Annotated in this window: 56 protein-coding genes and 5 tRNA genes (1 of these 61 only partly in view); 24 read left to right on the forward strand and 37 right to left on the reverse strand. The window is 36.0% G+C overall.

Annotated features, from left to right (window positions below; all coding sequences use genetic code 11):
• The 12 genes from fliN to H529_RS0103300 all read right to left on the reverse strand — a co-directional run.
• On the reverse strand, nucleotides 1-128 hold the 5' portion of the coding sequence (gene fliN, locus H529_RS09960; RefSeq protein ID WP_022855129.1) for a flagellar motor switch protein FliN. Its footprint begins 394 nt before the window's first position; the window shows 128 of its 522 coding nt (coding positions 1-128); it begins with the start codon at nucleotides 126-128; the stop codon falls past the left edge of the window.
• Between the two features lie 19 nt (nucleotides 129-147).
• Nucleotides 148-1,137 carry a flagellar motor switch protein FliM gene (fliM, locus tag H529_RS0103250; protein WP_022855130.1) on the reverse strand — a complete coding sequence of 330 codons (990 nt, stop codon included), beginning with the start codon at nucleotides 1,135-1,137 and terminating at the stop codon, nucleotides 148-150.
• Nucleotides 1,138-1,139: 2 nt separating this feature from the next.
• On the reverse strand, nucleotides 1,140-1,637 hold the full coding sequence (locus H529_RS0103255; protein WP_022855131.1) for a flagellar basal body-associated FliL family protein: 498 nt from the start codon (nucleotides 1,635-1,637) through the stop codon (nucleotides 1,140-1,142).
• A gap of 215 nt (nucleotides 1,638-1,852) precedes the next feature.
• Nucleotides 1,853-1,946, reverse strand: a tRNA-Ser gene (locus H529_RS0103260).
• Between the two features lie 49 nt (nucleotides 1,947-1,995).
• Nucleotides 1,996-2,580: a biotin transporter BioY gene (locus H529_RS09965; protein WP_022855132.1), complete on the reverse strand. Its 585-nt coding sequence runs from the start codon at nucleotides 2,578-2,580 to the stop codon at nucleotides 1,996-1,998.
• Nucleotides 2,581-2,646: 66 nt separating this feature from the next.
• Nucleotides 2,647-3,900: a 3-deoxy-D-manno-octulosonic acid transferase gene (locus H529_RS0103270; RefSeq protein ID WP_022855133.1), complete on the reverse strand. Its 1,254-nt coding sequence runs from the start codon at nucleotides 3,898-3,900 to the stop codon at nucleotides 2,647-2,649.
• A 3-nt stretch (nucleotides 3,901-3,903) separates the two neighbouring features.
• Nucleotides 3,904-4,632: a peptidoglycan editing factor PgeF gene (gene pgeF, locus H529_RS09970; protein WP_022855134.1), complete on the reverse strand. Its 729-nt coding sequence runs from the start codon at nucleotides 4,630-4,632 to the stop codon at nucleotides 3,904-3,906.
• Nucleotides 4,617-5,264, reverse strand: coding sequence for an XTP/dITP diphosphatase (locus tag H529_RS0103280; RefSeq protein WP_022855135.1), 648 nt, complete (start codon nucleotides 5,262-5,264; stop codon nucleotides 4,617-4,619). Before H529_RS0103280 ends, pgeF begins: the two co-directional genes overlap by 16 nt.
• Nucleotides 5,261-5,971, reverse strand: a complete 711-nt coding sequence (gene rph / locus H529_RS0103285; protein ID WP_022855136.1) for a ribonuclease PH — start codon at nucleotides 5,969-5,971, stop codon at nucleotides 5,261-5,263. Before rph ends, H529_RS0103280 begins: the two co-directional genes overlap by 4 nt.
• Entirely contained in the window at nucleotides 5,971-7,218 is a 1,248-nt protein-coding gene (locus H529_RS0103290; protein ID WP_022855137.1) for a hypothetical protein, read from the reverse strand. The genes rph and H529_RS0103290 overlap by 1 nt, the downstream gene beginning before the upstream one ends.
• Nucleotides 7,206-8,306, reverse strand: a complete 1,101-nt coding sequence (locus tag H529_RS0103295; RefSeq protein ID WP_022855138.1) for an SPL family radical SAM protein — start codon at nucleotides 8,304-8,306, stop codon at nucleotides 7,206-7,208. Before H529_RS0103295 ends, H529_RS0103290 begins: the two co-directional genes overlap by 13 nt.
• Nucleotides 8,307-8,309: 3 nt before the next feature.
• Nucleotides 8,310-9,332, reverse strand: a complete 1,023-nt coding sequence (locus tag H529_RS0103300) for an aspartate-semialdehyde dehydrogenase (RefSeq protein ID WP_022855139.1) — start codon at nucleotides 9,330-9,332, stop codon at nucleotides 8,310-8,312.
• 155 nt (nucleotides 9,333-9,487) lie between these two features.
• On the opposite strand from H529_RS0103300, the gene H529_RS09975 reads away from it, so the two are divergent.
• The 4 genes from H529_RS09975 to H529_RS0103320 are packed head-to-tail and all read left to right on the forward strand — an operon-like array spanning nucleotide 9,488 to nucleotide 12,728.
• Complete coding sequence (locus H529_RS09975; RefSeq protein ID WP_022855140.1) at nucleotides 9,488-10,048, forward strand: RNA methyltransferase; 561 nt, start codon at nucleotides 9,488-9,490, stop codon at nucleotides 10,046-10,048.
• Nucleotides 10,023-11,183: a DNA/RNA nuclease SfsA gene (sfsA, locus tag H529_RS0103310; protein WP_022855141.1), complete on the forward strand. Its 1,161-nt coding sequence runs from the start codon at nucleotides 10,023-10,025 to the stop codon at nucleotides 11,181-11,183. The genes H529_RS09975 and sfsA overlap by 26 nt, the downstream gene beginning before the upstream one ends.
• Nucleotides 11,165-11,851: a phosphorylase family protein gene (locus H529_RS0103315; protein WP_022855142.1), complete on the forward strand. Its 687-nt coding sequence runs from the start codon at nucleotides 11,165-11,167 to the stop codon at nucleotides 11,849-11,851. The genes sfsA and H529_RS0103315 overlap by 19 nt, the downstream gene beginning before the upstream one ends.
• Nucleotides 11,841-12,728, forward strand: coding sequence for a J domain-containing protein (locus H529_RS0103320; RefSeq protein WP_022855143.1), 888 nt, complete (start codon nucleotides 11,841-11,843; stop codon nucleotides 12,726-12,728). The genes H529_RS0103315 and H529_RS0103320 overlap by 11 nt, the downstream gene beginning before the upstream one ends.
• Here H529_RS0103320 and H529_RS0103325 read toward each other — a convergent pair.
• The 9 genes from H529_RS0103325 to ftsH are packed head-to-tail and all read right to left on the reverse strand — an operon-like array spanning nucleotide 12,725 to nucleotide 21,123.
• Nucleotides 12,725-13,492 (reverse strand): sulfite exporter TauE/SafE family protein, encoded by a 768-nt coding sequence (locus tag H529_RS0103325; RefSeq protein WP_022855144.1) that lies wholly within the window; start codon nucleotides 13,490-13,492, stop codon nucleotides 12,725-12,727. The two genes, H529_RS0103320 and H529_RS0103325, sit on opposite strands and share 4 nt — an antisense overlap.
• A gap of 11 nt (nucleotides 13,493-13,503) precedes the next feature.
• The gene (locus H529_RS0103330; RefSeq protein WP_022855145.1) at nucleotides 13,504-14,679 is read right to left on the reverse strand and encodes a class I SAM-dependent rRNA methyltransferase; all 1,176 of its coding nucleotides are present in this window, start codon (nucleotides 14,677-14,679) and stop codon (nucleotides 13,504-13,506) included.
• Nucleotides 14,651-15,529, reverse strand: coding sequence for a 4Fe-4S binding protein (locus tag H529_RS0103335; protein WP_022855146.1), 879 nt, complete (start codon nucleotides 15,527-15,529; stop codon nucleotides 14,651-14,653). The genes H529_RS0103330 and H529_RS0103335 overlap by 29 nt, the downstream gene beginning before the upstream one ends.
• The gene (locus H529_RS11565; RefSeq protein WP_022855147.1) at nucleotides 15,526-15,663 is read right to left on the reverse strand and encodes a hypothetical protein; all 138 of its coding nucleotides are present in this window, start codon (nucleotides 15,661-15,663) and stop codon (nucleotides 15,526-15,528) included. Before H529_RS11565 ends, H529_RS0103335 begins: the two co-directional genes overlap by 4 nt.
• Nucleotides 15,664-17,028 (reverse strand): phosphoglucosamine mutase, encoded by a 1,365-nt coding sequence (gene glmM, locus H529_RS0103345; RefSeq protein WP_022855148.1) that lies wholly within the window; start codon nucleotides 17,026-17,028, stop codon nucleotides 15,664-15,666.
• A gap of 6 nt (nucleotides 17,029-17,034) precedes the next feature.
• The gene (locus H529_RS0103350; RefSeq protein WP_022855149.1) at nucleotides 17,035-17,664 is read right to left on the reverse strand and encodes a CdaR family protein; all 630 of its coding nucleotides are present in this window, start codon (nucleotides 17,662-17,664) and stop codon (nucleotides 17,035-17,037) included.
• Nucleotides 17,642-18,463: a diadenylate cyclase CdaA gene (gene cdaA, locus H529_RS0103355; protein ID WP_022855150.1), complete on the reverse strand. Its 822-nt coding sequence runs from the start codon at nucleotides 18,461-18,463 to the stop codon at nucleotides 17,642-17,644. The genes H529_RS0103350 and cdaA overlap by 23 nt, the downstream gene beginning before the upstream one ends.
• A 5-nt stretch (nucleotides 18,464-18,468) precedes the next feature.
• Nucleotides 18,469-19,323, reverse strand: a complete 855-nt coding sequence (gene folP, locus H529_RS0103360) for a dihydropteroate synthase (protein ID WP_022855151.1) — start codon at nucleotides 19,321-19,323, stop codon at nucleotides 18,469-18,471.
• 3 nt (nucleotides 19,324-19,326) lie between these two features.
• Nucleotides 19,327-21,123, reverse strand: a complete 1,797-nt coding sequence (gene ftsH, locus H529_RS09980) for an ATP-dependent zinc metalloprotease FtsH (protein ID WP_022855152.1) — start codon at nucleotides 21,121-21,123, stop codon at nucleotides 19,327-19,329.
• A 209-nt stretch (nucleotides 21,124-21,332) separates the two neighbouring features.
• Here ftsH and lptA point away from each other — a divergent pair, with 209 nt between their 5' ends.
• From lptA to H529_RS0103395, 6 genes are read left to right on the forward strand one after another with little or no spacing between them, the layout of a single operon-like run.
• A complete protein-coding gene (gene lptA / locus H529_RS09985; RefSeq protein ID WP_022855153.1) occupies nucleotides 21,333-21,806 on the forward strand; it encodes a lipopolysaccharide transport periplasmic protein LptA in 474 nt (157 codons plus the stop codon).
• Between the two features lie 25 nt (nucleotides 21,807-21,831).
• Nucleotides 21,832-22,548, forward strand: a complete 717-nt coding sequence (gene lptB, locus H529_RS0103375) for an LPS export ABC transporter ATP-binding protein (RefSeq protein WP_022855154.1) — start codon at nucleotides 21,832-21,834, stop codon at nucleotides 22,546-22,548.
• Nucleotides 22,549-22,551: 3 nt separating this feature from the next.
• Entirely contained in the window at nucleotides 22,552-23,964 is a 1,413-nt protein-coding gene (gene rpoN, locus H529_RS0103380) for an RNA polymerase factor sigma-54 (RefSeq protein WP_022855155.1), read from the forward strand.
• A 5-nt stretch (nucleotides 23,965-23,969) separates the two neighbouring features.
• Complete coding sequence (locus H529_RS0103385) at nucleotides 23,970-24,980, forward strand: hypothetical protein (RefSeq protein ID WP_022855156.1); 1,011 nt, start codon at nucleotides 23,970-23,972, stop codon at nucleotides 24,978-24,980.
• Nucleotides 24,981-25,021: 41 nt separating this feature from the next.
• The gene (locus H529_RS0103390) at nucleotides 25,022-25,717 is read left to right on the forward strand and encodes a rhomboid family intramembrane serine protease (RefSeq protein ID WP_245540267.1); all 696 of its coding nucleotides are present in this window, start codon (nucleotides 25,022-25,024) and stop codon (nucleotides 25,715-25,717) included.
• 14 nt (nucleotides 25,718-25,731) lie between these two features.
• Nucleotides 25,732-26,553: an SDH family Clp fold serine proteinase gene (locus tag H529_RS0103395; RefSeq protein ID WP_022855158.1), complete on the forward strand. Its 822-nt coding sequence runs from the start codon at nucleotides 25,732-25,734 to the stop codon at nucleotides 26,551-26,553.
• Here the strand turns inward: H529_RS0103395 and H529_RS0103400 are convergent.
• The 3 genes from H529_RS0103400 to H529_RS0103410 form a co-directional block, all read right to left on the reverse strand.
• A complete protein-coding gene (locus tag H529_RS0103400; protein WP_028843025.1) occupies nucleotides 26,550-27,098 on the reverse strand; it encodes an O-acetyl-ADP-ribose deacetylase in 549 nt (182 codons plus the stop codon). The genes H529_RS0103395 and H529_RS0103400 overlap by 4 nt on opposite strands.
• Nucleotides 27,099-27,126: 28 nt before the next feature.
• Nucleotides 27,127-27,200, reverse strand: a tRNA-Arg gene (locus H529_RS0103405).
• A 44-nt stretch (nucleotides 27,201-27,244) separates the two neighbouring features.
• Complete coding sequence (locus H529_RS0103410) at nucleotides 27,245-28,930, reverse strand: methyl-accepting chemotaxis protein (protein ID WP_022855159.1); 1,686 nt, start codon at nucleotides 28,928-28,930, stop codon at nucleotides 27,245-27,247.
• 608 nt (nucleotides 28,931-29,538) lie between these two features.
• On the opposite strand from H529_RS0103410, the gene H529_RS0103415 reads away from it, so the two are divergent.
• The 3 genes from H529_RS0103415 (at nucleotide 29,539) to H529_RS0103425 (ending at nucleotide 32,958) form a co-directional block, all read left to right on the forward strand.
• Nucleotides 29,539-31,254 (forward strand): methyl-accepting chemotaxis protein, encoded by a 1,716-nt coding sequence (locus H529_RS0103415; protein WP_022855160.1) that lies wholly within the window; start codon nucleotides 29,539-29,541, stop codon nucleotides 31,252-31,254.
• A 71-nt stretch (nucleotides 31,255-31,325) separates the two neighbouring features.
• Nucleotides 31,326-32,078: an oxygen-binding di-iron domain-containing protein gene (locus tag H529_RS0103420; protein WP_028843026.1), complete on the forward strand. Its 753-nt coding sequence runs from the start codon at nucleotides 31,326-31,328 to the stop codon at nucleotides 32,076-32,078.
• Nucleotides 32,079-32,094: 16 nt separating this feature from the next.
• Nucleotides 32,095-32,958 carry a methyl-accepting chemotaxis protein gene (locus tag H529_RS0103425; RefSeq protein ID WP_022855162.1) on the forward strand — a complete coding sequence of 288 codons (864 nt, stop codon included), beginning with the start codon at nucleotides 32,095-32,097 and terminating at the stop codon, nucleotides 32,956-32,958.
• Nucleotides 32,959-32,966: 8 nt separating this feature from the next.
• On the opposite strand, the gene H529_RS0103430 is transcribed toward H529_RS0103425, so the two are convergent.
• Nucleotides 32,967-33,857, reverse strand: coding sequence for a TIGR01777 family oxidoreductase (locus tag H529_RS0103430; protein WP_022855163.1), 891 nt, complete (start codon nucleotides 33,855-33,857; stop codon nucleotides 32,967-32,969).
• Between the two features lie 19 nt (nucleotides 33,858-33,876).
• On the reverse strand, nucleotides 33,877-34,644 hold the full coding sequence (locus tag H529_RS0103435) for an undecaprenyl-diphosphate phosphatase (RefSeq protein ID WP_022855164.1): 768 nt from the start codon (nucleotides 34,642-34,644) through the stop codon (nucleotides 33,877-33,879).
• Nucleotides 34,645-34,759: 115 nt separating this feature from the next.
• Here H529_RS0103435 and fmt point away from each other — a divergent pair, with 115 nt between their 5' ends.
• A complete protein-coding gene (gene fmt / locus H529_RS0103440) occupies nucleotides 34,760-35,695 on the forward strand; it encodes a methionyl-tRNA formyltransferase (protein WP_022855165.1) in 936 nt (311 codons plus the stop codon).
• On the opposite strand, the gene H529_RS0103445 is transcribed toward fmt, so the two are convergent.
• From H529_RS0103445 to H529_RS0103465, 5 genes are all read right to left on the reverse strand, one after another.
• On the reverse strand, nucleotides 35,688-38,273 hold the full coding sequence (locus tag H529_RS0103445; protein ID WP_022855166.1) for a protein translocase subunit SecDF: 2,586 nt from the start codon (nucleotides 38,271-38,273) through the stop codon (nucleotides 35,688-35,690). The two genes, fmt and H529_RS0103445, sit on opposite strands and share 8 nt — an antisense overlap.
• 19 nt (nucleotides 38,274-38,292) lie before the next feature.
• Nucleotides 38,293-39,126: a metal ABC transporter substrate-binding protein gene (locus H529_RS0103450; protein ID WP_022855167.1), complete on the reverse strand. Its 834-nt coding sequence runs from the start codon at nucleotides 39,124-39,126 to the stop codon at nucleotides 38,293-38,295.
• 142 nt (nucleotides 39,127-39,268) lie between these two features.
• Nucleotides 39,269-39,688 (reverse strand): hypothetical protein, encoded by a 420-nt coding sequence (locus tag H529_RS0103455; RefSeq protein WP_022855168.1) that lies wholly within the window; start codon nucleotides 39,686-39,688, stop codon nucleotides 39,269-39,271.
• A 29-nt stretch (nucleotides 39,689-39,717) separates the two neighbouring features.
• Complete coding sequence (locus H529_RS0103460) at nucleotides 39,718-40,017, reverse strand: DUF3617 domain-containing protein (RefSeq protein ID WP_340371397.1); 300 nt, start codon at nucleotides 40,015-40,017, stop codon at nucleotides 39,718-39,720.
• A gap of 319 nt (nucleotides 40,018-40,336) precedes the next feature.
• Nucleotides 40,337-40,409, reverse strand: a tRNA-Glu gene (locus H529_RS0103465).
• Nucleotides 40,410-40,598: 189 nt separating this feature from the next.
• Here H529_RS0103465 and H529_RS0103470 point away from each other — a divergent pair.
• From H529_RS0103470 to hisC, 3 genes are read left to right on the forward strand one after another with little or no spacing between them, the layout of a single operon-like run.
• Nucleotides 40,599-41,345 carry an ABC transporter ATP-binding protein gene (locus H529_RS0103470; RefSeq protein WP_022855170.1) on the forward strand — a complete coding sequence of 249 codons (747 nt, stop codon included), beginning with the start codon at nucleotides 40,599-40,601 and terminating at the stop codon, nucleotides 41,343-41,345.
• Nucleotides 41,346-41,361: 16 nt separating this feature from the next.
• Nucleotides 41,362-42,516: a SufB/SufD family protein gene (locus tag H529_RS0103475; RefSeq protein ID WP_022855171.1), complete on the forward strand. Its 1,155-nt coding sequence runs from the start codon at nucleotides 41,362-41,364 to the stop codon at nucleotides 42,514-42,516.
• Between the two features lie 2 nt (nucleotides 42,517-42,518).
• Nucleotides 42,519-43,607 (forward strand): histidinol-phosphate transaminase, encoded by a 1,089-nt coding sequence (gene hisC, locus H529_RS0103480; RefSeq protein WP_022855172.1) that lies wholly within the window; start codon nucleotides 42,519-42,521, stop codon nucleotides 43,605-43,607.
• On the opposite strand, the gene H529_RS0103485 is transcribed toward hisC, so the two are convergent.
• Entirely contained in the window at nucleotides 43,596-45,320 is a 1,725-nt protein-coding gene (locus H529_RS0103485) for a bacteriohemerythrin (RefSeq protein ID WP_022855173.1), read from the reverse strand. The two genes, hisC and H529_RS0103485, sit on opposite strands and share 12 nt — an antisense overlap.
• 172 nt (nucleotides 45,321-45,492) lie before the next feature.
• On the opposite strand from H529_RS0103485, the gene H529_RS0103490 reads away from it, so the two are divergent.
• Both H529_RS0103490 and H529_RS0103495 read left to right on the forward strand, forming a co-directional pair.
• A tRNA-Pro gene (locus H529_RS0103490) sits at nucleotides 45,493-45,566 on the forward strand.
• Nucleotides 45,567-45,605: 39 nt separating this feature from the next.
• Nucleotides 45,606-47,192 (forward strand): MBL fold metallo-hydrolase, encoded by a 1,587-nt coding sequence (locus H529_RS0103495; protein WP_022855174.1) that lies wholly within the window; start codon nucleotides 45,606-45,608, stop codon nucleotides 47,190-47,192.
• Here H529_RS0103495 and H529_RS11970 read toward each other — a convergent pair.
• Nucleotides 47,162-47,344, reverse strand: a complete 183-nt coding sequence (locus tag H529_RS11970) for a hypothetical protein (RefSeq protein ID WP_028843029.1) — start codon at nucleotides 47,342-47,344, stop codon at nucleotides 47,162-47,164. The genes H529_RS0103495 and H529_RS11970 overlap by 31 nt on opposite strands.
• Between H529_RS11970 and H529_RS12150 the strand changes: the two genes are divergently transcribed.
• Nucleotides 47,259-49,049, forward strand: a complete 1,791-nt coding sequence (locus H529_RS12150; RefSeq protein WP_422821900.1) for a phosphotransferase — start codon at nucleotides 47,259-47,261, stop codon at nucleotides 49,047-49,049. The genes H529_RS11970 and H529_RS12150 overlap by 86 nt on opposite strands.
• On the opposite strand, the gene H529_RS0103505 is transcribed toward H529_RS12150, so the two are convergent.
• From H529_RS0103505 to H529_RS0103515, 3 genes are all read right to left on the reverse strand, one after another.
• Nucleotides 49,012-49,086: transfer RNA gene (locus H529_RS0103505), tRNA-Ala, on the reverse strand. The genes H529_RS12150 and H529_RS0103505 overlap by 38 nt on opposite strands.
• A 73-nt stretch (nucleotides 49,087-49,159) precedes the next feature.
• The gene (locus H529_RS0103510) at nucleotides 49,160-49,825 is read right to left on the reverse strand and encodes a bacterio-opsin activator HTH domain-containing protein (RefSeq protein WP_022855175.1); all 666 of its coding nucleotides are present in this window, start codon (nucleotides 49,823-49,825) and stop codon (nucleotides 49,160-49,162) included.
• A 17-nt stretch (nucleotides 49,826-49,842) separates the two neighbouring features.
• A complete protein-coding gene (locus H529_RS0103515) occupies nucleotides 49,843-50,721 on the reverse strand; it encodes a KaiC domain-containing protein (RefSeq protein WP_028843030.1) in 879 nt (292 codons plus the stop codon).
• 198 nt (nucleotides 50,722-50,919) lie between these two features.
• Here H529_RS0103515 and H529_RS0103520 point away from each other — a divergent pair, with 198 nt between their 5' ends.
• The 4 genes from H529_RS0103520 to lnt are packed head-to-tail and all read left to right on the forward strand — an operon-like array spanning nucleotide 50,920 to nucleotide 55,893.
• On the forward strand, nucleotides 50,920-52,518 hold the full coding sequence (locus H529_RS0103520; RefSeq protein WP_022855177.1) for an L-lactate permease: 1,599 nt from the start codon (nucleotides 50,920-50,922) through the stop codon (nucleotides 52,516-52,518).
• Between the two features lie 2 nt (nucleotides 52,519-52,520).
• Nucleotides 52,521-53,495, forward strand: coding sequence for an ADP-glyceromanno-heptose 6-epimerase (rfaD, locus tag H529_RS0103525; RefSeq protein WP_022855178.1), 975 nt, complete (start codon nucleotides 52,521-52,523; stop codon nucleotides 53,493-53,495).
• Between the two features lie 3 nt (nucleotides 53,496-53,498).
• On the forward strand, nucleotides 53,499-54,320 hold the full coding sequence (locus tag H529_RS0103530) for a transporter associated domain-containing protein (RefSeq protein ID WP_022855179.1): 822 nt from the start codon (nucleotides 53,499-53,501) through the stop codon (nucleotides 54,318-54,320).
• Nucleotides 54,298-55,893: an apolipoprotein N-acyltransferase gene (gene lnt, locus H529_RS0103535; protein WP_022855180.1), complete on the forward strand. Its 1,596-nt coding sequence runs from the start codon at nucleotides 54,298-54,300 to the stop codon at nucleotides 55,891-55,893. The genes H529_RS0103530 and lnt overlap by 23 nt, the downstream gene beginning before the upstream one ends.
• Here lnt and H529_RS09990 read toward each other — a convergent pair.
• The coding region (locus H529_RS09990; protein WP_022855181.1) for a UbiX family flavin prenyltransferase at nucleotides 55,862-56,344 on the reverse strand (483 nt) is incomplete at its 5' end. The two genes, lnt and H529_RS09990, sit on opposite strands and share 32 nt — an antisense overlap.

Raw genomic sequence — 56,344 nt, forward strand, 5'->3', positions numbered from 1 at the left:
TCTTCTTGAGTTTCTGGAGTTCCAGCTTGAGCCTCTTTTAAAGCCTCTTCCCACATGGCCATCAAATCTTCAGGACTAAGGGATGTTTTTTCTTGGGTTTGTCCGTTAATCTTTTCTTCTTCAGCCATTTATGTTCCCCCTGATTTCTTATTTTTCTATATCTTCTGGATTTTCTGAAGACAAAAATTTGTCTACCTGAATAGCAAGGTGGTTTTTAAAAACCCCTAATTTGCCTAAAATTTTAGGAACCCCTTCTATATAAACCTCTATAGGTTCTTCTACTTTTTTATCAAGGATTACCACATCTCCTACCTCAAGGTTGACTAAATCTTCTAAAGTAATGGTGCCTTTTCCTAAAAGGGCTTTTAACTGAACACTACTGTTAAGAATATAGGTTTCTAAGTTCTTTTTCCAGGTTAAGTCTACATATTCTTCTAACTGATAAGGGGAATAAAGCTTATCTTTTATTGGTTGTAAGGTGCTTAGAGAATAACAAAAGAGTATCTTTCCGCTGATAGATTCAAGCTCTAACGTGTAACCAGTAACTACCACAGTTTCTTCAGGCATAAGTACCCTTGCAAACTGTGGGTTTACTTCACCTCTAATATATTTAGGTTTTACAGGATAGAAGTTTTTCCAAGCCTTTTCTAACTCGTTAAAAATAAGATCCACCACTTTTTTCAAAAGTCTTTGTTCTATTGGTGTAAATTCTCTTCCCTCAACCTTGGTGTGTTTTCTTTCTCCCCCTAAAAACCTTTCTATAAACAGAAAGGCCAAAGTAGCATCGATAATAAGAAGGGATTGCCCTTTAAGAGGTTCTAATTTAAAGATATGGATGGAGGTAGGTACAGGAATTTTGTTTAAAAAATCTTTGAACCTTTCCATCTGAAGGGGTAAATTCGAGATGTCTAACATTTCCCTTAAAAAGGTAGAAAGCTGTATCCTTAAGCTTCGAGCAAGTTGTTCATTGATAACCTCAAGGCCTGGGATCTTAAGACGGGTAGATATGGTATAGTTTCTAAAGTCAAAAGACTTAGCCTTAACCTCTTCTTTAACCTCTGGGGTAGTATCTATCTTGCCTTCAGAAAGTCCAGAAAGTAACGCATCTATTTCATCTTGGCTGAGTATTTTTTCCATAACTACTCCACTATGTATTGGGTTATGTAAACGGCTTGTAAAATTTCATCTCCTAAAGCTTCGTTGATCTTCATCAAAAGATCTTTTTTTATCGTCTCTTTAGCCTCTGGCTGAATTACCTCTTCTGGAGTTTTACTACTAAGATAGGTGATGATTACGTCTCTTATCATCGGTTCTTTTGTTTTAATCTCTTCTTCTGCCTTTTTATCCGCTACCCCTAAGGCTAACCTTACTTGAAGATATCGTTTACCTGTAGGGTCCAAGAGATTTACCACCACTGGTTCCATAGGATAGATAACCTTAACTTCAACCTTTTCTTTTTTAGCTCCTTTTTTTCCTTCTCCCTTTTCTTCTCCTTTTTTCCCCATCAAAAATAAAATCACCCCAGAAGCCAGAGCTATTACCAAAACACCCAACAACAACAATAATAAAAATTTCTTTTTTCCTCCTTTTTTCTCAGATGCCTGCTTCTCCGCCCCTTCTTTGACCTCTTCTGCCATAACTCCCTCCTAACTTTTTAGAAGTTTTATCAAAAATTATGCCAAGTTTTTTAGGGGTTGAATTTTGCTAAAAACATTCGGGTTTTTCTTTTTTTCCTGTCAAAAAATTAACATAATTGTCAAAAAATTTATAAAACAAGAGTTTTTAAATAAAAAGATAGTGAGTTTATTAAATATGACAAGTGATTTTATGAGATAGTGGTGAAAAAAAAAGATGGCGGAGGGGGCGGGATTCGAACCCGCGGTACGGGTTTTAGCCCGTACATGCGATTTCCAGTCGCACCCCTTCGTCCACTCGGGCACCCCTCCAAAACTCGTTTACATTTTAAAGCCTAATCAAGGTTTTGACAAGAGGTTTTTAGAACTTTTTAAAAATAAACTTTAAGAGAGAAACTACTAAAAAGATTTTTAACAGGTCTCCGTAGATAAAGGGTAGACTTCCTATATTCAATAAAACCTTTAAGTCAGAAATTTTTAAAACCCAGCCTAACCAAACCAGTCCCAAAAGATGAATAATCCCAAAATTTACTAAGGTTAAAAGCAAAACAACTCCTGAAAAACTCTTAGCCCATTGAAATCTATGATATATCAAGCTAACTATCAAACTTGCAGGAAGAAAACTTAATAGATAACCTCCTGTAGGTCCCAAAAATGTTAAAAAACCACCAGTTAACCCTGCAAACCAGGGAAACCCTACCCCACCTAAAAACAAATAGAAAAAATTAGCTAAACCACATCTAAAGGGAGAAAATAAAAGAGCAGTCATAAAAACTCCAAAGGTCTGAAAGGTTACCGGTACAGGAGAAAAAGGAAGATAAAACTTAAGGTTAGAACAAATACCTATCAAAAGAGCTCCAATTAGTCCCCAAAAAATTTCTACCTTAATATTACTTTGTTTAAAAACTTCTGAACTTAAAACTGACATCTCTAAAGTCCTTTTCATAGTAGCCCTCCTGGTTGTAAGATAGGATTTTAGTTAACTTAATATTATATCCTGGTTAACCAAAAATTAAAGATATTTTTCCAATAAATTTAAAATTTTTTCTGTAGCTCCTGTTTTAGAAAGATATATTTGGTAGGCTTTTTCAGATAAGGTCTTAAGTTTTTCAGGATTTTTAAGAAGATGATGTAAGGTTTCAGATAAATTTTCTGGTTTAGTTTGAATACAGGCCTCTTTTTCCAAAAATTCTTGGATAAAAGGAAAGTTTCCCATAGAAGGCCCCATTACCACAGGTTTTTTCCAGTAAAATGCTTCTAAAGGGTTTTGCCCTCCATGGGGGATAAAACTTCCTCCTATGATGGCTAAGTCTCCTATTCTGTAAAGACTACCTAAGATACCTATCTGGTCTATAAGAAGGACACATCTTTTTGCTTCTTTCAAGTCTGAAAATTCCTTAGATAAAGCGCTTAGGCGATAAAGTTTTACATCTTCCAAATTATCTAACATCAGGTTTAATCGTGAAAACACCTCGTCAAACCGTTCGGGATGTCTTGGCACTATAAGCAAGGTACCTTGGTTTACTGCTGAAAGAAAAGCCTTGGTTATAAGTTCTTCTTCAGGATGGTGTGTACTTCCAGCAATAACAACCGGTTTTTTTACCCAACTTTCCCAAAAAAATTCCACGTAAGGAATTTCAAGGTCAAATTTGGTATTACCTGTTACTACAATTTTTTCTTCTTTTACCCCCAAGGCTCTAAACCTTTCCTGATAAATGTTGTCTTGCACCACAACCAGAGAAAGCCTATCAAGAACTTTTTTGATAAAAAACCTTACTTTTTGGTAGTTTTTAAAGGATTTTTCACTAAGACGTGCGTTTACTAAAAAAACTGGAATTTTTTTAGCTGAGGTATGAATAAGGTTAGGCCAGATTTCTGTTTCAGCAATGATTAAAGCCTTAGGATTAAAAGCCTTTAAAGTTCTTTTTATCGCGAAAGGACAGTCTAAAGGGAGATAGATAGTCTCTACCGGTAATCCTTTAAACCGGTCTTTAGCCACTTTTTGTCCGGTGTCGGTAATCGTGCTTAAAAGGATGTTATAGTTTTTAGAAAGTTTTTTAATAAGAGTAGAAAGGGCGATAACCTCCCCTACAGACACACAATGGACCCAGATAAAAGAACGAGAAGAATGGGTGACTTTTTGTTTAAAAATAGCAAATTTATCTCTTAACCATTTTAATCTTAGATTTCGTGGACGTTTTAAAAACTCTCTTGGTAAAATAAGGCCTGCTATCAGATAATAGATAAATGTATAAACCCAAAGCATAATTTAAGGTTTTCCTATAAAAGCTATTTGTACTCCTCGATCCTTTCCATGATAACGATGGGACCAATAAACCTTATGCAAACATCTTGTACAATCCTTTGACACCCAAACATTTTCCTCAGGAATACCCAAACATAAAGCTTGATAAAAATTGGCTTTTTCTAAATCCAAATAGACTTTACCTTGGTTATGTTGAATAACCTCGTCATAAAAAGGCAATTTTATCCTCAAAGCACTTAAAACTTCATCTTTGATTTCGTAGCAACAGACTTTGATATGTGGACCTATGGCCAAAAGAATTTCCTCAGGTTTATACCCTAAGCCAAGTACCTCTCTAAGGGCTTTTTCTAAGATTTTAGACACAGTGCCTTTCCATCCAGCATGAATAGCACCTACTATTCTACAGTCTTTGGTTGCTAAAAGCACCGGGACACAATCTGCTGTTTTAACCCCAACAAAAAGCCTTTCTTGGTCTGTAAGCACTCCGTCACCTTCTAAAGAAAAAATCTCTGGAACCGAAGACCCATTCCAAAGGGTTATGAAAATGTCGCTATGTACTTGTTTTGGTAAAAACCAACGATAATTACTGATTTTTTTTAAATAAGTAAAGTTAAATTCTTTAGAAAGTTTTTTAGAAAATGCAGCCAAGATGTTGATATTAAGAAAATTTTCTGGAAAAATAAGATCAGTTTTTAAATGATTGACAAGTTCTAAGATTATTTGTTTTGACATTGTTCAAGGTCTTTTAAGAATGATAAAAGTTGTTTTTTTAAGTTTTGGATAGCCTTACCTCTATGGCTTAAACGATTTTTTTCTTCTGAAGGAAGTTCTGCTGCAGTTTTTTGAAATTGGTATTCAGCTACTAAAAAAATAGGGTCGTATCCAAAACCATAAGAGCCTTTAGGTTTAAAACCTATTCTGCCTTCCCATACCCCTTCTGAAACCAGATATTTTCCGCAAGGATGATAAAGAACCAAGACACACTTAAACCTTGCGGTTCTTTTTTCTGGAGGCACATCAGCTAACTCTTGAAGAAGCTTTTGGTTGTTCTTTTCATCATTTGCGTCTTCTCCAGCATAGCGAGAAGAATACACCCCAGGTGCACCGTTTAAGGCATCTACTTCAAGTCCAGAATCGTCTGCAAGACACAAACATCCGGTTTTTTCAGCGTAATACTTAGCTTTAATCAAAGCGTTTTCTAAAAAAGTTTTTCCTGTTTCTTCAGGAGGGGTGATTTCAGAAAAATCTTTAAGACTTTTTACTTCTAAGTTAATTTCAGACTTTAGATCTTCAAGGGCTTTTTCTATTTCTCTAACCTTACCTAAATTAGAAGTAGCTATAACTAAGATTATTTTTTGGCTCATATTCCTAACACCTCTTTTTGTTTGTTAATCAGTTCTTGAATGCCTTTAAAGGCAAGGTTTTTCATCTGCTCTAAGTCTTCCCAGGTAAACAAACTTTTTTCAGCACTTGCCTGAATTTCTACTATTTTCCCAGACTCAGTCATAAAAAAATTAGCATCTACCTCAGCAATTATATCTTCTTGATAATCAAGGTCTAAAAGAAAGTTTTCTCCTATCTTACCTACACTAACCCCCGCTAAGAATTCTAAAACCGGAGAGGTGGAGAGAACTCCTTTTTCTATAAGCTTTTTAACCGCTAGGGTTAAGGCTAAGAAAGCGCCTGTAACTGAGGCAGTCCTTGTTCCTCCGTCTGCGTTTAAAACTTCGCAGTCTATCCAGAGGGTTCTTTCTCCTAATTTTGATAGGTCTACCACCCCTCTTAAAACCCTGCCTATAAGCCTCTGTATTTCCATAGACCTACCTTTTCGCCCCATCGTTTCTCTGGGGGTTCTTTCTAAAGTAGCCCCAGGAATAAAGGCATACTCTGCGGTAATCCAACCTGTTCCTGTACCCTTAAGAAAAGGGGGGACCTTTTCCTCTAAACTTACTGTACAAAGTACCTTAGTGTTGCCAAACTCAATCAATACAGAGCTTAAGGGATTTTTTAAAAAGTCTATAGTAAACTTTACCTCTCTAAGTTGGTCAAAAGCTCTTCCATCATATCGCATCAAAACCCTCCTGTGTTAAAAAGGTTACCTTTCCCTATGGAATGAGGAGATATACATTTTTCTAAACTACCTTCCAACTCTAAACTTTCATGATAGATGGTTATTTTCTTTTTTCTTAAGACACACATTTTACCATATAAATCCCTTCCTAAAAACAGTTTTTCAAAAGTTCTCTCTCCTAAACCACATAACCATAATCCTTCTTTTAACCTACCAGTAAGTTTATCTTTCATCAGAGGTTGGGCTAACTTTGGCGATTTGGTTAATAAATCGAAAAACTTTTCAACCTCAGAGGATTCCTGGACAGTCAAACCGTACCAATCATCTAAAGAGGGATTAAACTCAAGACTACAAGAAAGCTTACCATCAAGATTGACAAAGTTTGCATGACAGACTTCACATCGGTATTTTGAAAGGGTTTTCTGATTATGCGTTTTTTTACTGAGATTTTGATGACAATCTAAACATTTTATTTTATTACGACCAAACATTACTTCTTCTTTTTTATGACAGTCTGTACACACCAATCCTTTTTCGTAGTGTATACTTTTTAAAAGTTGATAGGCTTCAATTCCGTAAGGCCTTTCAGGTGGTTTTCCTTTAACAAAAGGTGAACGATAGTCCTCATACCAATTATGAGGGGAATATCCTAAGTAATCCCAACCTATGTAACTGCTATAATGACAGGATAGACAATGGTTTATGGTAGGTTTAACAATGGAGTGATTTAATAGGTCGAAATGACAGGCTAAACAACCTTTACCTCTTCGGGTGTTTTTATAGTCTTCTCCTTCATAATCAACGTGACAGAGCAAACATCTTCTACGTAAAAAATCTACAACCAACGAGGTTTTATCAAAAGGTTTTTCATAATTAAAGGTTTTAAGTTCTTGTAAATTAAGGTTTTTAGAGATCCCAAAGGCCTTTAGGGTATTTGAGATCATCTTTTTGTAGGTGTAATGTAAAGAATTTTTAAACCGGTCTACCTCAAGTTTATGACATTCGGAGCAAACCTTATAGACCATCCAAGAATCTGGGTGTTTTAAAAGATTTTGGTGAGCTTCCTCTTTAGAAAAAGGCTTGCTGTTACCTTGATGACATTTGGTACAATCTATTTGTTGATGAAGTTTATCAAAAGATATTTGGTTATGACAATCTGTACATCGTTTGATTTTAGGTTGGTTAATACAACCAAAAAGGAAAAAACTCAAAAATATGTATAAAAAAAACTGTTTTATGACAAACACAGTCTATAAGCCACTTGGTCAAGTAGCTGACAAACTTGGTTAGAACTTTTAAAAGATTTTCCTAAAACTTCTTCCCAAACCCTTTCGCCTTCCATGCAAAAATAAAAGGTTATTTTATCTTCTACTTCTTTTATGATTTTGGCCAAACTTTGATAAAGTTTCTTTCTGAGGTCTATAAAATATCTCTTTTTTAAATCAAGGCCTTCGATAAACTCATAGGCATAGATTGAGGTTTGAGGGAATCTTTCTTCTGCGATGTATTTTAGCTCTTTGGGGTATCTTAAGGCTCCTAAACTTATCCAGGCAATCTTTTCCCATGGTATTGCGTTTAAAACCTTTTCTAAAACTTGAGGATATTCAGACTCTGCGTTTTCATAAAAAATGATTGGGTCGAAGTGAAAGGCTACTGTAAACCCATGTTTTATCGCATATCTTGCGCTTTCAATTCTCTGTTCCAATGAAGAGGTTCCGTGTTCTTCGGTGTTTATAATAAATGGGGTATTTAAGGACCAAGCAAAAATAATTTTAGGGTCAGATTTAAATTTTTTAAAATAATCTTCTTTAATAAAAGCCTTAGTTTTTAATTCAAGTACAGCAAAAGGATTTAACGTTTCCCAAAAGTTGATTAATTTTTCAGAAACACCCCCAAAGGGTTCCAAAACCATACTATCTGCAAACTCTCCAGTCCCTATCCTTAAGATTTTTTTTTCTTTTTTAGCTTCGTTAAGAACTTTTTCTAATTCTGGAAACCCATCTTCCACGACATTAGCCCAGAGCTTTATCCCCGGGCGGTTTAAATAAAGCTGAAGGATACAATAACTACAGTCAAATAAACAACCCTCAGCAAAATGAAAAATTTTATAACCACAACAGAAATAGTTTTTAGTCCCAGGACAATCTTTGAAGAACCTACCTTTAAATTTCATCAAAAAAAGGAATTTTTTACCTAAGGAGACAAGCTCTGCCTGGGAGGCTTGTTCTTTCCATCGAACATCCTCATAAGCAGGAATAATCTCATAAGGATACTTTTCTATTATTTCTTGGGTTAAAGAAGAGGAAAGAGCTTCCTGTTCTACAAAAATTTTCATTACTTAAAGATAGTCTCTTATCAGTACCTCTGCAATCTGAACCGCGTTGGTGGCTGCACCTTTTCTTAAGTTATCTGCTACTATCCATAAGTTTAATCCATTCTCTATAGAAAAGTCTTCTCTGATCCTTCCTACAAAAACTTCGTCTCTTCCTGCAACCTCTATCTGAAGTGGATAAACCTTTTTTTCTGGATTATCAAAAATCACTACTCCCGGAGCTTTTTCTAAAAGTTCTATAGCCTTTTCTACGGTAAGTTTTTTTTCTGTTTCTATGTTAACAGCTTCAGCATGTCCGTAAAATACAGGCACTCTCACCGTGGTGGAGGTAACCCTTATGCTATCGTCTTCCATGATTTTTTTTGTCTCCTCTACCATCTTCATCTCTTCCTTAGTATAGCGGTTAGGAAGGAAAACATCTATTTGAGGTATACAGTTAAAAGCGATAAACTGGGGAAGATATTTGGGCTCTGGCATAGGCTCTCCCATACACCAAGCCCTAACCTGAGCCTCAAGTTCAGCTATAGCCTTTTGCCCTGCCCCTGAAACTGATTGATAGGTGCTTACTACTATTCTTTTAATTTTTGCATAATCGTGTAAGGGTTTTAAGGCTACCACCATTTGGATGGTAGAACAGTTGGGGTTAGCGATGATACCTTTGTTTTTATATTGGGCTACTGCATGAGGGTTTACCTCTGGAACTACTAAGGGAACCTCAGGGTCCATCCTCCAGGCACTTGAATTATCTATAACTACCGCACCATCTCTTGCAAAAAGGGGAGCATAATCTAAACTTCTTTGTCCGCCTGCTGAAAAAAGGGCAATGTCAATCCCTTTAAAGCTTTTGGTCTCTTCTAAAACTTCTACAGGTATCTCTTCCCCTTTAAAAGGAAGTTTTATACCTTTAGACTTAGGAGAAGCAAAAAATCTTATATTTTTTACAGGAAAATTTCTTTCTTCTAAAACAGTTATCATCATTCTTCCTACAGCCCCGGTGGCTCCAACTACTGCCACTGTATATTCTTTCATAAGTAACCCCCTGTCTTATAATCTTAGTTTTATGAGGATATCATAAAACCTAAAAACTTCAAGTTAATCATCTTTTATTACTTTCAATAAGAAGTTCTTTTGTCCTATAATTTTATTTGCAGTTTCTTAAGATTAAATTAAAATTAACGAAGATTATGAAAAAGTTAGAAGGTGAAGAAATCCTTAAAAAATGGCGACAAAATAGAGATACTCACGGAAGATTCCCTATTATAGCTGTGCTTGACAACATAAGAAGCGCCTATAATGTAGGGTCTATGTTTAGAACAGCAGAATGTGCTTATGTTTCTAAATTGGTCTTATGTGGTATCACCGCTTACCCCCCAAATCCAAAGATAGAAAAAACCGCCTTAGGAACTACCCAAACTGTTCCTTGGGAATACTTTAACGATACCTACCAAGCAGTAAAACATTTAAAAAATTTAGGTTATAAAGTAGCAGCTTTAGAAATTACAGAAAGTAGTATCCCCATTCAAAACGTTAAACCGTCTGATTTTCCGTTAGCGTTAGTTATCGGAAACGAAGTTACCGGAGTGGACGAAAGGGTTCTCGAAGCGGCTGACATGGTTTTAGAAATTCCACTTTACGGAGAAAAAGAGTCGTTAAACGTAGCTATAGCCTTTGGGGTGGCTATCTTTCTTCTTATAGAAAAACTAAAAAATAATACCCAAAATGAAATATCCTTTCCTTTTTCCTAAAATTTCTGCTATCTTTATCGAAAGGGTCAATCGGTTTGTGGTCAAGATAAAAATAAAAGATGGATTAAGTCGCAGTACCTATGAATTTGCCTATCTACCTAATCCAGGTAGACTTTGGGAGCTGCTTTTGGAAGGCACTGAGCTTTTGGTATTCCCTAATCCTAAAAATAGTAAACTCCCTTATACGGTTTTAGCCTGCAAAAAAAGAGAAAACTATGTCCTTCTTCATACTCACCTGACCAATCACATCGTTTCAACCCTTATTGAAAAAGAAATGATTCCTATTTATAAAGGTTTTCAGGTTGAGAAAAAAGAAACTATGTCTGCTAAAGGTCGTTTCGATTTGTTGCTAAAAAATCTGTATTCTCAGGAAAAAATTTTACTTGAAATTAAAACGTGTACTCTTTTTGGAGAGAAAATGGCCATGTTTCCTGATGCAGAAACTAAAAGAGGCCAAAGGCATCTTGTTGAACTACTTGAACTTTCTAAAAAAGGATATCAAGCAGAGATGCTTTTTGTCATTATGAACCCTGAAGTAAAATATTTTCTTCCTGCCTATCATATAGATTTTAATTTTTCTTTTTGGTTTTTAAGAGTAAAAGAAGAGATAAATTTAAGGGCTATAGCTTTAACCTGGGATCCCACTTTTACCGAAGTAACACGTATAAACTTAGTAGACATTCCTTTTGCCCTTTTAGAACAAGAGCTGAAAGACCAGGGAGCTTATCTTTTGGTTTTTAAAATAGCCCAGCCTGTAAATCTTTTAATAAGTCAAAAAACTTTTTCTATAAAACCAGGTTTTTACATCTATGTAGGGTCTGCGATGCAAGGTCTTGCGGCCAGGATAAAAAGACACTTAAGAAAAAACAAAAAGCTTCATTGGCACATAGACTATCTACTAACCTATGCTCACAGTATTGTGCCTATTCCTATAAGGTCCTCTGAAAAAATAGAGTGTGCTTTAGCTTCTGACGTTGGTAAACTGTCTGAAGGCTTTGTGCCTGGGTTTGGGGCAACTGATTGTAAGTGCTCTTCTCATCTTTTTTATTTCTCGTGCTCACCTTTTCAAAATCCTGATTTTCATGAATTAATAATTAAATATCGGATAGATAGGCTATGTTCTTACCTAAGATAAATCTAAAGACTGGGGATCGAGGGGTTATTTTTTTTACGCTGCCTGAATGGAAGCTCGCAAAAGAAAAAATCAGCCTAAAAAAACATTTTTCCTGGTTAAACCTTACCATAAAATATGACGCAAAGGGTTTTATTTGTGGTCCGATTTTAGGAGCTCCGATGATAGGACTACTTTTTGAGATTTTTCAAAACTGGGAGATAAAAGAACTGTTAACCGTAGGTTGGGCAGCTAAGTTAGGGGAAAAGCTTAAATTAGGAGAGGTTTTTCTCCCAAACAAGGCCTATTCTTTAGAAGGAACTTCAAGGCTTTACTGGGAAAAACGAAAAGTTTTTACCCCAGAATTTGAATTTTTTACCAAGATTAAAGAAAATCTTGTGCAAATAGGATTAATGCCCTCATCTGGTCCTATAATTTCTACAGACGCCCCTTTTATTTTTGAAAAAAATACACAATTTTTAAACAAATGGTCAACTAAGGCTTATGCTTTAGACATGGAAACTTCTGCGGTATTTGCTTTAGGAAAATATTTTAACGTTAAAACTCAACCTATACTTTTGATTACCGATGAAATTGGTAGAACGAGTTTTCAAAGACCTGAAAACTTATTGAAACCAAACAGAGAAAAAATTTTAGAGTTAATACAAAGATTTCTAAACCATGAGATATAAAAACTCAAAAACCAACCCCTTTGAGGTTTTTGGTTTAACCCCCAAATTAGTAAAAGAATTAGACGACCAAACCCTTTTTAAGCTTATCAAGGCTATCTATAGAGTTCTTCAACTTTGCTATCATCCGGACAAAGGAGGAGACCCTAAAAAGGCATTAGAACTAAACTTAGCTTATGAATCCTTAAATTTAGAGAAAAACGAAAAACTTTTTAAAGAGTATAAAAACAAGTATATCCAAAGGCTTTCTCGTAAGACCATGTTTTCAAGGCTTCAAGAACTGGAAACTCAAAACCGTAAACTCACTTTTTTAGCCGAACTTTTAAAGGAAAAATGTTGGCAGCTTTTGGCAGAAAGACCGATGATCATAGAGGAAATTAGCCGTAAAAAGGCTTTAAAACTAAAAATTTTTGACCTGGTATCCCATCTCAACTTTTCTTACTTAAAACCATCTCAAAAATCTCTGTTTTTTAAGGAGATATATCTCATAGGTTCTGAGGTGGTTAAAAAAGATAGGTTTAAACGTACCTGCTACAAAATAAAAAATTACCGATTTTTAGGCTCAATAAAAAGAAATTACATAGAACCATGGGCTTTGTTAGAAAAACATATAAAAGATAAAGAAGTGATCTATAATAACTTGATAAATCGAGAGATTTTTGTGCAAGAATTTATACTTTTTTTAAAGCCTGAATTGGAAACAAATGCTTATCTTTTTTTCTTTCAACCAGAAGAACCGCAACGTGTAGTGTTTGAGGGAATTCTTATAAAAAAAGAAGAGGTTGATTTAGAAGAAGTTAAGCCCTTGTTAACCAAAGTTCCTCTTCTTAAAGAGGACTTTGCAGAAAACATCACAGATAGAAGTTTAAAACAAGATTAACCCTTAGGTTTAGGGGTTTTCAAGAACCTAATTCCTGTCCAGATTACTATGATAGCAAAAAAGATTCTCAAATAAAATTCAGGTAAAAAGTTGGCTATATTACCTCCTATAAAAGTGCCTATGATGATTCCTATTACCAATCCGGGTAAAATTGGTTTTACAACATTACCCAGTTTCAGGTGGGTATAGGCTCCTACTAACCCAGCAGGAACCATGCATAAAAGTGATGTTCCTTGAGCAAGGTGTTGTCCATAGTTTAACCCTAAAACCAAAGCAGGAACCATTATCGTTCCTCCCCCTACTCCCATCATTCCTGCGATAAAACCAGCAAATACTCCGGTGAGCAACAAAGCTATGATTTTTGAAGTTCCTTCTAAAGAAAAATGGTAGAGGCTTCCTAAGTAAGGTTTGGCCAAAAGTAAAAGAGAGGCAAAGATTAAAAAAGCTCCAAAAGACCTTTTTAGTTTCCATTCAGGAAGGCTGTGGGCAAACTTAGCCCCTTTTCTTGCGGTAATCATCGCAGTAATAGCGATGATTGCTGAAGCTAAGACATCAACTGCTCCGTGCAATCCATAAGTAATAGCACCTACAAGTCCTGTAAACACCAAAGCCCAAAGGCTGGTTCCATGAGCCTGATGTTGAGAAAGCTTTAACACCCCTACCATAAGGGGAATCATCACCACCCCACCACCTAAACCAACCAGGCCTCCAAAACATCCAGCCAAAATTCCTATCCAAATCGCATGAAAAATCTCTTTTTTCATAATCCCCCTTTTTATTTTTCTATATAAAGTCCTACACCTTTTAAATAAAAGGTTTCTTCTACAAACGGATTGATTGGATGGTCTTTTGCCTGAATCCCTTTAAAAATAATTTTTCCGTCGGTTTGTAGCCTTTTTAGAGAGGTTTTAATAAAACCCAAAAGCCTTTCAAACTTTAAAAAATGAGAACAAGAAAATCCAAAGAAATATCCTTTTTCTATGGCTTTAAGGCCTAAAAAATAAAGGATTTCATATTTTTTTTCACCTTCTAAAACATGTTTATGAGACTTTATAAAGGCTGGAGGATCAAGGATTATCATGTCTACCTTAGGAGGATTCTTTAATATATGAAAAACGTCTCCTTGAAGAGTTATAACTTTCTCCTTCCAGTGGTTAATCTTAGCTATTTCTTCTGCTAACAAGAGAGCGTTGGCAGAACGGTCTATAAAAAAAACTCTGTCAGCACCACTCTTTAAACAGTAAAATCCAAAACCTCCGATATAAGAAAATCCATCTATAACCTGCAATCCTTTAGAAAACTTGGAAATAGCCCTACGATTTTCTCTTTGGTCTAAAAAAAATCCCGTTTTTTGTCCGCTGATAACTGGCACCAAGAACTTTATTCCGTCCATGGTGACTAAAATTGGATCTTCTACGTTCCCATAGACTACCTTTGTATAAAGAGGAAGTCCTTCTTCTTGTCTTTTTGTATGATCATTTTTTAAAACGATAGCTTGAGGAGCAAGTAAGATCCTTAAGGCTTCTATTATAAAATCTACAAGTCTTTCCATCCCAAGTGTATGAATTTGGACCACCACTACTTTTTCAAAAATATCTACCACCAACCCAGGTATAAAATCACCTTCAGAAAACACTAAACGAAAACACCCTTCACCTGGATAAAGAGATTTTCTAAGGTTTAGTGTTTTAGTAAAGGCCTCTAAAAAAAATCTTTCATCTATCTTTTGCTCTTCTCTTGAAAGTAGCTTTAAGCAGTAAAAAGATCGTGGATTAAAATATCCTATCCCTAAAAAGTGATTTTCTTCAGATAAGATGGTTACCAGGTCTCCAGGGGCGATTTTTTCAGATGTTTTCTTAAAATCTTTAATCTCCTTTTGGGTAAACCAGAGATGCCTTTTTAGATAAGTTTGTAGCCCTTGTTTATTTAAAACAACCGGTGGATAAAGCATTTTGACAGATTCCCTTTTCTAAATATATTGCTTTATACGGACAAATTTTTACACAATTTAAACAGCGAATACATTCAACAGAATTCATTTCTTCTAAAGGATTAAGCCCAACAGGGCAGATTTTTTCGCAAGCCTTACAATGGGTGCACCTGTTAAGGTTTACATTTAGTCTTAAAAAGCTAATTTTATTAAAAAGACCGTATATCAAACCAAGGGGGCATACATTCTTGCAAAAAAATCTATAATCTATTAAAACAAAAAAAACAAACAGCAACAAAAGAAAGGTTTTCAGATAAAAAAGTTTCCCTACATACTCCCGAAGTTCTGGACTAAGAATAAGGTTTAGATATCCTGCCTCTAAAGTTCCTGCCGGGCAGAGATACTTGCAAAATCCTAAAATTCCATAACCTATTTCATCTCCCAAAAACAGAGGTATAAAAAACACCAAGCCTATAAGCATCAAATGTTTGAGGTATCTTTGAGATTTTTTAGGAAGGGAGAGTCTTATTTTAAAGAAAGGAATTTTATAAATAAGGTCCTGGAACAAACCAAAAGGACAAACCCATCCGCAGATAAACCTTCCTAAGGTTAAACCAAAAATCAAGAAAAATCCTAATACATACAAAAAGGGACCTAACAAAACCTGCCAATTTAAGACCTTTGATGCACTCAACAGGTTTTGCAAAACCCCTAAAGGACAGGAAAAAAGGCTTGCAGGGCAAGAATAACAGTTTAATCCTGGGGCACACAGTCCCTTTAAAGGTCCTGTATATAGGTTTTTGGTGAAAGGAAAACCTAAGTATCCATTATGCAGAAAAAAAGAAATAGACTGTACCATCCTTCTTTTCATTCTTCTAATGCCATACAGGAAAGACAGACTACAGAACCTCTGGAATAAACAAAATCATAGCCGTTCAGTTTAAGACCTGAGAAAATTAACATCCCAAGGACTATTAGAAAAAACAAGATTTTCCAACAACTCATCTATCCTTGTCCCAACTTTTTCTGGAGAAAGGCTTTAAGATCTTCGCTAACTTCCTCCACCAACTCTGGATTTTCTCCTTCTACCATAATTCGGTACTTAGGCTCAGTACCAGAAGGTCTTATGATTACCCTTCCCTTTTTTCCTAATCTTTTTTCTGCCTGACTAATCTTTTCTTTTATACCTTCGATTTCATCCAAGGGTACTTTTTTGTTTACTTTTAGGTTTTTGATAACTTGTGGGAGTTTTTCAAAAAGTTTGGCCAATTCAGAAAGGGGTTTTTGTTTCTCCTTGATTAAAGAGATAAGCCTTAAACCTGTCAAAAGTCCGTCTCCTGTGGTAGCTTTATCTAAAAAGATGATATGACCTGAAGTTTCTCCCCCTAAAAGAGCGTTTATTTCTTTCATTTTCATCACTACATATCTATCTCCTACAGGAGTTCTTAAAAAAGTGATCCCCTGATCTTTTAAAAAAAGTTCTAATCCAAGGTTACTCATAATTGTGCCTACCACCGTTTGGTTGGTAAGTTGTCCTTTTTCTTTAAGGTCTTTGGCAAAAATGGCTAAAAGATCGTCTCCATCTAACAGATTCCCTTTTTCGTCTACTACCACAATCCGGTCTCCGTCTCCATCAAGTGCTATCCCTAAATGTGCCTGAGTTTCTAATACTTTTTTTCGAAGATTTTCAGGATAGAGGGCTCCACAATTTTCATTGATGTTTGTTCCGTTAGGACTGCAGCCTATTGGAATCACCTCTGCTCCAAGTTCCTCTAATACCTGAGGTCCTACTTGATAACAAGCTCCGTTGGCACAATCTATTACTATTCTTAGTCCTTCAAAATCAAGGTTTAGGGGTACCACAGACTTTAGGTGTACTACATACCTCCCTATGGCATCTTTTATCCTAAAAGCCCTTCCTAAGGCATCTTTGTGAACCCTTACCTCTTTAAACCCTTCATCAAAAATTAGTTCTTCTATTTTAGCCTCTGTCTCATCAGAAAGTTTAAAACCATCCTTACCAAAGATTTTAATCCCGTTATCGTAGTAAGGATTATGGGAAGCGGAAATCATGATACCTGCATCTGCCCTCAAATCCTTGGTTAAAAAGGCAATCCCTGGAGTAGGAATAGGGCCTACTAACAAACTATAGCCTCCCATAGAACAAAGACCAGCAACCAGGGCAGACTCAAAAACATATCCTGACAACCTGGTATCCTTACCTATAACTACCTTGGTAATATGATGATTTTGATTTTTAAACAAAAATCCTATGGCTCTGCCTACCTGCAAGGCTATTTCTGGAAGCATCGGGAAGAGATTGGCTTCTCCTCTTATTCCGTCTGTACCGAAAAGTTTTCTATCCCCCATGTTTTTTTACCTCTTTTTTTCTTCATAGTATACTTTCACTTTTTCTGTATCCATAGAAATAATACCTAAAGGCGGTATTAAATCAACCTCTAAGGATCCGTTTAACTTTAGTTTTAAAAGGTCTATAGGTTGTGTATTAATTTCTTGAATATTTAAAAGAACCTCTATCGGGGCTTTGATTAGTACATATTTAGGAAAGACCTTTATTTTACCTCGAGTATGATAAAAACTTTCTTCTTTTAAAACCGGCCTTACAGGGACTTTTTTAGTACCTATTTTTTTAATTATCAAAGTTAGAAATGTAGGGTTTATTTCTTTTACTTTTATCCCAGAAGGCAGATTTATCTTTTCTATCGGCACCCTTATCTGATGAACACCTGGAGTTAAGTTTTTCAAATCAATTTCTAAATTAAGATCTTTTTCGTTAACGTTTCTTAATACACTTCTTATAGCCTGAATTTTCAACACCACGGTAGAAGGGGTGATTTCTACTATATAGTTAGATTTAGGTAGTTTATAAAACACAGGAATTTCTACCGTCTTTTCTATAGACCTTCCCCACACTACAAAGTACCATAAAGTAACAGCCATCAAAAAAGAAAGAATTTTTAGTCTATGTTCCCTTTTGAATTTCATAGGTAATCCTTGTCCACCAAGGTGCTTTAGACTCAAAACCTAAAAGTTGGGAAAGCATTTTTCTTAAAGTAGCAGGGGTTACATCTCTGGTAATCTTTCCGCTAACTGCCAGAGAAATATAACCTTTTTCTTCAGAAACCACTATGGCTACAGCATCGGTGATTTCTGTAATTCCAATGGCTGCCCTGTGCCTGGTCCCAAGGTCTTTGGCTATATCAGGGTTGGTAGAAAGTGGTAACACCACCCCTGCAGCTACGATTTTTCCTTTACTGATAACCACTGCCCCATCATGGAGGGGGCTTTTAGGATTAAAGATACTTACCAGCAACTCCTCACTGATTTTTGAATCTAACATTACCGCCCCTTCCAGAAAGTCTTTTAAACTTATTTCTCTTTCAAACACTATCAAGGCCCCTATCTTTTTTTCAGCAAGTTGGGTAACAGCTTTAACTACCTCTTCTATACCATAAGAGTATTCTGTCTGGAACTTAGTAAAAGGATGTTTCCCTATCTGGGCCAAAGCTTTCCTTATATCCTCCTGAAAAACTATGATGATCAAAATCAAAATAGAAGACATAAAGGTGTTTAAAATCCAGTTCAGAGTTAATAATTGTAAGGCATCTGAAACGAAATATAATAGAACTACCACCGATAAACCTGCAGCCATTTGAAGGGCTCTACTACCCTGGATAAGCAAAAGAATTCTATAAATCAAAAAACTAACCACAAAGATGTCTACCACATCTTTCCAGGTTATAGAATTAAATATTTCAGTAATTCTTAAAACACCAAAATCCAAATCCTTTATCCTCCTATTTGTTGCACTAAAAACTTAAACATTATAACAGCATCTTTATTAAGGTCTACTCGATGAACTCTCAAAAAATGAACTCCCCTTAACGAAGCCCAAACAGAAAAACCTATCGTTCCCCCTTCTCTATCTAAAGGATTAAGCTTATTAAGGACCTTTCCTATAAAACTTTTTCTTGAGTGCCCTAAAAGAATAGGCCTTTCCAAACTATAAAATTCGTCTAATCTTTTTAAAATTTCTAAGTTATGTTCAAAGTTTTTGCCAAACCCTAACCCAGGGTCTATGATTATCTTTTCCACAGAAATTCCCTTTTTTACCAAAAATTCCATACGATTTTGCAAAAATTCTTTTACTTCTTTCACTACATCTTTGTACTGAGGGTTTTCTTGCATAGTTTTGGGAGTTCCTTTGATATGCATAATTACATATGGGCAATCAAAGTCTTTTACCACCTCAACCATTCTTTGATCAAAACAACCTGCACTTATGTCGTTTATCATCGAAGCTCCTACTTTTAAACATTCTTCAGCTACCCTACTTTTATAAGTATCTACTGAGATTACAACGTCTGGTAACTCTTCACGGATTGCCTTAACTACAGGCACAACCCTTTTTAGCTCTTCTTCTTCAGTTATAGGTTCAGAAAAAGGTCTGGTGGATTCTCCTCCTATGTCTATGATATCTGCCCCTTCTTCTATCAATTCTTTAGCCCTTAAAACCGCCTCCTTTAGACCAAAAAACCTTCCCTCGTCTGAAAAAGAGTCAGGAGTTATGTTTAAAACTCCCATAAAATAGGGACAAGCTTTCCAATCAAAAATTTTAGACCCTATCCTTAAAGGAGGTAACATAACCTACTGAGTTTGAGTTTCTAAAATAACTTTAAACCTTTCAGCATCGATAGTCTCTTCTTCTAATAAAACTGAGGCAACTTTATGAAGATTTTCTGTATAAGTAAGAATAATCTCCTTAGCCATTTGATAACAACGATTTACTATCTCTTTTATTTCTTCGTCAATAATCTTTGCTGTCTCCTCTGAATAATCCTTTATCTGTAAGAGTTCTTTTCCGAGGAAAATATGGTCTTCTCCTTTTCCCAAGGCTAAAGGGCCTAATTTTTTACTCATTCCCCATTCACAAACCATCTTTTTGGCGATTTGGGTAGCCCTTTTGATATCATCTTGAGCTCCGGTGCTTATGGAGTTAAAAACCACTTCTTCACTCACCCTTCCTCCCAACAGCACGGTTATTTTTTTAAGCAAATAGTCTTCTGGATAGATGTGTCGATCATCTAAGGGCAGTTGTTGGGTTACTCCTAAAGCTTGTCCTCTTGGAATAATGCTTATCTTATGCACAGGGTCAGGGTCAGGTAGGTAATAAGCCACCAACGCATGTCCTGCCTCATGGTAGGCTATAATCTTTTTTTCTTCTTCACTTAACACAAACCCTTTTCTTTCTTTACCCATTAGGATTTTATCTTTAGCCTCTTCTAAATCTTCCTGTTCGATAAGCTCTTTCCCTTTTTTAGCGGCGATAAGGGCTGCTTCGTTAAGCATGTTTTCTAAATTAGCTCCGGTGAACCCAGGGGTCGCTTTAGCAATAGACCTTAAATCTAAATTTGGAGATACTTTAAACTTCCGAGAATAAAGTTTTAAGATAGCTTCTCTTCCGTTTACGTCTGGCGGAGGTACAAAAATCTGTCTGTCAAATCTACCAGGTCTTAAAAGAGCTGGGTCTAAAATGTCAGGTCTGTTAGTAGCAGCAAGCACAACTATCCCTTCTGCTGTATCAAACCCATCCATCTCTACAAGCAGCTGGTTTAAAGTTTGTTCTCTTTCGTCATGTCCACCACCTAATCCTGCTCCCCTCTGTCTACCAACGGCATCTATTTCGTCTATAAAAATAATACAAGGTGCATGGGCTTTGGCTTGAGAAAATAAATCTCTTACCCTCGCAGCTCCTACACCTACAAACATTTCTACAAAATCTGATCCACTTATACTAAAAAAAGGAACTCCTGCCTCTCCAGCTATCGCTTTAGCAAGAAGAGTTTTACCTGTACCTGGAGGCCCTACCAACAAGATACCCTTGGGTATGCGTGCCCCTAATTTGGTAAACTTTTGAGGATTTTTAAGAAACTCTACTACCTCCTGTAATTCTTCTTTAGCCTCCTCTATCCCAGCCACATCTTTAAAAGTTACCTTGGTTTCTCCCTCTTTTATTAGACGGGCCCTGCTTTTTACAAAACTAAAGGGCTTATTTCCAGGCTGCATCTGTTTGATAAACAAAAACCAAAGTAAAATTAGCACAATGAAAGGAAGCCAAGACACCAGAAAAGTGGTAAACCAACTGTGTTGAGAATCTGGTTTAACCACAATTTTAACTCCCTTTTCTTTTAGCATGGGGATTAAATCTTTATCTTCTGGGATATAAGTAATTATTTCTTTAGAAGAAGAGACTTTGGCAGAAACTTTTTGCCCTTCTATTAATACCTCTTTTATTTCTCCTTTTTCTACTTTTTCGAGAAACTCGGTATAACTGATGTTGTTAGAGGTGTATAACGAGGTTTGATTGTAAAAAAAGTTGTAAGCTAACAAAACCAACAATCCAATAAAAAACCAAAGCAACAACGTTTTTCCTTTTTGCCACATCTATCTTTGCCTCCTTTTTTACCTATTTTTTAAATTTATTACAACTTTCTTGATTTTCAACGAAAAAATTTCATCTCTATATAACTTTCTATATAATTTAAGTTTCAGATAGATTTTAACGACCAATGTTTTAAGTAAAGACCTGAATAGACCCTTAGTTGATGAAACCTCCCTTGTCTAAAACTCAAACTTAGATTATAATCTTTAACATGGAAAAAGTAAACAGGATTTTACTCTCTTTATTAGGTATATGGTTGATATTTTTAGGTGTAAGTACTTTAGGATTGGCTTCTGAAGTAAACGTGACCTCCAATAAGATGGAGGTTATGGAAAGTGAAGGAATAGCGGTTTTTACAGGTAAGGTACAAGCTACCCGAGGAGATATGAAAGTTTTTTCTGATAAGTTATATGTTTATTATGCTAATCAAGAAGAGAAGAAAAATGTAACCAAGGTGGTTGCTTTAGGAAAAGTGGTTATTTATAAAGGAAAATGGAAAGCCTATGCGGAAAAGGCGGTATACTACAAGGATCAGGAAAAGTTAGTTTTAGAGGATAATCCTAAAGTATGGTATGATAAAAACCTGATAGAGGGAGACATTGTGGTGATTTACTTCAACGAAGACAGGAGTGAAGTGTTGTCTAAAAACGAAGGAAGAGTAAGAGCCAAGTTTTATCTTAACTAAAGTTTTTTATCTGGTTGCACTTATTATGCTCAAAGCCCGAAATTTAAAAAAAAGTTTTAAAAAAAGAGAGGTAGTACGTGGGATTACTGTAGAGATAAAAAAGGGAGAGATGGTAGGTTTGCTTGGTCCTAACGGTGCTGGTAAGACTACCTCGTTTTATATGATCGCTGGATTTCTTAAACCTGATTCAGGAGAGGTATGGCTTTTTGATAAAGAAATCACCGATTACGATGTTTCTGAAAGAGCCAATCAAGGTATCATCTATCTTCCTCAGGAAAGTTCTGTTTTTAGAAAACTTACCGTTTATGAAAATTTTAAGATGGTGATAGAACGTTTAGAACGAAAACAGAAAGAAATAGAAGAAAAGCTCGATTTTTATATAGATCTTTTTAATTTAAGAGAAGTCCTCTATCAAAAGGCCTATACCCTTTCTGGTGGACAAAAAAGAAAGTTAGAAATAGCCAGAGCTCTTTTGGTTGAACCTTCCTTTATACTTCTTGATGAGCCTTTTGCAGGGATTGACCCGATAGGAATTGACCAGTTAAAACAGATTTTTAACACGTTAAAAGAACGCAATATCGGCCTTTTGATTTCTGACCATAACGTTAGAGAGACGTTAAAAATATGTGATAGAGCTTACGTGATAGCAGATGGTCAAATTATCGGATCAGGGACCCCTCAACAAATCTTAGAAAACGAAACCGTTAGAGAAAAATATTTAGGCGAAAGGTTTAAACTTTAAAAAATGATAGAACTTAAAAACCAGTTAAAACTTAGTCAACAACTGATTTTAACCCCTCAACTAAAACTTTTGTTAAAAGTCCTTCAACTTAACACCTTAGAATTAGAGGAATATCTGGTTCAAGAGGCTCAGACAAACCCCTTTTTAGAGATAGAATACAGAGACTTGGCTCCGAAAGTTAATCAAGATAGAGATTATACACCTCAAGAAGTTAAACTAACAGAGGAAATAGATTTAGGAACTGAGGAATTTTTAGAAAAGAGTTTCTATCTTATAGAACCTCAGGAGGAACCAGAAGAACCTATCTGGGAAAAAACCCTTAAGGCTGAAGACAAACTCAGTGATTATTTACTCTGGCAGTTTCGGATGAAAGAATTTACCCCTGTCGAATACGAAATCGCCCAGTATATCGTAGGGAATCTTGATGAAAAAGGATATCTAACCGTTTCTTCTGAAGAACTATCTAAAGAGCTGAACATTGCTGTAGAGAAGGTAGAAAAAGTAAGAAATGTCATAAAGTTTTTAGACCCAGTAGGAGTAGCCTCTTACGATGTTAAAGAATGTTTACTTACTCAGCTTTTATTTATGGGTTACAAAGAAGAAAGTCTTCCTTATGTGCTGATAGAAAAATACTTCGAACAAATTCCTGAAGGAGTAGACGTACTTTCTCAAAAGTTAGGCATAGAACCTTCAAAGATAGAAGAGGCTTTAGAGGTTATCAAACATCTTGAGCCCTATCCTGCCAGAAATTTTTATGTAGAAACTTCCATTTATATAGAACCAGACCTTAGGTTTTATAAAGAAGAGGAAGAATGGAAAGTAGAGGTTTTGAAGGAAAAAAGTTTTAAAGTAAGATTAAATAATTTCTATATGGAATACTTAAAATTAAAGAAAAAGGACCCCCAGTTTTTAAAGTCAAAACAGTTTTTAAAAGAGAAATTTAAAGAAGCGGAAAACTTGCTTAAGGCATTAGACAGTAGATATTCGAGCCTTTATAAAGTTGGAGCAGCCATTTTGAAACATCAAAAGGAGTTTTTAGAAAAAGGAATTAAATATTTAAAACCTCTTACTTTAAGGATGTTGTCTGAAGAAACCCAGTTGCATGAATCTACTATCAGTAGGATTATTAACCGCAAATATGTACAAACGCCTGCAGGAGTTTTTCCTCTTAAGTTTTTCTTTTCTTCAGGTTATGAATCTTCCGACGGAACAAGCCTTTCTTCTAAAGCAGTAAAAGACCTTATTAAACAGATCATTTCTCAAGAAAACCCTGAAAAACCTTTAAGTGATAACGAGGTGGCTAAAGTTTTAAAATCTAAATATGGGGTTAATATAGCAAGAAGAACGGTTACTAAATACAGAGAAGAACTTCAAATTCCCTCAGTTCGCGAAAGGAAAAAACAAAATAAGAGGTAAGCCTTATGCCTTTTGTAGCCTTTGACTGCGAAGGACCTTTAACCTTAAACGACAACGCTTTTGAGTATTCTAAGTTTATGATGCCTGAAGGCCATAGATTTTTTAAACAAGTCTCTCGTTTTGACGATTACTTAGCAGACATTAAAAAACGTCCTGGATACAAACCAGGAGACACCCTTAAATTGATACTCCCTTTTTTAAAACTTTTTGGAGCAACCAACCAAAGCCTTAGAGAGTTTTCTCGGAAAACTTTGCTTTTTTTACCTAAGATACCTGAGGTTTTAAAGGAGATTAAAAATTTAGTCCCAACTTTTATCATCAGCACAAGTTATAAACCCTATTTAGAAGCCCTTGCTGAGGCTATAGAGTTTCCTATGGACCATATATTCTGTACGGAGGTAGACCTTGATAAAGTAACCCTTTCAAAAGAAGAAGTCAAAATTTTAGAAAAACTATACCAAGAAATACTTTCTTATCCAACTATAGAAATACCGTTAAGAGCTACCTCCCCTTCTGACTTACCTTTAGAACTCTTAAACGTACTTGAACGGATGGAAGAGATTTTTTTTGAAATTATTTGGAATCTTGATGTAGGGGTATTTTTAAGAGAGGTTAATCCTGTAGGGGGAGAAGAAAAGGCAAGAGCCTGCCAACAAATATCTGAAGGTTTAAATGTTCCTTTTGCAGAAGGATTTTATGCCGGAGATAGTATTACCGATATGAAGGCTTTAACCCTTTTGAGAGAAAACCAGGGAATCTCTTTGGCCTTTAATCCAAACAGATATGCCTTAAAAACTGCAGAATTTTATGCGTTAAGCAAAAATGGAGTGGTTTTTAAAGACTTGGTAAAACTGTTTATCGAACAAGGAAAAGAAGGACTCGATAGTTTTGTGTCTTTCAACGATTATGAGTTTGAAAAAGTTCCTTCAGAGCCTGAAGTGTTTGAAAATCTTGTAGATAAATGTGAAAATTTCAGAAAGATCATTAGGGGGGCGTTGATAGGTGATTTAGGATGATACCCTTACAAGATATCTTACCAAGACGTAACCCCCCAGTAATGACCTGGTTTCTCATTCTTTTGAATACCTTAGTGTTTTTCTATGAACTTTCTTTAACTCCTTTAGAAAGAGAAGTCTTTTTTAAAACCTGGGGATTTATACCTGCTATCTTTTTTGATCCTTACTTTAGTTTTCTTGTAGGTTTCCCTTGGTATCATAAGTTTTTAACCCTTTTTACCCATCTTTTTATCCACGGAGGTTGGCTTCATTTTATAGGTAACATGTGGACATTGTGGATTTTTGGGGATAATGTAGAAGACCGGTTAGGGCCTTTTAGGTTTTTATTTTTTTATTTAGTGTGTGGCATTTTAGCTACGATGCTTCATTCTTTTATCTATTCTAACTCTGTTATTCCTTTGGTAGGAGCCTCTGGTGCTATTTCTGGAGTTATGGGAGCTTACTTTTTATTGTATCCTTTAGCAAGAATTCTGGTAGTTTTTCCGGTGTTTTTTATACCTCTATTTTTTGAGGTCCCTGCCTTCATATTTTTGGGTTTATGGTTTTTGCTTCAGTTTTATAACGGACTTTTTTCGTTGGTTTTACCAGAAAGTTTTGGTGGGGTTGCCTGGTTTGCTCATATAGGTGGTTTCTTGGCAGGAGCCCTGCTGTATAAAGTTTTCTGTAAGAGAAAATGCAGGTTCTATCGAGATGAATATACCTTTTTTGGTTCCTTTTTTGATATAGACAAGCCTTAAGGGGGTTTTATGTTATGGCTGGGATAGGAGACCTTTTCTGGATTATCTTTTTGGCCATAGCTATGCAACCTTTTTTAAGACAAAAGTTCTTAGAAATAGCCAGACAAAAAGCCATAGAACAAATCGAAAAAAAGAGAGGTTCAAGGGTTATTTTGTTGGTTCATCGTCAAGAAAAGATGTCGTTTTTTGGTTTTCCTCTGATGAGATACATCGATATCAACGATTCTGAAGAGGTAATAAGGGCCATACATCTTACAGATAAAGACGTTCCTATAGACATCATCCTTCACACTCCAGGAGGATTGGTTTTAGCCTCTCTTCAGATTGCCCTTGCTATAAAAAAACATCCGGCTAAGGTTACAGCCTTTATTCCTCATTATGCCATGAGTGGAGGAACCCTTATTGCTCTTGCCTGTGATGAAATAGTGATGGACGAACATGCTGTGCTTGGACCGGTAGATCCTCAGTTAGGAGAATATCCAGCTGCCTCGATTCTAAGAGCAGTTAAAAGAAAACCTTTAGAACATATCGACGATAAAACCTTGATTTTAGCAGATGTAGCTGAGATGGCTTTAAAACAGATGAAAGAAAATCTAAAACTAATCCTAAACGATAGATATTCTGAAGAAAAAATAAACGACTTAGCAGAGGTACTGTCTCAAGGATACTTTACTCACGACTACCCTATTACTTATGAAAAAGCCTTAGAGTTAGGACTTCCGGTAAGCAAAGACATGCCGATAGAAATTTATCAACTTATGAAATTATTTCCTCAACCAACAACCACAACCTCTTCGGTAGAATACATACCTTTACCTAAAAAAGGAAAATCTTAAACCTCTAAAGATGTGATTAGCGATTTTAAAGTTTCTGCAAATACTTGATAATGTTCTTCTTTCCAAAGGACAAACACAACTTTTTTAGGTGCTTTATGTTTTTTCAGAAAGTCATATACTGTTTTTAAGGCGATCTCTGCAGCCTCTTTCATAGGATAACCATAGGCTCCTGTGCTAAGAGCAGGAAAAGCAACTGAGTTGAGATCATAATCTAAGGCTAATTTTAGAGAATTTTGGTAGGCCTTCTTAAGAAGTTCAGGTTCCTCGCTTTTTCCGTCCTTATATATAGGACCTACTGTATGAATAACATGTTTTGCCTTAAGGTTCCCCCCTTTCGTGATTACTGCCTCACCGGTAGGGCATCTTTTATATTTAGCCCTAAGTTCTTCAAGAATTACAGGCCCACCTTTTCTATGAATGGCTCCGTCAACCCCTCCCCCTGGAATAAGTTCCTCGTTAGCTGCGTTAACTATAGCCTCAGTTTCTTGTTCAGTAATATCTCCTTGGATTAACTCGATTTCACATCCTTCGATATAAACTTTCACGGTTTTACCTTCCCTTTTTAAGGTAAAACGGGTCTGGGGGGATTTGAACCCCCGACTCCTGGCTCCGGAGGCCAGTGCTCTTTCCAGCTGAGCTACAGACCCATCACCTTTATTTAAATTATAACACATTTTAAAAAATTAACACATTACACTCTAACTCCTTCTACTGCTTTATTGAGTTCTAAGATTACATTTTTTAAGGTTTCTATCTCTTCTACTACTTTTTCATTTAAGGCTTTTACTTCTAATGCAAGTTGACTTGATTGAATGGCTGCCTGAGCAACCTCATTGCTTGCAACGCTTTGTTCCTCTGTTGCCGCTGCTATCTGATTGATAGCATCTCTAACCTGAATGCTTGATTGAGCAATATTTTCAAGAACATCTTTAATTTTCGTTAAAGCATTTAATGCCTCTCCTACTTTTTCCACCGTGGTATTCATGTTGTCCATAGAGTTTTTAGATTCTTGTTGAACGGCTAAGATTCTATTTGCAATATCTTCGGTTGCCTTTATCGTTTTTTCAGCAAGCTTTCTAACCTCTCCTGCAACCACCGCAAAACCTTTTCCATGCTCCCCAGCTCGCGCTGCCTCTATCGTTGCGTTAAGTGCAAGAAGATTTGTCTGGTCTGCTATGTCTTTAATCATCACAACTATATCTCCTATTTCGTTTACTCTTATGTTTAAAGTATCCAAGGTTTTCTTAAGTTCATCTGTTGCTTGAGTGGTTTCATGAATTATTACCATAGACTCATCTGCTAACCTTGCTCCTTCTTCTGATACTTTTTGGGATTTATTGGCTAATTCTTGAGCATAATGAGCGTTTTTAGCAACATCTGCAATGGTTGCACTCATCTCCTCTACTGCTGCTGCAATCTGATTTGCCTGGTTGGTCTGAAGGTCTATTTTTTTCTTTACAGAATCAACGTTCCCCAGAAGATTCTCTACAACCTCATAAACGGTTGAGGCTGAACTTTTAATCTGTTTTACCAACCTTTGAGTGAACTCTTCAACCTTGATAACTGCCTGGGCGATAAGACCGATTTCATCTTTTCTATTTCTGTACCCCTTTCCAAAACCAATCCTACTAAAATCACCCTGAGCAACCTCTACAAGTTTTGCTGCCATGTCTGGAATTGGGGTCAAGCTTCTTTGTGTTACTACATAAATAAGTATTCCTATAGCAATGGCTGCTAAAATATTTAAAACAGACATGACATTTCTGAAAGTATAAGACACCCCATAAATTTGGCTCTTAGGAATATTGATAGAAATTAACCACTTAAAACCAGGATAAACTTGAGCTATAGAGACATGTTTTTCCCCGTTTATCTTTATTTCTACAGCTTCCCCTTCTTTGACTTTTGATAGTTTTTCTATACTTTCTTTTCCTAAATCTTTTCCAGCAATAAGTTTAGGTTCTCCTTTGGCAACATCATACACAGACACAAACCCTCTTTCTCCTATCTTAAGGCTACCTAAATAATTTTTAAACTCATTAATGACAAGAGTGATATCAAAACCTATGAAAAATACGCCTACTACAGCTCCGCTTGAGTCCTTTACAGGCACATATTTAGTCATATACTCTTTACCAAAAAGGGTAGCCTTTCCTACATAGGTTTCTCCCCTTAACAAACCTTGATATGCAGGATGATTCCTATCTAAAGTCGTCCCAACCGCACGGGTTCCGTCTTCTTTCTTAAGAGAGGTTGCAACTCTTAAAAAATCCTCCCCTTCTCTTTTAAAAATGGTTGCTACACTTCCACCTGTGATAGCAGTAAACCTATCACAGACATCGTTGGTAGGATTACTAATACTTGGTCCCAAAGACATAAAAATATTCATAAAACGGTCAGCTGAATACCTTGCAAACTGGTCAAAAGCTTGAAGTTCGTGGATGATTGTTTTACATTCAAGGGTTAGGGTTGCAAGTTCTTTCTTCTTTATGGAAGAACTTGTTTGAAAATAAAAAACAGCCGCAACTATAGAATATACTAATAAAATAGAGAGAAAAGCTAAAATAAAAATTTTTTGCTTAAGGATAAACCATCTAAAACATTTTTACCCCTTTCTCCCATTTCCTCCTCCTCCTCCTGAATTAAATAATAATGATAATAATAAATATACTCTTATTATAAAAATAAGGTCCTAAAAGTCAAGCAATGTTGACATAAAAAAGCTAAGAGCTAAAAGATAAAAAAGTAACATGCACTACTAAAGAATATTCAAAAAAGAAAGAATTCACAAAATTGTTTGTTAAAATTTTATATTAAAAGGTACAACTTAATACTTATAAGGTTAATCTATTTTAAAAAATATAATGGCAAAGCGGTAAAAATATTCAATTGTTCAAAAAATCACATATCCTAAAATTCCTTTTTAAATTTTTATAAAATTTAAGAATAGAAAAAGTATTCAAATATTGGTAGGAGGTGGGGAACATGAAAAAGTTTGAAAATTTGAGTATAAAAAATAAGCTTTTGCTTTTAGTCTTTTTTTCTTTATTTGGTTATATAATATTTTTCTTTTTACAATCTACTTACTTAAAAGAATCTATTCTAAGAGAAAAAAAGGTAGAACTAATTCAAAAGGGAGAGATGGCTTTATCTATAGTAAAACATTACTACAACCTTTATAGAGCTGGAAACCTTACCGAAGAAGAGGCTAAAGAAAAGGCAAAGCTTGCCATAAAAAACTTACGTTATGAAGAAGGAACTAACTATTTCTGGATAAATGATGGAACTCTACCCTACCCCATAATGATAATGCATCCGACAGTTCCTCAACTTGAAGGAAAACCTCTTTCTGACACCAAATTCAACGTAGCATACAAACGACAGACTGACGTTAATGCAAAAGAGGAAGAGGTAAATAACAAAAATCTTTTTACTCTTTTGGTAGAAACGGCAGGTAAAACCGGACAGGCTTTTGTCTGGTACAAATGGCCTAAACCGTTAAAAGAGGGAGGAGTAACTAAAGAGGCTTATCCTAAACTTTCCTATGTCGTAAAGTTTGAACCATGGAACTGGTATATAGGAACAGGGGTTTATATTGATGATGTCGATAAAGCTTTTATGCAAGCTATGAAGAGAAACAGTATAAAAACTGGCTTAGCTGTGTTAACAATTTTACTTATCACAGGATTTTTGGCTATGTTGTCTGTTCGTTCTATTTCTATACCAATCTCTGAATTAGAAGAAAAAATAAAGAAATTTGGGCAGGGATATTTAAACATAGAATTTAAAACCCAAAGAAAAGATGAAATAGGAAAAATTGCTAACAGCTTAGATGGAGCTATTAGTAACCTAAAGGCAATCCTTTTAAGTGTTAAAGAGGTTTCAGAAAGTCTTTCTGATTCAGCTAATGGTCTAACTGAAGTGTCTAATCAGTTCAAAATAAACCTTGACCTTCAAACCCAGCAAGCAACCCAGATTGCCTCTGCTGCAGAAGAAATGTCTATTACTGTGGTTGATATCGCTAAAAACACGACAAGCATTTTAGAGGAAAGTAAAAAAACAGCAGAAATCGCCAAAGAAGGTGAAACCTATACTTTAAAAACCGCAAATGAGGTTAAAATAATAGAAAAAACAGCAGAAAAACTAAAAGAAGTCATGTATAGTTTAGAAGAAAGGACCAGGGCAATAGAGAGTGTGGTAGAGTTTATCAAGGATGTGGCAGAGCAGACCAATTTACTTGCATTAAACGCAACGATTGAGGCAGCCCGAGCTGGAGAACATGGTAAGTCTTTTGCGGTGGTTGCAGGAGAAATAAGAAAGCTTGCTGAAAGGACCAATAAATCAACCGATGAGATAGCAGGAGTTATAAGGGAGATAAAGGGAGTGGTTGAAGAGGTAAGTAGGGAGGTAGAGGAGATAGGGGTTAAGGTTGAGAGTGGTGTAAGGCTTAGTGAAGAGGCAGCAGGAATTCTTAACAGAATCGCAGATGCCGCAGAAAGGTTACAGGAAATGATACAGAGCATAGCAAGTGCAACCGAAGAGATGAGTGTTACCTCTGAGTCAGTAGCTAAGGATGTAGGTAGTGTGGCGGAAGGAATACAGGAACTAAAAAGAAACATCTCTTACCTTCTTGAAACCACGGAAGATATAAAAAAAATGGAGGAAGAACTAAGGAAAAAAACTTCTATGTTTACACTTTAATTTTTTTTAATTTTGATTATAATGCTTAAATAATATTACTTTTAAAGGAGATCTTTATGGATAGAGAAACTATGATAAAAGGATTGGTACTTTATGAAGATAGCGACCACAAGTTTATTTGGTTAGGATGGGAAGAAGAAGAAGAAGGTTTGGTACAGACTAATCAATATCTCATCATAAATAAGGGAAAAGGTATCCTTCTTGATCCAGGTGGAGTTTATGTTTTTCCCAGGGTTTTAGCTGCTGTTGCCAACTACATAGACATTGACAACATAGAATATATCTTTTTTTCCCATCAAGACCCTGACGTAAGCTCAGGGCTTATTACCTGGTTGGAAAACACCAACGCCAAGGTTTATATCAGTAAACTTTGGACAAGGTTTATCCCTCATTTTGGTTACAATTCTTTAAGGCGGACTATACCTTTAGAAGATAAAGGAGGAGAATTAACTTTGGGTTCAGGTGATAAACTTTTGTTTATACCTGCCCATTTTCTTCATTCTAAGGGCAATTTTTCCGTATTTGATACGCGAAGCAAAATTTTGTTTTCTGGAGACATAGGTGCAGCTGTTTTTCCTAAAGGTCAGAGATATCTTTTTGTAGAAAACTTTGAAAACCATGTAAAACTTATGGAAGGTTTCCATAAAAGATATATGGGAAGCAATAAAGTATGCAAAAAATGGGTTAACTCAGTCAAACCTCTTAATCCAACCATGATAGCTCCTCAACATGGGGCAATTTTTAAAGGAGAGAATGTAAAGAAATTCCTTAACTGGTTTGAGAACTTAAGTTGTGGGCTTGATATCATAGACCAAATTTATTAACCTTTAGGGGGAAAACATGTTCAACTTTCTTAAAAAAGAAACTAAAACATTTAATCCTACTTCAACTTTTTCCCCCTACCCTATTAACCTAAGAAAAGTAGCGCAAAAACTTTGGAAATTTTCTTACATAAAAAGTCTTTCCCATTATGTTTCTGAAGCTCTTATAAAAGCCCTGCAACTTTCTCAAGAATCTGGCAAATACATTTCCTCTTTGGTAGAAAAATTTAACTTTGCGATAAACACCCTTTCTGAAAAAATATTACCCATAAAATCTGAAACAGATAACTTGGTAAAAAGATCTGAGGAGTCAAAAGAAAAGATAAACGTTATGATAGAAGAGGTAAAAGTTATAGAAAGCAGCCTTAAAAACTTTGTAGAGACCTCAAAAAAAATGCAAAACTCGTTCCAAGAAATCAAAAATTCTTTAACAGAAATTCATAACATCGCAGACCAAACGACTATTTTGTCTCTGAATGCATCCATTGAGGCTGCTCGAGTGGGATTAGCTGGAAAAGGTTTCACCGTGCTTGCTGAAGAAATTAGAAAATTAGCTAACAAAACCAATCAGTTTGCTAAACATATTAACGAAAGCATCCTTTCTGTAGAGAAAAATATCAACTTTTTTACTACCTCGATCTTTGCCCTTAAAGAAAGCTTAGATAAAAGCATCGAAACTTTAAAGGAACTATATTTTTTTATAGATTCTAACCATCAGATGGCTGAAAACGTAGAAAGACTTATAAATGATATGTTTTTAGCCATAGAAGAGCAAGTTAAAATTACAGAAGAGATTACTCAAAACATGGTTAACCTTTCAAAAAATTTAGAAATTACGGAAAAGCAACTTCAATCTATAGTGATACAGTTTAAAAAGATTTAAAAACACCTTTATTTAACTAAGCTTTCCAAAGCCCCCTTTATCTCAGGGTAAAGAAATTTAAAATCGTTTTGTATCAATCTTTGAGGATAAGCCTTTATACTTGCAGTAATACTTTCTGCCAACTCACCTAAAAACAACTTCAAGGCAAACATAGGTACCCTAAATAAAGCTGGTCTTTTTAAAATTTTTGCCAGGGCTTTAGTAAACTCCTTGTTGGTTACAGGTTGAGGGGAGGTAAAGTTAAAAACTCCCTCAAGGTCTCTTTCTATGGGAAAAATCAAGCCGTTTACTAAATCTTTTATATGTATCCAAGAAAACCATTGTCTCCCATCCCCCAAGGTTCCACCTAATCCCCACTTAAAAACAGGTAAAACCTTGGCAAGCATACCATCCTTACCAAGAACGATACCAAAACGGGTTATAGCTACTTTAACTCCATACTTCTTAGCATTTTGAGCCTGTTTTTCCCATTCTATGCATACTTTTGCCAGAAAATCATTTCCTGGTTGAGAGTCTTCGTCTACGGACTGATCTCCTTTATCTCCATAATATCCTATGGCTGAGGCATTTATCAAAAAAGCGTCTTTTTTTAAAGATTTTACGATGTTTTCTGTAGACTTAACTCTGCTTTCTAAGATTAGCCTTTTATAATCTTCAGTCCATTTTCCAAAGATGTTTTGTCCTACCAGATTGATTACCACGTCAAAATTGGAAACCTCAGCTTGCCAACTTCCTGATTTCATAGGGTCTCCCAAAATAAAATCACAACCTGAAAACCGAGACTTAGCCTTTTCTAAATCCCTCACCAATAAAGTCGTGCTGAAACCTCTTTTTATCAATTCAGGCACTAAAGCTCCACCAACAAAGCCTGTACCTCCAACTACCAGCACTTTTTTCATAGTAATAACCTCAATGTTTTTATAAAAATATTAAAAAGTAAAGAATACCTATAAAAATACGATAAACTCCAAATATAAAAAAACTATGCTTAGAGATAAAACTCAAAAAAGTTTTGATAGCTACCAGTGCCGTTAAAAAAGCAAAGATAAAGCCTACTAAAAGGACTTGCCAATCTTGGAAGGACATCTCTGAATATGATTTGATGAGGTCATAACTGGTAGCCATAAGCATCGTTGGTAAGGCCAGAAGAAAGGAAAACTCAGCCGCAGCCTTTCTGTTAAGACCAACCACCATCCCTCCTATGATGGTAGCAGCTGAACGAGAAACCCCAGGCATCATGGCTAAAGACTGAAAAACCCCTATTAAAGGTATCTTCTTTAAACTAAGCTCCTTTACATCAGACAACCTATTATCTTTTTGAAAAAATCTGTCTATAAATAAAAGCACTACCCCTCCGAAAACCAAGTTGATCACCACCAAAAGGTCGTTGCCTATAAAAAATCTTTTGATTATCTTATAAAATATAAACCCTAAGATCCCTGTAGGAATAAATGCCAAAATAATCCTTTTCCAAGTTTCCCGATCTTTTAAAAGTTTTTCGTAGTAGAGAAATAAAACCGCCAAAATAGACCCGAGTTGTATGGAGATTTCAAAAGTCTTGGTAAAGTTAGTGTGAGGAATGTTTAAGATATGAGCAGTCAAAATAAGATGGCCTGTAGAAGAGACAGGCAGAAACTCGGTTATTCCTTCTACTATGCCTAAGATAGCAGCTTGAATAAGTTCCATAAAACCTCCTTCTGGTGTTGGAATCTTTTAAGATATTTTATTTTAAGCAAATTTTGTTAAACTTGTGTAAAGATACCTGATTTCAAAGGTTATTCAACCTAAAAGAGGGATTAAGATGGAGAAATATCGTATAATTTTTTTTGGTAGTCCAGACTTTGCGATACCACCTATAGAGGGACTACATGAAAATGAAAACCTTATAGCAGTGGTTACTCAACCAGACAAACCCCAGGGAAGAGGTTTAAAAACCCTACCCTGTGCGGTGAAAAAATGGGCTTTAGAAAAGGGAATTTATGTATTAGACCCTCCGAAAATAAAAGGAAATGTTGAATTTTTTAAAATTCTAAAGGAACTTGCTCCTGACCTGATCGTGGTTTGTGCTTATGGTAAAATCCTACCTAAGGAAGTTTTAGAAATTCCGAGATTTGGATGCTGGAACATACATGCCTCTTTGCTTCCTAAATACAGAGGTGCCTCTCCTATCAACTGGGCTATCTTACAAGGAGAAAAAGAGACAGGTATAACCATCATGCTTATGGACGAAGGGTTAGATACTGGTCCCATACTTTTGCAAAAAAAGATTCCGATAGTCCCAGAAGATAATGCCCAAACCTTAGGTCAAAAGCTCAGCAAACTTGGTAAAGAGGCTATTTTAGAAGCTATAGCTCTACATAAAAAAGGATTACTCAAGCCTATCCCTCAACCTGAGGAGGGTGTCTCTTACGCACCTTTATTAAAAAAAGAGGATGGATTTTTTACTTTTAAAGAACCTGCTTGGTTTATCGAGAGAAAGGTAAGGGCCTTTGTTCCTTGGCCTACAGCCTATACCTACATTCAAGGAAAAATCCTTAAGGTATATAAGGCTAAAGCCTTAGAATCAGAAAATAATACCCCAGGAGAAATCCTAAGGATAAATCAAGAGGGGATATTGGTAGGCACCTCCCAAGGTGCCCTTCTTTTAATTGAGGTCCAGCCGGAGGGTAAAAAACGAATGTCAGCGTTTGAGTTTGCCTGTGGTAAAAGGTTAAAACCCGGCGACCTCCTTACTTAAACTGGGGAAGTTTACCTTTATGTAAAACCTGTAACAAAGGTGAAGCCAAAAATATAGAACTATAAGTCCCTACTATAAAACCTATCGTTAAAGCTAAGGCAAAGTCTCTTATCACTACTCCTCCAAACAAAAGAAGGCTCAAAGACCCAAAAAGGGTGGTCAAAACGGTGATTATCGTCCGAGAAAAAACGTCATTTATACTTTTGTTGATAAGCTCATCAAAGTTGGCGAAACTATGTTTTTGTAAATTCTCTCTGATACGGTCAAAGATTACCACCGTGTCTGTCAAAGAATAACCTGCTAAGGTAAGAAGAGCTGTGATAAAAAGAAGGTTTATCTCTTTTCCTAAAAGATAAAACAAACCAAAAGTTACTAAAACATCATGAAAGGTCGCCAATCCGGCAGCTATCCCAAAATAAACGTTAAACCTAAAGGCTAAATAGACGATAATTCCTACCAAAGCTCCCAGAATAGCTAAAGTTGCTTTGTTTTGAAGTTCTTGACTAATGGTAGAACCTATTTCCTCTTTAGAAACTACATTAAATTTATGGTCAGGAAGTTTCTGGTTTAAAAGAGAAAGAATATGATTTACCTCTTCTGTAAGACTTTCTTTGCTAAGTTTGACTTTAAGAAGGATCATGTTTTCTTTCTTTATGTCTTGTAACATAAAATCTTTTATTCCGCTTTCTTCTAAGGTTTTTCTAAGGAGGCCTAAGTCAGGGGTTTTTTCACTGCTAAGATAAATAATAGCCCCTCCTGTAAAGTCGATACCTAAGTTGGCTTTACCTAAAAAGGCCTGCAATATTCCAAAACAACCAGTTAAGGAAAGAATTAAAGACAATATGGCACAGATTTTTTTAAACTTCATGAAGTTAAAGTTTGCTTTTTTAATCAATTCAAAAAATTTTATCCTAAAATCGATACCCCTTTCGTACAGATATTCATAAAAGATTTTGGTTGCAAAGATTGCGGTAAAGAGGTTTACTAAGATAGAGATAGATAGGGTTACAGCAAACCCTCTGATAGGACCTGTACCAAAGATGAATAAAATTAAAGAGGTGATAAGAACGGTTACATGGGCGTCAAAGATGGTTATAAAAGTTCTTGAATATCCCTGGAAAATGGCAGAAAAAGTCGTCCTTCCAGCTTTTAACTCTTCTCTTATTCTCTCAAAGATGAGAACGTTAGAATCAACCCCCATTCCTATACTAAGGATAATTCCTGCAATTCCTGGAAGGGTAAGGGTGGCTTGAAAAGCAGAAAGTAAGGCCAAAAGAAAGTAAATATTTAGAACTAAAGCTATTACAGCAACCACACCTGACATTCTGTAATAAAAAATCGTAAACACGATAACCGCTGCTGCTCCTATGACCCCTGCTATCAATCCCTTTTTGATCGAGTCACTACCCAAAGAAGGCCCTATGGTTATGTTTTGCAGTATCTTTACCGGAGCAGGTAAGGCACCTGCCCTTAAAACCAGTGCCAGGTCAGAAGCTTCTTGCATAGAAAAACCACCTGTAATCTGGGCCTCCCCTCCAGAAATCTTTTCTTTTATCACCGGAGCTGATCTGACTACCTCATCAAGCACGATAGCTAAACGCTTGCCCACGTTTTCTGAGGTGATAAGTTCAAATATCTTGGCTCCTCTTGAGTCAAACTGAAGCCATACATAAGGTTCGTTGGTTTGAGGGTTAATTCTTACCTGTGCTGTTTTTAGATAAGTCCCTGTTAACAAAACCTCTTTTTTTAACACTATCGGTTTTTTGATAGCCTTTCCTGTTTCTTTATCTTTCTCAACCATAAAATAAAACTGGGAGTCTTGGGGCAGGTAAGGAGCAAGTAGTTTTCTCCACTCCTCTATTGAAGCATCTAAAGAAATTTTACCGGTTTGTACCAAAGAATTTACTAACTCTGACAGATCAAGCCTTTGCATTGTTTCTTCGTCTACCAACCTAAACTCAAGTTGTGCGGTTTGGCCTATGATGTTTATGGCTCTTTCTGGGTCTTTAAGACCAGGTAACTGAACTACTATCTTATCTTTCCCCTGTTTGGTAATAACAGCCTCGGCAACCCCAAACTGGTCTACCCTATTTCTTATTACCTCTAAAACTTGATTTAAAAGGTTTTCTTTTATATAACTGATACGTTCTTCGGATAAGGTTACCTCAACTATAGATAAATTTTCTTGTTGATACTCTTTGGAAATGGCTATCTCTTTTATTCCCTTTAAAACTTCATCTTTAAAAGCCTTCACATCTTTTGGGTCTTGAAATTTAAAAACAGCCTTTAGGTTATCGATCGATACCTCATAAGAAGAAGAAGAAACCAATTTGTTGAGTTGGGCTTTAATGTCTTGAACATAGTTTTCAAACTGGTTTTGCATAGCTTTATCGATGTCTGGTTGTAATACTAAATGAACCCCACCTTTTAAATCAAGCCCAAGCTTAAGCTCGCCTCGATAGACATATTTTTTAAACCAAGGAGGAAGGTTGGGTACAAAGGTAGGTAAAAGCAAAAGAGCCGCAAATCCAATTAAAAAAAGGAGAAAAAAGAGTTTTATTTTAAGTTTAAAAGACAACTTTTACCTCCTGTAAAAGCTATTTTCCACAACCTAAAGCATGCCTTAACCAGCTTAAATTATAATCCAAAAGTTCAGTAAAGCTACCTTGAAATCTGTAAGTTCCTCCAGACCAAAGTGTTACTACTTTTACTCCCTTACTTTTGAATAAAGATGCATAGTTTTCAAACTCCGGGTCAGTAATAAAAACTATCTTAGGATTTCTTTTTTGTATGTTTTGAAGCATTTCTGTAAGGGTTTTTGCGCTTGGCTCTCCTTCTTTATGATGTCCCTTAATCAACGTTTTCTCCTTTATTCCATAAGGTGTTAACAAATAATTAAACACAGGGTGACCTAATATGTATACCTCTTTATACTGACAGTTTTTTAAATCTTTAAATTTGGCTTCTAAGAGGTTTACGGTTTTTAGAAATTGTTGCAATCTTTCCCGATAAAAAATCTTATTACCAGGATCTCTTACCTCTAAAAATTGAACCAAATCAGAGGCTAAACGTTTTACCCTATTTAAATCAAACCACAGATGCGGGTCAACAAACCTTGTTTGACCTCTGGTAAGGCTCAGTAGAGGCTTGTTAGCCCTTATCTGGTAAACTTTGGTAGCCCAGTGTTCTGTGCCTACGATCACCACAAGGTCTGCATTTCTAATTAAGTTCCATTGAGAAAAGGTAGGCTCAAAACTATGAAAATCTCTTTTTTCAGACTGTAGCGTGATAACATGTTGTTTGGTAGAAGCTATTTCTTTAACTATTTTTTCTAACGCCGAGTTTGAAACCACGATATTTAAGCCATAGGCTTTTGTAATAAAAAAAATCATAAAAAGACATAAACTCGATAAAATTCTAAAGAACCTCATAAGGGCCTCCAAACGTAAAAAAAGACTTTTTAATTAAAAATTAACAGGTTAGTTTAGTCTGTCAATCACTGAAAAGTTTGAAATAAACTGATTAAAACTCGAAAACCCCCTAACTTGATTAAAAATATATTTGATTAAAAAGTTAGGGAGTTTTTATATTTAGTATCCTGTTTCTTCTCTTATTACCATATAAAATACGCTCCATTGAAGATTTTTTTTGATTAACAGGGTCTTTGTAGATGTCTACCCTTCTTATAGACAGATGGTTGTAGTTTCCAGCTGAAGAAAGCAAAGCTCTATCCATGGGAGGCGGGTTCCCGTTCCCTGTGGTAATCTGAAGCAGAGATTGATGGTCAAAATAAGAAAGATAGGGAGGATAAAGGTCATCACTTTTAGCAGCTATCTTTTGAAAGATTACGATTGTATCCCAAATAGCCCCTACATTTTTGATAGCTTCATCCCATTTTTTATCGTAGATAGCTTTAGCTAAAGAAAGAGCTCCTGTGGTGGCGTTAACGATTTCATCCCTGCTGGGAGAGCCTGAATCTTTTTCTAAAACCATATATAGAAAAATAAGTGGCGCGTCTACTTCTATAGCCTCTGTTTTGTTGGATCCACTTCCGTAGACGTTAACATCCTTAGAGAAAAGCCAAGTATCACCTTTCCTCCATCATCTTCTTTGCATTCCATAACCCAAGATACGCTGTTTCCCTTTATCTCCTTTTGCTTATAGGCACAGTTTGGATTGGAACCACCCAGACTTTGTTCTTGTATAGAGATAAAATTTTTCTTAGTAAGGCATTGGGTATAAACCTGCTTAGGCAAGTTTATAGGATAAGAGGAAGATTCCATATCTATAGATATTTCCCATTTTCCTTCTTTTAAATCAATCCCTGGACTTACCTCTGGCTCTTTATTTACTACAGGCTGTTCCTAAAATTCCTAAAAAGCACAACATAGAAAGACATAGCTTCTTCATGACATAACCTCGAAAATGTAATCAGTCTATACTTACAGTGTAAATACTTTTTAAAGATAAAGTCAAAACGGATTAAAGCAGATTAAAAAACTTTTTGAGGTTTTTTCTTTATTTTTAAATTTTTTAGAATTTTTTATAGTTTTATAAAATTATAAAAAATGCTTTTTTTGAAAAACAAAAGGTTTGAAATACCAAGGACACGATAAGAGTTGTAGAAAAATTTTTTGAGAACGCCCCCAACGGGATTCGAACCCGTGTCTCTGGCGTGAGAGGCCAGTATCCTAGTCCACTAGACGATGGGGGCTTTATGAAGTTTCTAATATTTTTAGAAATAGAAATATAAACGGTTTCCCTCTTTTGTCAAGTTAAAAATAAAAAATATGTAGGCTCAAATAGTATGTCATTTTGAGGTCAGGCTTATTGACTTTTAAGAGTTTTATATTAACTTGCTAAACATAAGGGGGATAAAATCTTTTAGAGGGGTGACGTAGATATGACAGTTCTGTTAGAAATAGAAGACCTATGGGTAGAGGTTGAAGGGCGAGAGGTTTTAAAGGGTATATCTCTAAAAATACCTGTAGGAGAAACCCATGTAATATTTGGTAGAAACGGTTCAGGGAAAACTTCGTTGTTGATGACGATTATGGGTTTCCCTACCTATAAGGTAAAACATGGAAAAATCTATTTTAAAGGTGAGGATATAACCGACCTTCCTCCTTATGAAAGAGCTAAAAGAGGTATAGGGATTATGTTTCAAAGACCTCCTACCATAAAAGGGGTCAAACTAAGGGATATTTTAAAACTCTGTGCCAAGGAAAACAACGTTAAGATCGAAGAGCTTGTAAGAAGTTTTAACTTTGAAACTTTCCTTGAAAGAGAGGTAAACAAAGGATTTTCAGGGGGAGAACTTAAAAAAAGCGAGCTTCTCCAGCTTCTTGTTCAAAATCCAGATTTAGTATTACTTGATGAGCCAGAATCTGGGGTTGACGTAGAAAACCTAAACCTTATCGGTCAGATGATAAAAAAACTGTTGCAAAAAGATACTCCTCACAAACCAAGGACAAAAAGTGGTTTGATCATTACCCATACAGGTTTTATTTTACAGCATGTAGCAGCGGACTTAGGATATGTTATCATGGACGGAGAAATCTACTGCACCGGAAATCCTATAGAAATATTTGAGGGTATTCAGAAGTTTGGGTACGAAGGTTGTAAAAACTGTTTAAAAAGACTGGCTTAATAGGAGGAAAAACAAGATGGCTGAAGATAAACTTCTTAAAGAGTTTAAATCTGCAAAAGAAGGTAACATACCTAAGGACCTTTCAGAACTTTCTGAAGAAGAAAAGGAAAGGTTAAGGTTTTTAGGGCTTGATTCTTCTTTAAAAAGAGAGGGAGAATACGTTCAGATAGACGCTAAACCTGTGGTTTGTAGAAAACAGGTTGAAGGACTGGAGATACTTCCCATAACAGAAGCGCTTAAAAAATATGATTGGTTATCAGACTATTACTGGAAGCTTTTATCTCCGGAAAAAGATGAATTTACCAAAGCTACAGCCGAAGACCTTGATGATGGTTATTTTATCAGGGCTCTTCCAGGTTATAAGATAGTCTATCCTGTGCAAACCTGTCTTTACATAAGAACTGAAAAGGTAGCTCAAAAGGTACACAACATCGTGATAGTAGAAGAAGGGGCAGAGTTAAACTTGATAACCTCTTGTTCGGTTCATCCTCATGTAGAATCTGCTTTTCATATAGGGGTTTCAGAGTTTTTTGTAAAAAAAAGAGCCAAACTTACCTTTAGCATGCTTCATGTCTGGGGAGAGCAAACTATCGTTAGGCCAAGAACTGGGGTTTTGGTAGAAGAAGAAGGATCCTATATTTCTACCTATGTAAGTCTTTATCCTGTAAAAGACATACAAACCTCTCCGGTTTGCAGGTTGGTTGGAGAAGGGGCTAAAGCCTCTTTCGCAAGTATCATCGCCAACCAGCCAGGTTCAAAAATAGACATAGGAGGAGAGGTCTGGTTGGAAGCACCTAACACCAGGACTGAAATCATCTCAAGAACTGTGGTGTATGGCGGAGAAAACATCGCAAGAGGTAAAATCGTAGCCAAAGCTCCAAAAGTCAAAGGACATTTAGAATGTCAAGGGCTTATGCTCTCTGACGAGGGTATTATGAGGGCTATTCCTCAGCTTGACAGTTATTTTTACGACGTAGAATTAACCCACGAAGCAGCGGTAGGTAAGATAGCTAAAGAAGAGGTAGAATATCTTATGGCAAGAGGATTAAGTGAAGATGAAGCCACCTCACTTATAGTAAAAGGATTCTTAACCGTTAAGGTTGAAGGTATCCCTCCTACTTTACAGAAACAAATCGATAAAGTTCTTGAGACCGCCAAACTGGGGTTTTAATTATGGATTTTAAGCCTTATCTGAAAAAGCTAACTCCCTACCCTCCTGGAAAGACGGTAGATGAAATAAAAAGAGAGCTTGGGATAGAAGGTCCGGTTTACAAATTTAACTCCAACGAAAATCCTCTTGGACCTTCTCGCAAGGTGGTAAAAGTCATAAAAGAATTGGCTAAAACTGTTAATCTATATCCAGAGGCAAGTTATATAGAACTAAAAAGAGCCCTTGCTAAAAAGTGGGGGCTATCACCAGAAAACTTTATCCTTGGAAATGGTTCTAATGAGGTGATCGAACTTGTTTTTAAGGCGTTAATAAATCCAGGCGATGAAGTCCTGGTAAGTCAACCCAGTTTTTTGATGTATGAAAAGTTCGCTCAAATTTATGGGGCTAAGGTCAAGGTTGTCCCTCTTGATAACAAACTTAAGCACGATATACCAGGTTTGTTAAGAAATTTGTCTAACAAAACCAAAGTGGTGTTTTTAGACCACCCAAACAACCCCACAGGTAGTGTCTTAGACAGAAAAGATTGGGGCATTTTTTTTAAAAACCTTCCTGAGAATATCCTGGTGGTAATAGATGAAGCCTACGGAGAGTTCATAGAAGACCCTGAAATTCCCTTAGGTATAGAGTTTTTGAAAAATGGTTTTAACGTTTTAGTGTTGAGAACCTTTTCTAAGGCTTACGGTCTTGCAGGATTAAGGTTAGGATATGGTATGGCTGAAAAAAGTTTAGCTCAGCTTTTAGACAGTTTGAGACAACCTTTTAACCTTAATCTTTTTGCCTATAAAGCTGGGCTGATTGCCTTAGAAGATCAGGCTTACCTCAAAAAAAGCCTAAAAATCGTAAAAGAAGGTAGAAGATATCTAACCCAGGAACTTTCTTCTCTTGGTTTTAAAGTATATCCTTCCCAAGCCAATTTTATCATGGTTGATTTTGGTAGTGTTTGTGAAAACCTATATCAAGGGCTGTTAAGAAGAGGGCTTCTTTTAAGACCTCTTAAACCTTATGGGTTTCCAAACTCATTAAGGATTACCATAGGACTTCCTGAACAAAATCAGCTTTTGGTTAAAAACATAAAAGAGCTACTTGGTTAAATAACTCTTTACAAAATCTTCTATGCTCATCGGTTTAGCCAGATAATATCCTTGTAAATAGTCTACCTTAGCTCTTACCAGCATGTCCATTATCTCTTTATTTTCTACAAATTCTGCTATGGTTTTAATTTTCAAATCCCTTGCCAGTTTTATTATACCCTTTAATACCTTTAAGTTATCTTCAGAATGAAAGGAGGCTTTAACAAAATCTCCGTCGATTTTTATAAAATCAGGCTTAAACTTTAAAAGATATCCAAAAGAGGCATGTCCAGCTCCAAAGTCATCTATGGCTAAAAGAATGTTGTTTTGTTTGGCCTTTTCTTTTATAAAAAACACAAGGTCTATGAAATCTATAAGTGAGGCTTCGGTCACCTCTAAAACCAGTTTAACCTTAAATTTTTGAACAAGACCTATCAATTGTTCCATTTCATAGATTAACCTTTCAAACTTCTCAAAAGAGGTGATAGAACGATTGATAAAAATCATATAATTTTTAAACTTATAGAGGTCTGGATGATCTTTAAGTTTTTTAAACATAACCTCTTCTAACCTGTCTAAATAGTTTGATTTTAAGGCAAACTTAATAAATTCTCCTGCAGAAATGAACCTTTTTTCTTCTTCACAGAAAACCCTAAGAAGGACTTCTCCTCCTATAACCTCTTGAGTTTTAGCGGAAAATATAGGTTGAATAAAGGGAAAAACAAGTTCTTTTTCTAAAGCTTCATCTAAAAGATTTTTGATCCTGTCAAGCTTTTTTATTTCCACGTAGTCTTCCTCAGAAAACATAACCCATCGATTTTTCCCCTCTTCTTTAGCTTTTTTAACAGCAATTTCTGCTTTGATTAAAAGATCTTTGGGATCATTACCATGTTTAGGATAAACGACCAGTCCTAAAGAGATGTTAAACCTTATTATCTCAACCTTTTGATTTTTTATAAGGGTAAACTGGTATTTTTCTGTGACTTGAAACACCTTTTTAATGGTGGAAAAAGTCTTTAAAAAATTTTTATCGTCTGTCAAAAGAATCCCAAACCTATCTCCTTCAAACTTAGCCAGCCAAACCTGATCTTCTTTTAAGTTTCTATAAAGGTGCTTAGCAAAATCTTCCAAAACCAAATCTCCCACATCAAAACCATATCTAAGGTTTATAAAATAAAAATCATCTATGTCAAAAAGCATAAAAGAAATAATCTTTGCTTCTCCTTGTTTTATAAATTGAGCCAATTTTTCTAAAGATTCATTTTTAGATAAAAATCCATATAGTTTATAAAGATTTACCTCTACCGGAATTTCAGTAGAGACCCCCTTTAAATAAACTTCTATCTCTTTGTCTAAGGTTATGATATGAGAAAAAAGCCAATTTTTTAGAAAATTAAATATAGATAAACCTAACTCTTTTAGATTCTCTTGGTTTTCTCCTTCCAATTTCTGATAAAGTTCATCAAGTTTTTCTACAAAGGTTTGATGTGATTTTTTATGTAGTTCAAGTTTAGGGTAAGCATGAGCCTTCATAAAAGCTTCTTCAGTTTCAAAATGATATCGAGCATAATCGTATAATTCTTGAAAAGTGTATAAAAGCTCATCTTTAGAAATTTCTGGTTTAAAAACTATGTTTTCGTACAATTTGTTTATGAGATTGACAAGCATCTTGTGTTGATTATCGATGCTTTCTATCCCTATCTCCCAGGTGTGATCCCAATCTATGTAAGGCATAGGATCTCCTTTTTAAAGCGTTATTTTTTATAATTTTAATATAAAAACTTAATCTTGTTAAGTCTAATTAAGTTTTGTAGGTTAATGTTTGTTGCAGGTGGTTTTATTAACAGACAGTCTTGAAAAATTTGTTAAAAGGTTTTTAATTAAATTAAATTTACTACCAAAATCTCGGGGCGTAGCTCAGCTTGGTAGAGCACCGGCTTCGGGAGCCGGGAGTCGCAGGTTCAAATCCTGTCGCCCCGATGTTTCTATTTGCTATTTCTGGTTTGAGAAAAAGTTATGATGGATAACCTTTTTTCTAAAGATTTCGAGGTTTATAAAGATATCAAAGAACAAAAGTTTTTGGTAAAGATTAAGGTATTTGTACCAGATAAGCCAGGTTCTCTTGCTACTCTTGCCGACCTTTTTGGACAAAACCAGGTTAACATCGTATATTTTTACTACAACCGGTCAGAACATCCTAACAGGGTCATCATAGAAGGAAAATTTCAGGATCTTTCTGGCTGGGAAAAGGTCAGACAAAGTTTATCAGAAAAAGGGTGGTTTGAAGAAACCTACCAAGAAAACTTTGACATAACCGAACCTGAGGGTGTGTTTAAATTAGCTGTTTTTGTAGAACACAAACCAGGTACCTTAGCCAAGATTGGTAAGCTTTTACAAGAATACCAGGCAAACGTTGTGTTTATGAGTTTTGATGAATACCTTTCTGAAAACAAGGCTGTTATCGCTTTTTACTTGCCAGAGAAACAAAAGGCAAACGAGCTTTTATACTCCCTGAATCAGGCAGGTTATCATTATAGTTTAGAATATTCAGGAAAAGAAGAGGAAACCACCAGGCTTTTGGGCCTAAACCTTCTGGAACGTTTTTATTTTAACCTGAAAAAACTCCTTCCAGAAGACGAAGTAGCAGAAATCAAAAAATTAGTAGAAACATCTAAATACCTTTCGGAAAATTTAGTTAATTTTAATAAAGAGGCAGGGAAAAACTTAGAAGCCGGAGAAGTTTTTAGCAACATCTTAAATTTTGCCATTTATTCAAGAACCAAAGTGGGACCAAACTTCTTTTTTAAAAAGTTACCAAGTATTCCTTTTGGAGAGGTTATTTTACACACTTTTAAACCTCCTACCGGGGGAAATCTTTATTTGTTTCAGCTAAACGGCGAATATTACCTGATAGATACGTGCTATGGGGTATATTATCAAGACATCAAAACCATGCTTCAAAGCCAAGGGATAAATCCTGAAAAGATCAAAAAAATCTATCTTTCACATGCGGATGCAGACCATGTAGGTCTTACTGGTTATTTTGAGGAAGAATTTCAAACTGAGGTTTGGTGTCACAAAGATGCAATAAACGTGATGAAAAATGAAAACCGGGTTTATGGTGTTGCTACCCCTCTTTCTGAACTTAATCATTATTTTACCATCTTAGTAAACTATTTTACCAAAACCAAGTTTCCCAGGTTCCCCAAGGTTTTTAACAGTAAAAAAACGGATGAAACACTCTATGGTTTTCCTGTAATTGACTGCTTTGAGATAGGAAATTTAAGGTTTAAAGTCTTAGAAAGCTTAGGAGGGCACATTCCTGGACAGGTATTTTTTCTTTGTGAAGAATTTGGCCTTCTTTTTACCGCAGACTATCTCCTTTATGTGCCAAGCCTTACAGAAGAAGAAAAAAAGGTGCTAAACATACCTAAGTTTTTGATGACAAGCACCAACGCTAACTCTGCCCTTTTTAGAAAGGAGATGGAACTTTTGCATAGACTTTCTAAGGACCTTGATGAGAAGCTTAAAAATCAAGGCAGAGGACTTATGATTTTCCCAGGACATGGAGACTACTATCCTGCTCGTCTTTTATTAAAATCATAGATGAAAGTTAAAGCCTTTATTCTTGCAGCTGGGTTAGGAACAAGACTTCGCCCTCTTACCGAAGAAATTCCCAAACCTCTTGTTCCTTTGTTAGGTAGCCCTATCATAGAGTATGTTCTTAAAAACCTGAGCCAAATAAACCCTGCAGCCATAGGGATAAACCTTCATCATAGACCAGAAAAAATTTTAGCCTGGGCTAAGAGCTGTGCTTATAAAGAAAAATTTTTCTTCTCCCTAGAAGAACAGATTTTAGGAACAGGAGGAGGGATAAAAAAGGCAGAACCTTTTTTAAGAGATTCATTTTTTGTGGTTTATAACGGGGATATTTTTGCAGAGATAGACTTGAGAGAGGTGCTAAAATTTCATTTAGAAAAAGGAGCTTTAGCCACGTTGGTGGTTAAACCTAACCCCTTTGCAAATAAAATTTTTGTGGATGAAGAAGGGAAATTTTTGGGGGTAGACCCACTTTATGTTCCAGAACGATGTTGTAAAAAAACCGGTTTTACTGGTATAGCTGTTTATAGTCCTGAGTTTTTAAACTTTCTCCCTGAAGGTCCTTCTACGGTTTTAGAGGGTTGGGTTGAGGCGTTAAAAAAAGGTTATCCTATCTATACCTATGAGCTAAAAGGAGCCTGGTTTGACATAGGAACCCCTGCCTCATACCTGAAGACCTTGATCTATCTTTTAAAAACCCAAGGAGAAAATCTATACGTGTGTCCAGAGGTTGCTACAGATGGGGTAGAATTTCAAGGCTATGTATCTGTTGAAATAGCCTCTCAACTTGAAAAAGGGACTTTTTTAGAAAACGTAGCGGTAATTTCGCCAGGGGGTATAGTTTCTGGCAGGTTTAAAGACGGAATTTTAGGTAAAGATTTCTTTATCCAAGTCCCACGAGAACAGTTTTTACCTCACTCAGAAGAAGGTTGTCTGATAGGTTATGGGGGCTCTGATCGGAAGTTTTACAGGATAAACGGTTTGGTTAAGATGAAGGTTGAAAGACTAAACGAAGATTTTTTTAGGACGGTAGAGTATCAAAAGTTTTTTGAGGAAAGAGGGATAAAGATTCCTAATATCTTACAAGTTTCCCAAGAAAAAGGAGAGGTCTTTTTTGAAGACCTGGGGGATCTTTCTTTGTATAACTGGTTAAAAGGAAAAAAAAACTTAACTCTGATAAAAGAGATGTATCAAAAAGTGGTTGACGAGGTGGTAAAATTACATATTATTCCTGTAGATCATGCTGTAATAAATAAATTTAGAAAATTTGATTATGAGCATTTTAGATGGGAAACGCACTATTTTAAAGAGAAGTTTTTGGATTCTTTTTTGAAGATTTCAGATGAGGAAATTTTAAAACAAGAGTTTGAACAATTGGCAAGGATATCTGATAGTTTCCCTAAAAACTTGATACATCGAGATTTACAATGTCAAAACATAATGATAAAAAACGGGACTCCTTACCTTATAGACTACCAGGGAGCAAGGATTGGACCTCCGGGATATGACATAGCTTCTTTGTTATGGGACCCCTATTATCAGCTTGAAAAACATCTTAGGGAGGAACTTTTAGGTTATTACATAGAGAAACGTAAAAAATTAGACCCCTATTTTGAACAACAACCGTTTTTAGATAGCTTAATCTATCTAAGGATACAAAGGCACCTGCAAGCCCTTGGGGCGTATGCCAACTTAAGTTTGTTTAAAGGGAAAAAGTATTTTCTAAAGTTTATTCCTCAGGCCCTTATCTACCTAAGAGAAGAAGTAAAAGAGTTAGGTTGGTCTGGTTTAGAAAAAATGGTTGATGAAATTTATAAAAAAGTAATGGTGGAGCCGGTGGGACTTGAACCCACGACCTCGTGAATGCCATTCACGCGCTCTCCCTCTGAGCTACGGCCCCACGTTCAAAGAACCAAATCGGATATAAAATAACCTGTTTATAGGTTTTGTCAATAGCTTTTACAAGGTTTTTCTTAATCTTTTTCCTGTGCTTTTTGTAGGGTCAAATAATCCTTTATTTCCTTTAATAACTGAGCTGGGGTTTTTATAGGATATTGAATATGAGTAATGATTTCCTCTAAAGAAATCCCTTTTATCGAAAGACCGGTGAATTTTTCTTTTAAAGCCTCTGAGGATTCTACAGGATATTTCAATCCTTTAGATTTTTTAAGGACTAAATAAGCCCAGGGAATTTCTAAGGTTTTGGCTATGTCTTCGGCTACCACAGAACAGTAGTGAAGCAAGGTCTGCGCGTCATGTCCTTGTTTGATTTCTTTGTAGGCTAACTTGGCGATACCTCCTGCGGTATGCACTTTTAACTCTTTCATTTCCTCGTTTACCAGTTCTTCAAGAGCTTTAATCTTTTGCAAGGCAAGCTCTGGGTCTGCCCTCAGGATGTTTCTAACGGTGTTTTTAGTTAAACCTACCTTTTCTGCTATCTCTTCATCGGTTTTTACATACTCTTCTTTTAAAACCACCACAAAAGCAGCCCTGGCTAAAGATGGCAACCAGGTAAGGGTTCTAAATTCAGCAAGCTTACTAAGCCCACCTAATAAATCAATAGCTTTAAAAAACACTCTACTAACCAAATGTTCTAACTCTGCCTCAGAAACTGTAGGGCTGGTTATTTGAATAACCATAGGTTTTCACCTCCTTTTTATTTTTGAGAAATAGGTTCTTTTATCACTACTAAGCCGGTTTCGGTAATTTCTAAAAAACGGGTTTTGGTGTCGTGTCCGCACATCCTGCATCCATCAATCCTAAAAAGCCTTACTATTTCTCCGATTTCTTTTTTATACATTTTTGCCTTAAAGCTTGAATCGATAAGTTCTTTGGCTAAAACCATCGTACCATCAACGATATGGCCAACGGCATAACCTCCAGCCGCCTCAGCGGTCAACTCCTCATGCCCGCTTCTTTTTTGAGACACAAAAAGGGCTGTTTGGTACCATTTTTTCATAAAATTATAAAGTCTTCTTACTATATTTCTTGCAAGCATTTCCTTGGTTTCAAAAAGACCAGTTACTGAGTCTATGATCGTAAAATTAGCTTTATAATGTTGAATAACATAAGCTAAGGTAGCCAAAAGGTCAGGCAAACTCTCTCTAAGCTTGGTTGAAGAAGCAGCGTCTATGATGATAAGGTTGTCTTCAAAATCTTTAAAGTTAAAACCCATGGCATTAGCTCGAAGCTCTAAAGAAGCCGCTAAAAAGTTGGCAGGAGTTTCTACTGTGATAAAGGCTACCCTTTCTCCTTTGGAGGCCTGTTTTATGGCAAATTGCTCAACCATCAAAGACTTTCCTGTGTCAGATACCCCGGTGATGTTAAAAACTGAATAAGCAGGTATACCACCTAACTGTTTTTTAACTAATCTTCCGTTTTCTGAAACCACCACATAAAAAAGTGGGTCAAGCCCTTCTATCCCTGTAGACACTCCATAAAGTTTAGGAGCTTTCTTAAGAGCTTCCCCTCCCTTATAAATAGACTTTAAATCTGGTTCCCCAATTCCATAAACATTTTCTTTTTTTTCTTGCATTTTCTCCATTTTAGACCTCTTTTTAAAATTCTGTTTTTTATATTAAAAATAAGTGTTTGACCATCTTTTTCAAGCCTTTTTAATTTAGAAAATAGGATGATTTGTTAAAAAATCTTTTTAAGGTTGATTTTTTAACAAAAAATGCTAATAAAACTTTACTTGTTATTTTGTTAACATAAAACAGTAGGAGGGTTAACTATGGAAGTTTTTTTGGCGGTTTTTCCTCTTCTGGTGGTCTTTTTGGGTATGGTTTTCTTTCACCGTTCTGGGACTTTTGTTTCTATCGTTGGGTGGGTGCTTGCAGTGTTGGTAGCGGTGACTTATTTTAAAACCCCTCTTTCAGTAGCTTTAGGGGCTACTTACATGGGAATAATTAAAGCGTTAGGTATAACCCTGGCAGTGCTTTTTACGATGTTTTTGATTTTTTTGATGAGAGAAACAGGAGACCTTAAAAACCTCATAGATTATATCAAGGGTATTGTAAAAACCAAAGAAGAACAGGTTCTTTTTTTAGGGATGGGATTTGGTTCGCTCAGTACTGCTCTTGGGATGGTTACTCCTGCGATGTTTCCTCCCATCTTTAGGATCTTGGGGTTTTCTCCGGTTGCTGCCATAGCCATCAGCATCCTTTGTTATGACCCCCTAACCTCTTTTGCCCTGTTTTCTATCCCTATTACCTTGCCTGCCAAGGTAGCCCTTTCTTTTGGGATTAATCCTCCTGGTATTAGTGGATTGGATGAATTTATCTGGGATTTTACCTTTAAAATTTCGTTATTTTTACCTATCATTTCTCCTTTCTTTGCCTTCCTTATGCTTTACACCGTAGGAGGCTATGAGGCTATAAGAAAAAACCTTTTACCTGGAGTTTTATCTGGACTTGTTCTTTCTCTCTCTGCCCTCTTTTGTGCCTATACAAGGATTTTCCCTGTAGAAATAATAGGGGTAATTTCAGGCTTAGCTACCATGGTCTTTGTTTATTTTTACTATAGGGTGAAAAACGTATATGGCTCAAACCAAGAAGAAAGGGTAAGGTTTAGCTCAAGTATCTTAAAATCCGCCTCTCCTTTTCTTCTTTTGATACTTTTTTCTTTTATAGTAAATCTTGCACCGGTTAAAACTAAGCTTTCCTCGTTATTAGGGAATCTCGAGGTGATACCTATTTTTGCAGACAAAAAGGAAGATTTAAACATACTTAGTAACGTTTGGTTTTGGATAATGGTAGTCTGTATTCTTTCCATCTGTATTCTTAAACCTTCATCAGAGCAACTAAAAAAAACCTTTTCTCTTTGGGTTCAACGGTCTTGGGGTCCTTTTTTAGCCTATTCATTGTTTTTTGCCGTAGCTTATATAATGGCCTGGTCTGCGATGGAGGTGGTAAATGGAAAACTCGTTCCTACACCCTATTTTAAAGACTATAACATGGACCGAATAATAGCTATTTTTCTAGCTAACACCTTAGGTAGTTTATATCCTATCTCTGCTCCTTTCTTAGGGGTTTTAGGAACTTTTGTAGGAGGAAGTGCCACTGCCTCTAACGTTCTTTTTGCTAAAATCCAATGGGAAGCTACCCTTTCTACCGTAGGAGCAGGGGCTTTTATGTGGGTTTATGCTGCTCATTCTGTAGGGGGTGGTATTGCTTCAGCCATAACCCCAGCAAAAATCACCAACGCTGCTGCTACCATAGGGGTTAAAGGAAAAGAAGAAGGACAGTTTATCAAAGCTGTAATACTTCCAGTGCTTGCAATAACTTTAATTTCTGGTATCTTAACGTTGATTTTTATAAACTTTTGGGGCTAATGATGAAAAAACCTCGTATTATAGTCACCGGTGGAGCAGGCTTTATAGGGGCTAACTTAGTAGAAGCCTTAAACCAGAGAGGCGAAGACCGAATTTTAATAGTAGATCATTTAAAAGAAGGCCCTAAATGGAAAAACCTTTTAGGGCTTAAATTTTTAGACTATCTTCAAAAAGACGATTTCTTAGATTGTATAGAGAAGAATCATTTCTCAGAGGTGGAGGCTATCATACATTTAGGTGCGTGTAGTGACACCACGGTAAAAGATTTAGACTATCTTTACAAAAATAACTATCTATATTCTAAAAAATTGGCTGTTTTTTGTTTAGAACATGGAATAACCTTTATTTATGCCTCTTCTGCAGCTACCTATGGGGATGGATCCTTAGGATTTTCTGATGATGAAACCCTTATTCCTCGGCTAAAACCTTTAAATCCTTACGGGTTTTCGAAACAACTGTTTGACCTGTGGGTTTATCACCATGGTCTTACGAAAAAGGTTGTTGGTCTAAAGTATTTTAACGTCTTTGGAGAAAAAGAATTTCACAAAGGAGAGATGAGAAGTGTGGTGTTAAAGGCTTATGAACAAATCAAAAGAGAAGGCAAGGTAAGACTTTTTAGGTCTTATCGGCCTGAATATCCAGACGGAGGTCAGCTACGTGATTTTATCTATGTAAAAGATGCGGTAGAGGCTACCCTTTTCTTTTTAGAGCATCCAGAAATAAAAGGGATATTTAACGTGGGTACCGGACAGGCTCGGTCTTTTAAGGATTTAGTGACAGCTGTTTTTTCTGCTCTTAACCTTCCTGTAAACATAGAATACATAGACATGCCAGAAAACCTGAGAAAACAATATCAGTATTTTACCCAGGCAGACATTACCAAATTGAAAAAAGTAGGTTATAATAAACCAATGTATACTCTTGAGGAGGCAGTAAAAAGTTACGTTTCTTGGCTGGAACAACAAAAACCTTTTTAGCCTATGGGTATAGACTATCTGTCAGAGTTTTTCAAAAAACTTTTTCGCATTTCCTCTAAACCTTCTGAGATATCTGAGATAGAAGAGGATATAAGAGAGGTTCTGGAAGACTACAAAGAAGAAAAAGTAGTTTCTGAGTTTGAAGAACGACTTATCTTAAACCTTATCAATTTAAAAGCCGTAGAGGTAAGAGAAATAACCATCAACAGACAAGATTTAGTAGGTTTTGACCTTAATTATTCCTGGGAGGAAGTCTTAAACATCATCTCTCGTCATCCCTTTTCTTTTTATCCGGTATATCAAAACCACTTAGACAATTTGGTAGGGTATGTAGCTATCAGAGATTTGTTAAGAGGGGTTACTCAAAAGGTGTTTATGTGGCAAGACTGGATAGTCAAAAAACCTCTTATCATTCCTGAAAACATTTCTCTTATGCAGGCTATGGAAAAGATGTTAGAAAAACAGACAGACGTAGCTTTTGTGGTAGATCAACTTTCAGAACTTACTGGAATGATCAGGTTAAAAGACATCTTATACGAGATTATTAAAAGCACCCCTTGCTGTCCGGCTCCAGACCCTCAAGGATGGTTGTTGGTGCCAGGCACGTTTAAGGTCAGAGAGATAGAAAATTGTTTAGGGATAACCTTACCTAAAGGAGATTTTGAAACCATCTCAGGACTTATCATATATCATCTTAAACGTATTCCAACCTCAGGGGAAAGGGTTTTCCTTCCTTTTTTAGAGGCTGAAATCATAAAATCTGACGGAAAGAAAATAGAACTTTTAAAGGTCCGAAAAAAGGATGAAAAACTTGTTCAACCTTAATCTTTTTTTACCTATCCTTTCTGGAATTCTTCTCACCTTAGCCTTTCCTAAATGGAACTTATGGGTATTTGGGTTTTTAGGTTTAATTCCACTTTTCTGGGCGTTAACCCAAGCTAAAAATTCAATTCAATCTTTATTATATGGTTTTCTGTTTGGGCTTTCTCATTTTGCTACTCTGGTTTACTGGATAGTATATACCCTAACCAGATACGGTGAGTTAAACTTGTTTTTTTCCATCTTTTTGCTTTTTCTTATGTGTTCTTACCTTGCACTCTATTATGCCTTAGGTTTAACCATAGCTTATCGATGTCATCTTTTTGACAGCCCTACTCTAACAAAGGGATGGTTATTAAGCCTTGCCTGGGTTGGTATAGAATGGCTTAGAGCTAATCTTTTTACAGGTTTTCCTTGGGGACAAATAGGTTATATAGCTACTAACATTTCTTTAGTTTTGCAGTTAGCTGAAATAGGAGGGGTTTGGTTTTTAAGCTTTTTTCTGGTTTTTACCAACTATTTTTTGTTTTTGTTGTTCAAAAAACTCTCAGAAAATCAAGGTTACTTGAAAACTTTCTTAGGTTTACACACGTGGATATTTTGTCTAACAACCATTTTAATCATGATTTCTGGTTTTTACTTAAAAACTTATTGGGAAAAAGTACTTAAAAAAGAAACAAAAGAAATTAGAGTAGCCTTACTTCAAGGGAACATTCCTCAAGAGATAAAAGAGGCAAAGCAATTGGAGACCTCCTTTCAGGTTTATAGAAAATTAGCTTTAAAGGTCGTTAAAGAAAGACCAGAACTGATATTGTTTCCAGAAACCGCTTTCAACTTTTACTTTCCCTATGAGACCAAACATACTGTTGAGCTTCTTCGGCTGTTAACAGACATCGGGGTTGAAGGAAAAATTTTTAACCTAACCCCTCGCATAGTTTTTGGTACCTTTAGGTTAAGCTATACCGAAGGAAAACCGATGGCTTACAACAGCCTTATGGTATGGGATGGAAAAGATTTTGTAGACTTTTATGATAAAGTAAAGCTGGTGCCTTTTGGAGAGTATGTCCCCTTGGTAGAGTATTTTCCCTTTTTAAAAAATTTTTCAGTGGTAACCGATGTAATTAGACCAGGATTTTCTAAAAACCTTTATGTACCTTTAGATACCGGGTTTATCAAGGTAACTCCTCTTATATGCTTTGAAAGTGCTTTTGGTGAGATTTTAAGACAAAGACTAAAGGAAAATACACAGTTGGTTTTTATTGCCACCAACGATGCCTGGTTTGGTCAAACGTCAGCCCCTTACCAACATTTTCAGATGGCAATACTACGTGCGGTAGAATCAAGAAGGTTTACCATTCAGGTAGCAAACTCTGGTATCACAGGGGTAATAGACCCAACAGGAAAAGTCCTGATTAAAACCCCTCTTGAAAAAGAGGTTGTCCTTACCAACAGTATAAAACCGTTATACCACCCTTCTCTTTTTGTAAAAACAGGTCATATACTTGGGCTAACAGGTTTTTTGGTCTTGGTCTTAATGGCTATTACCCTTATTCTTCGCAGATTTCTTCCCAGCTCTTAAAACCTTGGGGGTTAAAACCAAGAAACACGAGAAGCCTTTTTACAAAAAAGTCTACCAGATCCTCTAAAGTCTTAGGTCTTTGATAAAACGAGGGCATGGCTGGAAAAATAACAGCTCCTGCCTTAAGACAAGCTTCCATGTTTCTTATGTGAATAAAGTTTAGAGGGGTTTCTCTGACCACTAAAACTAAAGGCTTTCTCTCCTTTAACATCACGTCAGCTGCCCTTTGAAGTAGATTTCTTGAAACTCCATGAGCAATAGCCCCTAAAGTCCCCATACTGCAAGGTATGACCACCATCCCAGAATAAAAAGAGGAACCACTGGCAGGTGGAGCTGAGATATCTCTTTCATGATAAACTTTGTAAGTCAAACTTTTAAGTTCATCTAAAGAAGAACTTAACTCTGCTTCCCAAACCTTTTTGCCTGCCTCTGTAATAATTACCTCAGTTTT

It is taken from the genome of Thermodesulfobacterium thermophilum DSM 1276, from assembly GCF_000421605.1.
Taxonomy (GTDB): Bacteria; Desulfobacterota; Thermodesulfobacteria; order Thermodesulfobacteriales; family Thermodesulfobacteriaceae; genus Thermodesulfobacterium; species Thermodesulfobacterium thermophilum.

Coding starts and splice junctions, on each gene's coding strand:
- H529_RS0103420 (WP_028843026.1), top strand. CDS start 31,326: ATGATAAAAGGATTGGTACTTTATGAAGATAGCGACCACAAGTTTATT.
- H529_RS0103320 (WP_022855143.1), top strand. CDS start 11,841: ATGAGATATAAAAACTCAAAAACCAACCCCTTTGAGGTTTTTGGTTTA.
- H529_RS0103455 (WP_022855168.1), bottom strand. CDS start 39,688: ATGGTTTTAGAAAAAGATTCAGGCTCTCCCAGCAGGGATGAAATCGTT.
- fmt (WP_022855165.1), top strand. CDS start 34,760: ATGGAGAAATATCGTATAATTTTTTTTGGTAGTCCAGACTTTGCGATA.
- pgeF (WP_022855134.1), bottom strand. CDS start 4,632: ATGTCAAAACAAATAATCTTAGAACTTGTCAATCATTTAAAAACTGAT.
- glmM (WP_022855148.1), bottom strand. CDS start 17,028: ATGGGGGATAGAAAACTTTTCGGTACAGACGGAATAAGAGGAGAAGCC.
- H529_RS0103325 (WP_022855144.1), bottom strand. CDS start 13,492: ATGAAAAAAGAGATTTTTCATGCGATTTGGATAGGAATTTTGGCTGGA.
- rph (WP_022855136.1), bottom strand. CDS start 5,971: ATGCGATATGATGGAAGAGCTTTTGACCAACTTAGAGAGGTAAAGTTT.
- fliM (WP_022855130.1), bottom strand. CDS start 1,137: ATGGAAAAAATACTCAGCCAAGATGAAATAGATGCGTTACTTTCTGGA.
- H529_RS0103390 (WP_245540267.1), top strand. CDS start 25,022: ATGACCTGGTTTCTCATTCTTTTGAATACCTTAGTGTTTTTCTATGAA.
- sfsA (WP_022855141.1), top strand. CDS start 10,023: ATGAAATATCCTTTCCTTTTTCCTAAAATTTCTGCTATCTTTATCGAA.
- H529_RS0103280 (WP_022855135.1), bottom strand. CDS start 5,264: ATGAGCCAAAAAATAATCTTAGTTATAGCTACTTCTAATTTAGGTAAG.
- H529_RS0103410 (WP_022855159.1), bottom strand. CDS start 28,930: ATGTCTTTGGGACCAAGTATTAGTAATCCTACCAACGATGTCTGTGAT.
- H529_RS11565 (WP_022855147.1), bottom strand. CDS start 15,663: ATGAGTTGTTGGAAAATCTTGTTTTTTCTAATAGTCCTTGGGATGTTA.
- H529_RS09965 (WP_022855132.1), bottom strand. CDS start 2,580: ATGAAAAGGACTTTAGAGATGTCAGTTTTAAGTTCAGAAGTTTTTAAA.
- H529_RS0103350 (WP_022855149.1), bottom strand. CDS start 17,664: ATGAAATTCAAAAGGGAACATAGACTAAAAATTCTTTCTTTTTTGATG.
- H529_RS0103330 (WP_022855145.1), bottom strand. CDS start 14,679: ATGCTTTATCCACCGGTTGTTTTAAATAAACAAGGGCTACAAACTTAT.
- H529_RS0103495 (WP_022855174.1), top strand. CDS start 45,606: ATGGATAACCTTTTTTCTAAAGATTTCGAGGTTTATAAAGATATCAAA.
- lptA (WP_022855153.1), top strand. CDS start 21,333: ATGGAAAAAGTAAACAGGATTTTACTCTCTTTATTAGGTATATGGTTG.
- H529_RS0103485 (WP_022855173.1), bottom strand. CDS start 45,320: ATGCCTTACATAGATTGGGATCACACCTGGGAGATAGGGATAGAAAGC.
- H529_RS0103430 (WP_022855163.1), bottom strand. CDS start 33,857: ATGAAAAAAGTGCTGGTAGTTGGAGGTACAGGCTTTGTTGGTGGAGCT.
- H529_RS0103395 (WP_022855158.1), top strand. CDS start 25,732: ATGGCTGGGATAGGAGACCTTTTCTGGATTATCTTTTTGGCCATAGCT.
- H529_RS0103335 (WP_022855146.1), bottom strand. CDS start 15,529: ATGAAAAGAAGGATGGTACAGTCTATTTCTTTTTTTCTGCATAATGGA.
- H529_RS0103315 (WP_022855142.1), top strand. CDS start 11,165: ATGTTCTTACCTAAGATAAATCTAAAGACTGGGGATCGAGGGGTTATT.
- folP (WP_022855151.1), bottom strand. CDS start 19,323: ATGTTACCTCCTTTAAGGATAGGGTCTAAAATTTTTGATTGGAAAGCT.
- H529_RS09975 (WP_022855140.1), top strand. CDS start 9,488: ATGAAAAAGTTAGAAGGTGAAGAAATCCTTAAAAAATGGCGACAAAAT.
- rpoN (WP_022855155.1), top strand. CDS start 22,552: ATGATAGAACTTAAAAACCAGTTAAAACTTAGTCAACAACTGATTTTA.
- H529_RS0103295 (WP_022855138.1), bottom strand. CDS start 8,306: ATGAAAATTTTTGTAGAACAGGAAGCTCTTTCCTCTTCTTTAACCCAA.
- rfaD (WP_022855178.1), top strand. CDS start 52,521: ATGAAAAAACCTCGTATTATAGTCACCGGTGGAGCAGGCTTTATAGGG.
- H529_RS0103510 (WP_022855175.1), bottom strand. CDS start 49,825: ATGGTTATTCAAATAACCAGCCCTACAGTTTCTGAGGCAGAGTTAGAA.
- H529_RS0103470 (WP_022855170.1), top strand. CDS start 40,599: ATGACAGTTCTGTTAGAAATAGAAGACCTATGGGTAGAGGTTGAAGGG.
- H529_RS0103520 (WP_022855177.1), top strand. CDS start 50,920: ATGGAAGTTTTTTTGGCGGTTTTTCCTCTTCTGGTGGTCTTTTTGGGT.
- H529_RS0103530 (WP_022855179.1), top strand. CDS start 53,499: ATGGGTATAGACTATCTGTCAGAGTTTTTCAAAAAACTTTTTCGCATT.
- H529_RS11970 (WP_028843029.1), bottom strand. CDS start 47,344: ATGGCTGCAGGGTTTATTTGGCTCAGGTTTTTAAGAACATACTCTATG.
- lnt (WP_022855180.1), top strand. CDS start 54,298: ATGAAAAACTTGTTCAACCTTAATCTTTTTTTACCTATCCTTTCTGGA.
- H529_RS0103270 (WP_022855133.1), bottom strand. CDS start 3,900: ATGCTTTGGGTTTATACATTTATCTATTATCTGATAGCAGGCCTTATT.
- H529_RS0103415 (WP_022855160.1), top strand. CDS start 29,539: ATGAAAAAGTTTGAAAATTTGAGTATAAAAAATAAGCTTTTGCTTTTA.
- H529_RS0103515 (WP_028843030.1), bottom strand. CDS start 50,721: ATGCAAGAAAAAAAAGAAAATGTTTATGGAATTGGGGAACCAGATTTA.
- H529_RS0103435 (WP_022855164.1), bottom strand. CDS start 34,644: ATGGAACTTATTCAAGCTGCTATCTTAGGCATAGTAGAAGGAATAACC.
- H529_RS0103255 (WP_022855131.1), bottom strand. CDS start 1,637: ATGGCAGAAGAGGTCAAAGAAGGGGCGGAGAAGCAGGCATCTGAGAAA.
- H529_RS0103385 (WP_022855156.1), top strand. CDS start 23,970: ATGCCTTTTGTAGCCTTTGACTGCGAAGGACCTTTAACCTTAAACGAC.
- hisC (WP_022855172.1), top strand. CDS start 42,519: ATGGATTTTAAGCCTTATCTGAAAAAGCTAACTCCCTACCCTCCTGGA.
- H529_RS0103300 (WP_022855139.1), bottom strand. CDS start 9,332: ATGAAAGAATATACAGTGGCAGTAGTTGGAGCCACCGGGGCTGTAGGA.
- lptB (WP_022855154.1), top strand. CDS start 21,832: ATGCTCAAAGCCCGAAATTTAAAAAAAAGTTTTAAAAAAAGAGAGGTA.
- H529_RS0103425 (WP_022855162.1), top strand. CDS start 32,095: ATGTTCAACTTTCTTAAAAAAGAAACTAAAACATTTAATCCTACTTCA.
- H529_RS0103450 (WP_022855167.1), bottom strand. CDS start 39,126: ATGAGGTTCTTTAGAATTTTATCGAGTTTATGTCTTTTTATGATTTTT.
- ftsH (WP_022855152.1), bottom strand. CDS start 21,123: ATGTGGCAAAAAGGAAAAACGTTGTTGCTTTGGTTTTTTATTGGATTG.
- H529_RS0103475 (WP_022855171.1), top strand. CDS start 41,362: ATGGCTGAAGATAAACTTCTTAAAGAGTTTAAATCTGCAAAAGAAGGT.